Here is a 57,671-nt window from a genome sequence, read left to right on the forward strand (position 1 = left end):
CTTTGCTGTCTTCGACCGTCGGCAGTTCAGTGTCACCGCCGATCATCAGGCGCGACAATTCGGCAATGGAAGTCTCCTGCTTGTCGAGACAGGCAATAGAGCGGCCGTGGCGCAGAATGGTCACGCGATCACTGATCTTCATCACCTCGTGCAGTTTGTGGCTGATGAAGACGATGGCCGTACCCGCTTGCGCAAGTTTCTGTAGGACATCGAAAAGCCCGTCCACCTCCTGTGGTGCCAACACGGCCGTCGGTTCGTCGAGCACGAGGATTCGGGCACCGCGATAGAGAGCCTTGACGATTTCGACCCGCTGACGTCCGGCGACGGAGAGGTCGCCGACCATTGCGGAAGGATTGACATCAAGCCGGTAGCTTCGTGAAATTTCAGCGAGGTCAGCGGCAACCTTGCGCAGGTTCGGAAAGATACGTCCGGCTCGTGTCAGTCCGAGGCAGACATTCTGAGCCACCGATAATGTCGGCACCAGCATGAAGTGCTGGTGGACCATGCCGATGCCTAGCGCCATGGCATCAAGCGGAGAGTGCAGGTGGACGATCTCGCCGTCCACCCTGATCTCGCCTGTCTGCGGCTGCTGGAGGCCGGCAACGACACGCATCAGAGTGCTCTTGCCAGCCCCGTTTTCACCGAGCAGCGCGTGGATCTCGCCCCGGCCCACCGAGAAGCTGATGTCGTTATTGGCGACGAATTCGCCGAAGCGCACGGTGATGCCGCGCAACTCAAGTGGCACTGGCATCAGCTCGCAAGCGGGGGAAAGAGCAGGATTGCTGGTCATACGAGCATCATTTCACCATAGAGGTGTCATGCGGCACTTCAAACGTCCCGGCCTTGATGGCGGTAAAGGTCGCATCCACCTTCGCCTGGACGTCGGCCGGTACTCGATTGCCAAGACCATGGAAATCGGCAAGCTTGATCGAGCCCTTGGCAACGCCATAGGTCCATGCTTTGCTGGTCCATGTCTTGTTCATGACCGCATTTGCGGTGTCGGTGACGAGCGGACCAAGGTCCCAAAGGACACTTGTCAGCACGGCATTCGGGCCGAGGTGATTCTGGTCCGACACGGCACCGATTGCCAGCACCTTCTTTTCTTGGGCGGCATCAATGACGCCGACGGCCTGTGCGCTTAGCACGTCAGCACCCTGCTCGACCTGGGCGATGGCGGCTTCCTTGGCCTTGGGCGGATCGAACCAGGAGCCGATGAAGGTGATGAGCACTTTCACCTTCGGATTGACAGCCTCTGCGCCGAGCTTCCAGGCATGGAAATTGGCCAGCATGTTGGGTGCCGGATTGCCACCGACCCAGCCGATGATGCCGCTCTTGCTGGCACCGGCGGAGAGCATTCCGCTCAAATAGGCACCCTGATAGTCCGGATTGTCGTAGGTTCCGACATTGGGGGCGAGGCTCTGCGCCGTGCCCGCCATGAAGGTCGTGCCGGGAAAGTCGGCAGCAACGTTGAGTACGGCATCACCATAGGAGAAGGAATGCGCGAAGATCAGCCCGTAGCCGCGCGAGGCATAGTCTCGCATGACCCGTTCGGCATCGGCATCAGTGACGTTCTCGGAATAGGCGACCTCGACGCCCAGCGCCTTGCCGGCCGCTTGCAGGCCGTTATAGCCGCCGGCATTCCAGTCATTGTCGCTGATCGGGCCGGGCAGGATCATGGCGATCTTTAGCGGTTGTTGCGCGGCGGCGGGCATCACTACTGTGACAAGCGACAGCAGCAGGGCAATCAGCGTTGCGGCCCGTCTGAACACGGATAACAAGAGTGGCGGGGCGATCATTGGCTTTTTCCTTTCAGGTTCAACGGTCTGGGTTTGCTTGCATCGGCAGGGTGCATGGCAGTGTTGGCGTCAATGTTGGTCATGGTGCAGCAGCCGAATCCGACCAGCGGAGCACACCTTCTGTCCCCAGGGTGTACGGTGGCTCCCCCTCGCCACCAAGGGCGAGAAGGCCGCCGCTCAGATTGGCCACTGGGCAGGAATGGTTCGGCAGGATCAAAACAGGTGTACCGATGGCGGGGCAATTGCCGTCATGGACGAGGAAGGCATGTTCCTCTGACAGTTTGGCCACCACGAGCGGTGCTGTGCGATCTTGCATCCAGGCTTCGCCAAAGCTGTTCGTGGCCGATGTGCCATGGGCTCCGAGATCCGATGACAGCAGCTTCGAGCCGACATTGGCGATGGCATAGCGGCTGTTGACGGAGACGATCCGCGCGGCGATCGCCAGTGCTATATCGGCGCGCCGGGCAATTCCAAGCCGCGCGGCCGTCAGGTCGTAGAAAACGTAGTTGCCGGGGCGCACCTCGTCGATATCGTCGAAGCCTGCATTGGCCAGCAGTGTTGGCGTGCTGCCCACGGATATCTTTGGAACGGTGATACCGGATATGTGCAGTTGCTGGCGCAACGCGCGCAGCAGGTCGAGTTCGTCTCCGGCAATAGCACGGATGGCCGCGGGGTCGCCCGCGCCATAGGCATGGCCAGAATGGGACAGCAACCCGGCGAAATCCAGCCGAGGATCCCGCTCGATCGCGATGGCCAGTGCCACAGCATCCGGATCATGCGGATCGACGCCGCAGCGATGCAGCCCGACATCGACCTTGAGAAAAACCGAGACGCTGGATCCGTAACACACAGCGGCGCGCGAGAGGACATCAATCGTCTCGCTGCTGTCTGCGATGAAGCGGATGTCTGATGGGGCATCAGTGGCTTCGATCAGCGTGGTGGCGGTCGCCAGCGAAACGAGCGGGTATGCAAGCGTGACCGGAGCAAAGCCGGCGCGCAGTAACATCAGGGCTTCGTGCGGTGTGGCGGCGGTAAAGCCCGCCGCACCCGCGTGTCGCTGCAAGCGGGCAATACCCAGGCTCTTATGAGTCTTGACATGCGGATGTAGGGCGGCGTTGCCGCCGACAATGGCCGCCATATGCGATATATTGTTGCGCAGAGTCGGCATATCGACCACCACCCGCGGCTGATCCAGCCGCTCGAAGCCGTGAAAGCGGCTGCGGAGCCCGGGGTCGTCAGGCTGAGTGTCGGGGACTTGCTTTGCTGTCATCACATGCTTTCGTTGTTTTTCGGCCCCCTGCTTAAGGGCACCGCATCCACGGGATACCTAGAAGACCACGGCGTGGGTCTCGCCGGTCTGCACGTTGACGAGACCCTCAGGCGCGTAGTCGCTCGGTGCCACCAGCACCCAGCGCCAAGGCGCACAGGTGAGCGTCGCGAATGCTAGCCGTTCGGGAAAGCCCGGTGACCAGCGTGGCTGGAAGGTCGGCTCGTACATCCAGTCGATCTTTTCGCCTTCGGCATAAAGCGCCTGCATCTCCTCATGCAGCGCTTCGGCGGATCGGTAGCTCATCAGTCCGGCCACCTCGTAACGCACGCGGGCGACGAGTTCGCCTTCACGCACCAGCGCCCAGCCGCCGTCATTATCCGCGACGGCATTGACCGCCTTGGCCATGGCCTCGTCGCAGGAGCCGACGCTCCAGATGTTGTGCTTGTCATGTGCCATCGAGCAGGCGAGTGCTGTCCCTGATGTTGCTGGCCCGCAACCGAGCCAGAACATTTTTGATACCCCGGCCTTGCCGGAATAGCGGTCGATGATGGAAAATTTGGTGATGTTGCGGCTTGCATCGCGCTGGACGAGCCCATCCTTTACCGGCAATTCGAAGGTGAGGAAATCGTCGGTCCAATGGAACGGGCGCAGCACAGCCGCCGTCATTGTCTCGCGTCCCGCTTCGGCCTTGATGGCAAAGTCATCGGCGGTCAACGCCCGCCCGATATTGACCGTCTTGGTGGCCCAATCTGGCCAGTCGATCCGGGGCACCTGAGGCAGATAGGTCTTGCCGTCCGAGACTTGGCGGCCGTCAGCCCAGACTTTGGCAATCTGAAATGTCTCGACATCCGATAGAAGCACGATGTCGGCATAGCGACCCGGAGCGATTGAACCGACCCAGGGCGTAAGGCGCATGTGGCGCGCCGGATTGATCGTCACGCACTGGATGGCGATTTCTGGCGCAAGCCCCGCTTCAATCGCCAGTCTGACATTGTAGTCGGTGGCTCCGAGTTTCAGCGTATCGGAAGCCGAACGGTCGTCGGTCGTCAGCGCGATCTGCGACCAGTCGGAAAGCCCGCGATCAAGCAGGCCGCGAATGACCTCCGGCAGGCTGTGCGGCCGCAACTCCATGAACAGGCCGTGGGTGAGCTTCTCCCAGAATTCCTCGACCGTCCACGCCTCATGGTCGGAGGAGAGCCCGGCGGCGGCAAAGGCGTTGATGGTCGGGAGATCACGGATGCCAGCTGCATGTCCCTCGACGACGGCGCGTTTTTCGAAAGTGGCGCGGATCATGCCCCAGAGGCGGTCGTAGGAGGGATTTTCCGGGTTCCAAACGGCCGGCCAGTCCATGACTTCATCAAGACCGGCGGTCATCAGACTGTCCTGCAAAAAGGCCTTTTGTTCATCGTAGCCAAAATAGCCGCCGCCATGCTCATAGGCAGTCGGCGGCACGGCGGAGCCGGGCAGCGGAAAGATCTTCAGCGGCGAACCAGCTTCGCGCGCCTTCAGCCAAAACTCCAGCGTCTTGGGACCGTTGACATTGGAAAATTCGTGGCTGGCCTCGCATGTCCAGGTATTGCCACGCGGCAGCACCAGAGCTGCCTCCCATTCTGGAGTCAGATGCGAGCTTTCAATATGCTTGTGGACTTCGCCTAGACCGGGCACGGCGGCAAGATCCGGTTCATGAATTCGCGTCTCGACCTCGCCCGGATAGCTGCCTGCCTTGCCGACATAGGCGATGCGACGGTCTTTGATGATGATTTCCTGGTCTTCTGCCCAGCTGCGGGTGGCAACATCGAGCAGGCGGCCGACGCGCAGGGCGACGTCGGCCTTCAGCTTGCCGAGTGCCACCAGCGTCAGGCGCTGGCGGATCAGGATCTCATTAGCGGCGTCGATGGCAATGTCTGCGAGTGGCTGGGTCACGCGATGTCCTCGATAGAATAGTTGGTTGTTCCGGGCCGCTCCAGGCAGACGGAAAGAATACGGGCCGGCTGCTCGGTGGTTGAGGAAAAGCCGTGCTCACTGGCACTGTCGAAATAGACGCTGTCGCCGACCTGCAGCACGACAGGGGCGTAGGGCTCCATGAAGAAAGTGACGGCTCCGCCAATGACATAGACGAATTCTTCCGCCTTGTGGGCGCTACGCACGGCCTTCTGGTTGGAGGTAAGGCCGGGAATGTCGATGACCATCGGCTGCATTGACTTTTCCGCAAGTCCCGCGGCAAGAGCCTCGTAGACGCCCATCTTGTTGGTGTAGGTAGTGCCTTGGCCTGCGCGGGTGATCACCCGGGCGGCGGCGGCAAAGCTCTGGGTGGAGCCGCCGAACAGTTCGGCGAAATCGATATCGAGACCTTCGGCGAGCCTTACCAGCACGCTATAGGCCGGCGTCGACTGGTTGTTCTCGATCTTTGACAAAGACGATATCGATACGCCGGTGCGGCGCGAGACCTCGGCCAGCGTCCAATTGTTGTCGCGGCGGATGCGCTGTAGGACCTGCCCGATTGGCGCACTGACCTGTCTGTCGAGCGTGCGGCCGTCTGTTGCCAATGCAGGTTCCGGGTTCTTTTGCAATGTCATCCAATCCTCCTGCGTCAAACCTCGACGACAGCGCCCTTGCGCTCGACGATCAGACCATAATGCGACGGCTCGCGGTGCCGGGCAAAATCGAAGATCGTGCGCTTGTAGAGCGTGCCCATATCGAGGTCGCATCGGGCGCTGATCAGCTCGTCGCCGGTGCTCGAGGCCATGGCGACAATCTGGCCGGACGGCGCGACGATCATTGAAAGACCGATCATGTTGGAGCCTTCCTCGCAGCCGCCCTTGGCCGCCGCGGCCACCCAGGTGGCGTTCTGGTAAGCACCGGCCTGCAATGACAGCTGGTGATGGAAGCCGGTCAGCTGGTCGAAGTCGAAGACCCCCGTATGGTCGTCGGGCGTGTTGTAGCCGACGCAGACCAGCTCAGCCCCTTGCAGTGCCATCACCCGGTAGGTTTCGGGCCAGCGACGGTCGTTGCAGATGCACATGCCAATGATGCCGTCGAGCGTTCGCCAGACTGGGAAGCCGAGATCGCCCGGCTCGAAATAACGCTTTTCCAGATGCTGCGACGCTCTACCCTCGACCGGCTCCGCATGGCCCGGAAGATGAATTTTGCGATACTTTCCGACGATTTCTCCCATGGTGTCGACGATGATCGCGGTGTTGAAACGTCGTGTCTGACCCTCTTCCTCGGCAAGCTCGGCATAGCCGATGTAAAAGCCGATGCCGAGGTCTTTCGCCGCATCGAACAGCGGCTGCGTCTCCGGTCCCGGCATGTCGCGTTCAAAAAAACTGTCGATTTCAGCTTGATCGGACAAAAGCCAGCGCGGGAAGAAGGTGGTGAACGCGAGCTCAGGAAAAACGACGAAGTCGGCTCCGCGTGACTTTGCCTCGCGCAAAAGCGCGATCTGGCGCTTGACCACTACAGCACGGCTGTCGGTGCGGGCAATCGGGCCCATCTGCGCGCAGGCAAGGTTGATAAAGCGGCTCATGGCTCAGTTATCCTTCTTCTTGGCCAGATCTTCATGCGGCAGGATGGCGCTATGGAGCGGATTGATCGACAGGTGAACCGTCGCGCCTGCCGCGTAGGGCGACTCGATGTCGCCGAGCGCCACCAGCTTTCCGGCCGCACTTTCGCAATGATACTGATAGCTGCGGCCGAGAAATGTGCGAAGCCCGATGGTGGTCTCGATCCCTTTGCCAGACGCATCTGGGCTCAGGCCTTCCGGGCGTGCCGCGATCAGCCCTCGGTCGGGGATCTCGCCATAGTCGGCGGCCGAAATGACGATTTGGTTGCCGCCATCGAACATCACTTCAACATTTCCATCGCTCCGGCGATTGATGACATGGAAGGGCAGGATATTGTCAAAGCCGACGAAACGGGCGACGAAAGCGTTGGCCGGGCGGCGGTAGAGCACCTCCGGCGTATCCATCTGGACGATGCGGCCCGCATCCATGATCGCCACCTTGTCGGAAATCGAGAATGCCTCTTCCTGATCGTGGGTTACATAGACTGCGGTGCGCGCGCCTTCCATCTGCAGACGGCGAATCTGCACACGCATGTCGACCCGCAGCTTGGCATCGAGATTGGAGAGCGGTTCATCGAACATCATCAGGGGCGGATCAATGACCAGCGCGCGCGCCAGTGCCACGCGCTGCTTCTGGCCACCGGACAGGGCTGCCGGGAGCCGGTCGGCAAGATGGCTCATGCCGACAATATCCAGCATGTCCATGGCACGCCGGTGCCGCTCGGCTGTGGCGATACCGCGCTGCTTGAGGCCAAAACCGACATTGTCGATGACGGAGAGATGCGGCAGCAGCGCATAGTTCTGGAAGACGAGGCCGATGTCGCGCTTGTAAGCCGGCAGGCTGGTCAGCTCCCGTTCGCCTAGCCGGATCGAACCGGCAGAGGGTTGAAGAAAGCCGGCGATGAGACGAAGCGTTGTCGTCTTGCCGCAACCGGATGCGCCGAGCAGCGAGATCAGCTCGCCGCTTTTTACCGTCAGGTTCAGATCGTTGAGGATCCGGGTCGCGCCATAATGGGCGGAGATGCCGGTCAAAGAAAGGGTGGGGCTGGTCATAGGTCTATCTCATGACTTTCGACAGGCCGAGCGTCCGCTCGACGAGCACGATGACGATCGCCGTTAGCAACATCAGCAGCACGGAGACTGCCGCAACGGATGGATCGAAATGTTGCTCGACATAGGTGAACAGGTTGATCGGCAGGGTGCTGATGCCGGGGCCGGTGAGGAACAGCGAGACCGACACGTCGTTCATCGAGGAAATGAAAGCCAGAATGAAGGCGGCGACGATGCCGGAACGAATATTGGGCAGCACCACGACGAAGAAGGTTTTGAGCGGCGAACAACCGAGTGATATCGCGGCTTCCTCGACACTGAAATCGAAGCCCGCAAGACTGGCCCCGACCACCCGGACTGCATAGGGAATGGCGATGATGGTGTGGCCGATTAGAAGCGCCGTCATGACCGACAGCTCCAATGTGACGATGACCGATTTCAGCAGCGAAAAGCCGAAGACGATTTCCGGCACCAGAATCGGTAGGAAGAAGATCGATCCGAACCAGCCGGGAATGGCCGAGCGGTAGCGCGCCAGCGCATAGGCGACAGGAATGCCAACCAGCATGGCAAAGCCTGTGCCGATCGTTGCGACCACAAAGCTTGTCTTGAAACTATCGATAAAGCTCTGGTTTTCCAGAACGAAAGAGAACCAGCGGAATGAAAGGCCCTGCGGCGGGAAGGCGAGGAAGCTGCCATTGGTCAGCGACGCACCGAAGATGACGACGAGTGGTGCCAGAAGAAAGAAGAAGACGAAACCCGTCATGATCCGGCTGAAAAGAGAGGTCGTTGGCATGATCGTGCTCCTCATCCGACCGAAGGGTTGAGGCGGCGGGCCGCATATTGACCGACGAGCACGACGCTAAAGGTGATGGCCACCATGACGACGGCGATGACGCCTGCCGAATCCCAGTCGAAACTGACCATGGCCTTTTCGTTGAGCAGGGTCGGCAGGATGGTTTCAGCTTCGCCGCCGAGCAGCCGACCGGTGGCGAAGGCGGCAAGCGAACCGGTGAAGACCAGCACGCCGCCGACAAGCAGCCCCGGCGCGATCAACGGCAGGGTGACTTGCCGGAACAGGCGGGCAGGCGTCGCGCCAAGCGAGGTCGCGGCATCGATGATGCTCTGATCGATTGCCTCAATCACACCGATCAACGCCAGGATGGTCAGCGGCGTGAACAGATAGACCAGGCCGACAATCAGTGATCCCTCTGTAAACAGCAGCGGCACGGGCTGGTCGACGAGTCCAAGCGAGAGCAGGAAAGAATTGACCATGCCGTTGCGGCCGAGAATGACCATCCAGGCAAAGCTTCTGACGAGAGCACTGGTTAAAAGCGGGAACACCGCGCAGATCAGCAGAATCTGCCTCCGCACGCCTGTCGTCCGCGCGATGACGCTCGCGGCAACATAGCCGAGCACGAGTGAGAGGACCGTGGTGATCAGGGCGATGCGGATGGACCGCACGATGACGGTGATATTGTAGTCGTAACTGAAGAACTGCCGGAAAAGCACAAGCCGATCGCCGACCGGTCCGATCGTGCCGGTGAAGGTCTGGATCACCGGCAGGACGAGCAGGGCGAGGATGATCAACGTTCCCGGTAGGACAAGGAGGGCAGGCAGACCGCGGCCGATCTTCGGTTTCATTGGATAGGGTTCTCCAAACGCTGTTGGTCAGCGGATCACTGGCCGAAAATGTCGTTCCAGCGGTGTTCCCAATCGCTCTTCTGTGCCTGAATTGCCTTGAAATCGGGCTTTTGCAGCTTTGAGACGGCATCGGGGCCATAGGCCATGTCGCCGATCTGCTCAGGCTGCAGCTTGACGTTTTTGTTGACCGGGCTGTCGCCGACGGCCACAAATTTTTCCTGAACCGCCTGGCTCAGCTTGTAATTGATGAATTGGTAGGCGAGTTCTGGATTAGCCCCGCGCTTGCCAATGTTGAGCGTATTGAAGATCGCGTAATCACCTTCAGACAGGGGAGCCCATTTGGCATTCGGCACGGCTTTGTGAATGGCGGGTGCGGCAAAATCCTGAACGGCTGCCACAACCACTTCGCCGGTCGAGAACAGGTTTACCAGTTCCGAGCCTGTATTGTAGGTCTTGCGTATATTGAGCTTCAGTTCTGCCAGACTTTTGAAAGCGCGGTCCGGATCGGTGAGTGCATCGACGCCCGCGCGCTTACCGGCAATCACGGCAGTTAGCGGGCCGGTGGTCGTGTTGAAGCCGGGGATGGCGACCATGCCTTTCAGCTCGGGGCGCCAAAGATCCTTCCACGAGGTGATGGGCGCCTTTACCTTGGAGGCATCATACATAATGCCGTAATGACCAGCGACATAGGCCGGACCGTAGTCTTCTCCCTGGGGAGCCTTGGCGATGTCGTAGATCTCGGAAAGGTTTGGCAACTTCGCGCGGTCGATCTTGGCAAACACTCCGGCATCAATGCCCTGCTGGGTGAAGGCGTCGGTGATGAACATCACGTCGATGCCGCCGCGAATGCGCATCTTGTTGAGCCTGTCGGCATTGTTGCCGGTGTCGATTACCACCTTGCAGCCGCAAATCTTCTCGAATGGTTTGTAGAGAAATTCGTCGGATTGTTGCGGTGTATAGCCCCATTCAGAGACCACGAGTGTCTTCTCCTCAGCAGACGCCGAGGTCACGATTCCCGCCAAAACGGAAGCCACGAAGATGGACGATAGTATGCGTGTCATGCGGGGCTCCGTAAGTGTCATGACGTAATTTGCACATTAAGTGTGCGAAATCTCGATAAGCGCAGGATATGTGCAATAACTGCTCCGGAGCAAGAAATATTTTCTAGTTAGAAAATATTCACCCACGAATCATAGGGTGCGCTGATGCGAAATACGGTTTCTGTGAACACCGTGTGCTTGTATCTCAATTGACCTTGCCCCACTGAACTAATCCATTTTGAAGTAAGCTCTGTCCCATTGAGAGGACCAGAGAATGAAGCGCAACCGTTTCACAGACGAGCAGATTATCGGGATATTGAAGGAGCATGAGGCAGGCACGCCGGTCTCGGAGCTTTGCCGCAAGCACGGCGTCAGCGATGCCAGCATCTATAAATGGAAGGCCAAATTCGGCGGAATGGAAGTTTCCGAAGCCAAGCGGCTGAAGACGCTGGAGGACGAAAACACGAAGCTGAAAAGGCTCCTGGCAGATGCGATGCTCGACAATTCGGCTTTGAAAGACCTTTTGGGAAAGAAGTGGTGACGCCCGCAGCAAAGCGGAAAGCTGTCGCTCATCTGATGGATCACCACCAGATGAGCGAACGGCGGGCGTGTAAAGCCATCGGCTTTTGCCGGATGACGATCCGTTACGAGACCAGGCGCTGCGATGACTATGACCTTCGCGAGCGGATGAAGGCGCTGGCGCATGAACGCCGCCGCTTTGGATATCGACGACTTCATGTGCTGCTCAGGCGTGAGGGTCACCTTGTGAACCATAAGCGGCTCTTCCGGCTCTATCGGGAAGAGAAGCTGACGGTGCGCAAGCGCGGCGGTCGGAAACGGGCGATAGGCACACGAGCACCGATGCTGATCCCGCTTGCCGCCAATGACCGCTGGTCCCTCGACTTCGTGTCGGATCAGTTCACCGATGGGCGCAGGTTCCGGGTGCTGACCGTCGTCGATGATTGCACCAGAGAATGCCTTGGCCTCGTCGCCGATACGTCTCTTTCTGGCCTGCGGGTTGCCCGTGAACTGGAGCGGATCATCGAGGGACGAGGCAAGCCGAAGATGATCGTCAGTGACAATGGCAGCGAATTCACCAGCAACGCGATCCTGCAATGGACGGATCGGACGAAGGTCGATTGGCATTACATCGCACCCGGCAAACCGATCCAGAACGCCTTCATCGAAAGCTTCAATGGGCGGCTGCGCGACGAGTTCTTGAATGAAACGCTCTTCTCGTCACTGAACCATGCTCGAGCAGGGCTTTCAAACTGGCGAGGCGACTACAACGATCATCGACCACACTCTGGTCTAGGCTGGCTGACACCGGCCGAGTTCGCTCAGACCATCAACCCGCGACGTGATGCGGTGCTGCGCAGCCGAAATGGCTCCGCACCGCAACCCGCCGCTACCGCCCCGAATACAGCAACCCAAAACCACTGGAGCGAACTCAAAACTGGATAAAACTTGGGGGCAAGGTCACAAGGTCCCGCAAGGCGGATCGGTTGAAGCTGATCTACTGGGATGGCTCCGGGATCGTCATGGCCTACAAACGGCTGGAAGAGCACATGTTCATTTGGCCAGGTATCAAGGATGGTCTGATGACGCTGACCCACGCCCAGTTTGAAGCCCTCTTTGCAGGCCTCGATTGGCGGCGGGTTCATGCCATCCAGACGAGAACCCCGGAGACCATCGAATAGCTGCGGCACGATGACTCAGCACGGCAAATTTCGGAGGCAAATCGGCTCCGGATTTGGTAGCTTCCTGCCATGTTTGATGCCGCCGACCTTCCCGATGATGTTGCCGCCCTAAAGGCGATGCTGATCGCGGCGCAGGCACGCGAGGCGGCCAAGGATGTCGCGATAGCCAGCAAGGACGAGCATATCGCCCGCAAGGATGAGCGGATCGAACGGCTTGAGAAGCTGGTTGCAGCGTTCAAGCAGGCCGCCTTCGGACGCAAATCCGAGAAGACCGATCCTAACCAATTCGACCTGGCGCTGGAAGACCTGGAAACGGCCATGGCTGCCATCCATGCCGAGGATGAGGCGGACGTTCCTGCTGGAAACCGGATTGCCAAGCCCCGCGCGATCAATCGCGGCTCCCTTCCAAAGCATCTTCCGCGTGTCGAAGAGGTGATCGAGCCGGAAAGCCTGATCTGCGCCTGCGGCGGTTGCCTGCATTGCATTGGCGAGGATGTCTCCGAGCGGCTGGACGTGATCCCGGCACAGTTCCGCGTAATCGTCACCCGTCGCCCCAAATATGCGTGCCGTGCCTGCACAGATAGAGTCGTTCAAGCTCCGGCACCGGTACGGTTGATCCAGGCAGGACTGCCGACGGAAGCCACCATCGCCCATGTGCTGGTCTCCAAATATGCAGACCACCTTCCGCTTTACCGTCAGGCCCAGATCATGAGCCGCCAGGGCATCGATCTCGACCGATCAACGCTGGCCGATTGGGTCGGTCGGGCAGCCTATGAACTGCGGCCCGTCTTCGATGCGTTGATCGCCAACCTGAAGCGCTCGACCAAGCTGTTCATGGACGAGACTCGTGCCCCGGTTCTCGATCCCGGCTCGCGTAAGACCAAGACCGGGTACTTCTGGGCGCTGGCGCGGGATGATCGACCATGGAGCGGCGGCGCTCCGCCAGGTGTCGCTTTCACCTATGCGCCTGGTCGCGGTGGCGTTCATGCCGAACGGATACTGCAGGGTTTCTCAGGCATCCTGCAGGTGGATGGATATGCCGGATACAACAGGTTGATCGCGCCAGACCGCGTTGGCCCGGACATTCGGCTCGCCTATTGCTGGGCGCATGCCCGCCGCAAGCTGGTGGAGATCACCCGCAACGGCTCAGCACCAATTGCTGAGGACGGTGTCAAGCGGATCGGCGAACTGTATCGGATCGAGGCTGAACTGCGCGGCCTTGATCCGCAGGCTCGCCTTGCAGGTCGGTTAGAACGGTCAGCGCCGCTCCTCGCCGACTTGGATACCTGGCTTGTCCATCACCGCGCCCGCGTCGCAACGAAGTCCCAACTCGGCGAGGCAATGGCCTACATCGCCAAATACTGGGATGGGTTGAAGCTCTTCCTGACCGATGGCCGCATCGAGATCGACAATAACAGTGTCGAGCGGACCATCCGGCCAATCGCCTTGAACAGGAAGAATGCTCTCTTCGCCGGGCACGACGCCGGAGCCGAGAATTGGGCAACCATCGCCTCGCTCATCGAGACCTGCAAGCTCAATACCGTCGAGCCGTTTGCGTATTTGACGAGTATCCTCACCGCCATCGTGAACGGCCACAAGCAAAGCCAGATCGACGACCTATTGCCGTGGAATTGGATGAACAAAGCAGCCCAAATTTAGCGGCCTTTTTGGTTTGAAGGGCCGAATCTATCTGTTCTCCGCAGTTCAATGACGGGGTCATGAGGCCGAACAGTTATGATGCGTTGGCTCCGGTAAGTCCTGCCGAGCTCGGAAACAATTTCAATTTCGCAAGCGACCTTGGCTGGGGCAACGATGGAAACCTTGATGGTTGCATTCGCAAGCCACACTTGCGGCATAGAATTTGCCTCCATCATTCGCAGAACCGCGCCCCGATAATACTTCTCTGACGCAGCGATGACGCGACTGTCAGGAATCTCAGTCGCGTCCCTCAGCTTGAGCTGAACTTGGCTTTCGCCGAGACGTTCGAGGAGCGCAACGTACTGGCCCAAAGACCAATAGCCATCATGATCATTGTAACGGCTAACAAACGTTCCGAGGATGTCGTGGCAAATCCCTTTGAACTGGTTTCTTCTGGACATCTGCAATCTAACTCTCTGGCCGCCGACCAGAGGATATAGGAGCACTTCGCGATAGCAACGGCTCTGGCTTTGTTACCCCTCTAAAAGATTACCTAATATGAGTGGCAAGCCGTTCAATTCATTCGCTCGCCCATGGAGAAGCTCGATCAGAGACCTGTAGGCAAGACAATGTGGGTCCGGAACAGCGGTTACGGACAAATGGCATCTTAATGAGGTTGTCATCACCATCGTTGGAAAGAAACGCTGGCTTTGGCGCGCCGTTGATCAGGACGGCTTTGTTCTCGACGTGCTGGTGCAAAGCCGCCGCAATGCCAAGGCGGCAAAACGTTTGATGCGCAAACTCCTCAAAACCCAAGGCCGTGCGCCACGTGCGATGATCACCCACAAGCTACGATCCTATAGTGCGGGCAAGCGGGAGATCATGCCCGGCGTTGAACATCGTTCTCATAAGGGACTGAACAATCGGCCGGAAAACTCCCATCAGCCCGTCCGACGAAGGGAGAGGATCATGAAGCGCTTCACGTCAGAGCGACAGCTTCAGCGTTTCGTTTCCCTCCATGACCCGATCGCAAACCTCTTTCGCATTCCCCGCCACGATATTCCATCCAACCATCGTCGCGAACTGCAAACCGAAGCCATGCAAGCATGGCACCAAATTGCGCGCCTTCAAGCTGCCTGAACTAATTCCTCACGCCAAGATGGTGCGTTCAAGACGATAAGTTTACAGTGCCCTTTGAAATCATCTTTCGATTGGCGCTTCAGCTTTTCGGCAATGGCATTCAGAACCATCTCATCACTCCACAACATCGGGAGCGCAAATCATCTCTGATGATGGTCAACACCGCGTTAAGCCGAAAAATTTGCGAAAAGCCCATTCCCAGCGGCCCATTCAAAGGATAGTTGGAAATGGAATTTCAATTATTTATTATTATTTAAATTATAGTTAGCTTAAATAAAATTGCAAAATATCAAGTTGTGAAGCGCATAAATGCAATTAAATTGACTTCTCCTATAATATAATATATTGCTATTTACCGGCGCTGCATTAGCGTCGACAAATAATAAAGGAGTAAGATATGAAGAAATTTCTTGCCGTCTTTATTGGCGCATCTAAGCTTAATCGTCGTAAGCCCCGTTATATCTATACATACTGATTACCTATTCGTCCTCGGGGGTTTAATTTTAAATTCCCGAGGACACCGATTCTTTGTTTAAATTGATGTTAGTGAAATAGGCTTTCCAGTTTTGGCGGTTGCTATTTTAGATGATCTCAGTTGAGAATTATCAACAAAAAATTCCAAATATTCGGCAGCGATGCCTTTTCAATAACAGCTTCAGGTTCCGCAAAGATCCTCTGTCACTGCTGTCCTCTTGCTGTGAAATTGATAGCCCTTTGATCGGCATCGATGACGGCTTCTATGTTGTAGTTGCCCCTGAGCTGATTGAATTGGTTCTTCATGACAAGCATCAAGTCTTTCGAAAGTCCCTTCCTGATGACGATAGGGGCATGGTCAATTTTGCTTCTTCGATCATGAATAGCTCGGGTGAAGACTGGCGCCGCAAGCGAAAGGTGTTGCAACCCGGCTTTAATCCCGACGCCGTTGCTAAGGGCGTGGATGCAACAATCGAAATTACCCAGGGCCATCTCGATCAGTGGCAGGTCGAGCCTCCATCTTCCGACATTAGAAAATCCCTGCAACGGCTGTGTTTTGACATCGGCTGTCAATTTTTTCTCAAGACCACGCTTGGCGAGAAGGAGCAGTCCGCGTTCGTGATCCTATCAGATTTGATCATAGCGAAGACGCGCGACGGCATACGCTTTCCACTCGGTCCATTCGACAGGACGGAGGCGCGACTTGCCAGTGCCCGCGATGCCGCGAAGGAACTGGCTGGCGCTGCCCTTGCTCGTGCGCGACAGCAGCGCGAGGGCAGAGACAAGAGCGTTGCATCGCACGATGGGTTCGAACAATCCTTCGATGAGGGGTCTGATGAGGATGACACCTGGCTGCGCGACGAGTTTTGCACCATGATCCTCTCGGGGCTGGAGCCGATGTCTGCCGGACTTGCTTGGACCTTGCACTTGTTGACAGCGCACCCGGACGTTCTGCATCGTGTGACCGCAGAAATAGATGCGTTAGCTACGAACGGCGACGGCCCGATCAGTCTTGACGGATTGCCCGAAACAAGGGCTGCGCTCAAGGAGGCCCTGCGACTGTTCCCACCGGCCTGGCTGACCGGACGGACTGTCTTTGAGGATACGGTGCTCGGCGACTTCCTTCTCCCAAAGGGGAGCGCCCTGATGATCAGTCCTTGGGTCAATCACCGCAGTGGCCGCTATTTCGACTTACCCGAGCACTATCGGCCCGACCGTTGGCTGGACGGCACGCTGGAAAAGCGCTTACCGCGCTGCGCCTTTTTCCCCTTTGGCGGGGGCAGCCGACGCTGCATTGGCGAGCATTTCAGCATGATCCACATGACAGCCATATTGGTCTGTATTTTGAGGCGCTTCACCTTGAAACGGATGCCACATACCAAAGTGCGACCCTATCCAGCACTCGTCTTACGCCCTTTGGGGGTCACTCTGACTTTAACACCCCGCGCTCCGGAAGCCGGACTAGATAGGAACTTCATATGACGGCAAGCTCGGTTAACAACTATGACAGCTATGCAGAATTTTACGATAGCTGGCAGGAATCCTGGCCCGAAAGCGTCATGGCTCCCTGCGTGAATGTTCTGGCGGACATCGCCGATGGCCGCCCTGCGCTTGAACTTGGCGTTGGGACAGGACGCATAGCCTTGCCACTGTCTCAACGCGGCCTTGATGTCTCCGGCGTTGACCTTTCCGAAGCGATGCTCGAACGGCTAAAGCGAAAGCCGGGAGCGGAAAAACTTTCCCTGGTTCTCGGCGACATGGCGGATGTGCCCATCGAGGGAGAATTCGGTCTCATTTATTGTGTGGCGTCGTTCGACTATCTCCTCACCCAAGAGGAACAGCTGCGCTTCTTCGCCAATGCAGAAAAGCATCTTGCAGAGGGCGGTTCGCTGGTTGTCCAAACGATCATTCCAAACGAGGCGATTTTCAGCAGCGACTTCCGGCTCAACCGCATGGGGGACCTGCCATCGGACGAGGACGGGATGGCATCCGTCATGCTCATGGGGGTGAAGGGCGATCCGATCTCTCAAGTGCTTGAGCAGCGCATCATGGTCATCGGTCAACATCCCAAGGTCTTCCGACACAAGATCCGGTGCGTCTGGCCGAATGAACTGGATTTGCTCGCGCGGTCTGCTGGCCTCTTTCTTCATGCTCGCTGGAGCAATTGGCAGCGTGAATCGTTCGGTTCCGCCAGCCGAACAGCGATTTCAGAATACCGCAGATCCTGACTGGCAAAGATGGCACCATTGATAGAATGAGGGAAATGTTATGAGCCTTTGTGTTATTGGTGCCGGATTAGGTCGCACAGGGACTTTATCCCTTAAGCTCGCTCTCGAGCATTTGGGGATAGCGCCCTGCTATCACGCCATGGAAATCGCCGCGACGGTTCGGACCTCGCTGCCACTTTGGAACGACGCTATTGGTGGAACGGCCGATTGGGACCGTATCTTCGAAGGATATCGCGCCACTGTCGATTACCCAAGTTGTCTGTTCTGGCGCGAATTGATGGAGCATTACCCGCAAGCGAAAGTCATTCTGACCAGGCGAGACCCGGATGGCTGGTTCGAATCCGTCAGTGAAACAATCTTTCCAGCCAAACGAAAAGGGATGTTGTTGGGCGATGATGGCCTTGCCCTCAGCGACTTTTTGCGCAGGGATTTCGGCGACAATATCAGCGACCGGACGTTCATGACCAACTATTTCCGTCGGTGGAATCAGTCCGTTATCGATGACGTTCCCGCTGATCGCTTGCTTGTGTTGGAGGCAGGTGACGGATGGGAGCCGCTTTGCGCGTTTCTGGGCGTTGCATGCCCCGATGTGGCTTATCCCTGGCTCCATGCGCGGCCTAAGAAATCCCGTTGGAACCCGTTCAGGAGGCGGTCGATGCCTGAACAAAAGCCAGAAGAGCTTGAAGACAATACGCGCGATTACCTGGACGGCTTACATCAAACGACATTTCGTTAAGACGTGGTTTCGGAGGACGGCATGGATGCGAACGATCACCTTTTGAAGAAGCGGGAGTTTGCCAACCGCTATTTTGATGCCAGCATCTGGAACGACATAAAATACCGTGATGGAGATATCGTTGTCGCAAGCTATGCCAAAGCAGGAACGACGCTGGTTCAACAGATTATTGCGCAACTCATTTTTGATCAGGATGACGAGGTGGACGTGGCGACTATTTCGCCTTGGATCGATTCAGTCTATCCCGACAAAAAGGTTAAACTGGACCTGATCGAGGCGCAAAGCCATCGCCGGTTTCTCAAAACACATTTGCCCATGGATGCGCTGATCTTTTCGGAGAAGGCGAAATATATTTACGTCGGGCGGGACGGCCGAGATATCGTCTGGAGCCTTTTCGATCACCAAAATGCGGCCCGCCAAGATGCGCAACTGCTGCTAGACAAGGAAGCGGGGCCTTCTGGACGGCTGCGCGTGGCGACACCGCCGCAGTCATCCATCACGGAGTTTTTCGATGCCTGGCTTGATAAAGATGGTTTTCCGTTCTGGCCGTTCTGGGAAAATCTACGATCATGGTGGTTGGCGCGGATTCTTCCGAATGTCCTGTTTGTCCATTATGCCGACCTGATCACGGATATGGCCGAACAAATCCTTCGGATCGCTGCCTTTTTAGAGGTCCCATTGTCGCTTGATCGGCTACCGCGCATTTTGCACAACTGTAGCCTCGGACATATGAGGGACCATGCCCGTCGCTATGTTCCGCATGGAGCAGGCCTGTGGAAAGACGATGGCAAGTTGTTTTTTAACAAGGGGCAAAACGGGCGATGGATCGATACACTGACGCCGGAGGCTAATGCAAAGTTCGAACAGCATGCCATGGCAGAACTTGGCGTCGATTGCGCCAAATGGATGATGTCTGGATATGCGGGTCTAGGAAAAGCGAGCTAAGATCTTGTTTTTTCAAATTACGCATTCAAAACCACCAGAAGCGTTTGGTGGACGCGCTTTAGCCTGCTGGTGTGCTCTCACCGATCCGGGAAGCCTTTGGCTCGACATAGCCCAGCGATCCCTTGTATCCCGCATACCCTAGCAGATGTCGCTCATCGCTGGACAAGGCCTCGAATATTTCGGGCAGGATATTCGCCGGAAAATTCTCGTATTGCCTGATAAAGGGCAGTACATAGGACGACGCCACAGCATATCGGGTAACCCCGGGTGCGGCATGGGCTCCCGCGCCGTGCCATACGCGACCGTCGAGAATAAGGGCGCTGCCTGCCGGACCTTCTACCGCAATTGTAGTCATCGGCGGGGCTGGAATGCCCATGGTGCGGAAGGGGTAATCCGGGGCGGTATTGGGGCTGCGCGACCAGGGCGGGCGCGGCCAAAGGTGCGAGCCCGGAATCACCCGCGTGGCACCGTTTGCTTCTGTAAAATCGCTGACCATCACCAAGATGTTGGCGACGTAAGCCTTCGACGGATCGAGCGGCAACTGGTCCTGATCGGTGTGCAATTTCTGTGCGGGTCTGCCATGGTTGGTAATCTGCGCCGCAAGCCCGGACAGGTTGAATTCCCGCCCCCCAAACATGTGCCGCACGCAAGTGAGAAGGCTGGGGTTATGAGCGATTTCGCGAAACACCTTCCCCTTGTTGTACAGCATCATCAGGATCTGTCTGGGCACCAGATGTTGATCGATTGTTCGTGCCACTTCCTGCGATAATGGCTTGTCATCCACATCATGCAAAAGTGCTACTCCGGCGGCGCATTCCGCATCCGCCTGTTCGACCAGTCGCTGGCGAAGAGCTTCCAGCCCAGAACCCGTCACCAAATCGGCCAGGATCGCATAGCCGAACTGATCAAGGTCTGCTTTCGCTTGAGAAACGTCGCGCGTTGCGACGGGCAGACTGCCAGATGTGAAATTCATTGCACTTCTCCCGGGAATGCAGGACACGGCTTCAGCCTGACTGAGCAAGCTTAATATGAAACAGAATGGATTTACGACTAAACGACCGAGGAAAATCGGCGGGTAAGATGACTAATTGATGCCAACCATTGTGATTGATATGGTTGCATAAAATTCAATATTGTATTTCATTGTGAGCAATCATGATTTTCGACGAAACCCAAATAGCTTAGTCGCCTGGTCAGCGATGTTCAAGTGATTTGCGCGCCGTGGAAAACCGCCGAATTGAGATTCAATTTCCAAATTTGTGAAATAATACATCCCAGACATGAGGTTGCTGCTCCCCTTGGCGGATGCCACCATTCGCGCTGCTTGTCGAAACGAGCGCATCAAGGTTCGGCGGCCTTTTCCCCCATACGCAACGCCTTCCAATCTGGCATGTTTTAGGTTGTCTAATCTTCGACCGCCTCGGGTACAGCTTCTGCCAAAGCAAGACGCGCCAAATTTAATCTCCGGGCCAGATCGACATCCGCCAACGCCAAGGTTTTAGCCGCGAAAATTCCGGCATTCGTGGCTCCTGCTTCACCAATTGCGCAAGTCCCGACCGGTATTCCCTTGGGCATCTGAACAATGGATAGCAATGAGTCCAACCCTTTCAGCGATCGGGATTCTATCGGTACCCCAATTACAGGAAGATCGGTTAGGGAAGCTTTCATTCCGGGCAAATGCGCCGCATAGGCTGTGCCCGCGATGATGACTTTTATCCCTCGTTCTTGTGCATCAGCGGCAAATGAAAACAGCCGCTGCGGTGTGCGATGGGCAGATACAATTCTTGTCTCATAGGGAATGCTGAAACTGTCAAGAACGTCGGTAGCATGGTTCATTGTGGGTCAATCCGAGCGGCTGCCGATAATAACGGATACGATCGGTTTAGGCACGTCTGTCATATAAATCGGCTCCTATTCCACCTGCCTTCACTACGAGTCGGATTTCCCTCTATCAAGCCCCACCACAAGTCGCCCTTTTATTGCTTTAGAAAAATAAAATCTTGACACAAGATAGAAGAATCTACTTCAGGTAGTGAGCGAGCGGCAAACTCTTTGGAGATATTTCCTTCTATTCGGATATCGCAAAAAATAAAAATGTAGGATAAATTTCGATATTTGAAGGTGATTTTGACAAAATATAATCTTCAGCTGGCCTCAGATAGTTTTCTGCTCAAGCAGCGACACCATCAACAGCGGCGGTATCCGTGGCAACTCTCCGTCAGCATCCTTGATGAAGACTATGCGCCAGCTCAAAATCTGAAAATACCATTCAGCGAATTGCAATTTCGCGGCAGGCTGATCGTGTTTGAAGGGATTGATGGCAGTGGCAAGTCAACGAGCTTGCAGTCTGCGCACGACTATCTCGAAAACAACGGTATCGCGGTCGAAAAGCTCGACCTGCTTTCCCCATTTTGCCGGCAGTTGCCTTATTTCAGATCATATGCGGACGATACCTCAACCGCTTTTGATGGAACCCTTGATCAGCCTGCCTTAGGACTGGTGTGCCTTGCCGATCGGCTGCAGAGATTTCGGTCGCATTATTTCCGACTGCTTCAGGACGGTGTTTGGTTGATCTGCGACCGCTACGCTATAACGCCTATCGCCGAGGCCGCAGCACTCGGCGCAAATGCTGAAGATTTGGCCACGATGGTCAATGTCGCCTCGCGTTTGCCGAAACCTGCTATCGGTTTTCATACCACAGCGCCAGAGAATGTCGTTCTCGATAGGATACGAGCTCGTCCAAAAGACGAAGGGAAAATCCTTGATCCCCGTTTCTATCGTCGCGCGATTCAATCGGTTGCGAGCACGAGTGCGGATAACGAATTCATAACAATCGATTCCACGTTGGGGCAAGACACGGCAAATGTGCAAATATTCTCAGCGATCAATGCTGTGATCATGAAATACAAAAGTGAAATATTGTCCATATAAAAAGATTAGATGTCTAAATATATGGCAAATCCCTCTAGGGACGCCGAGGGAAAATTGAAGAAAAGAAGCAGATAGCAGCAGATTATGCTCGATAAGCACAAGTTTATATTCGATGACTTCCCGCATCAAGGCATCAGATACCTCGATTTTTATCGAATTTTTGACAAAAATCCAAACGTGAGGAACGCGGTGATCGAATGCCTTCACAAACGATATGAAGCAAGCAAGATCGATGCCGTCGCAGGGATCGGTGGGGGTGGTTTCGGTCTTGGCGCAACGCTTGCCTACGTATTGAACGTTCCGTTTCATCCAATCCGCAAGGCCAGCGATACAGTCTATGATGCGTCGGAGGCCTCCGTCGGAATGGTTTACGCCGAGCGCAAGCTTACATTGGAAAATGATGTCGTTGAGCCAGGCTCCAGGGTTGTTCATCATTGATGACACGGTCGCAGGCGGTACGTCTCTGGGTGCGCTGAGCCTTCTCAAAAACGCAGGAGCGACAGTTGTGGAAGTCGCGACCCTTTTTGAAACGATCTCCAAAAATGGTCGCAAAGCCCTGTCTCCCACACCCCTCTTTGCGATTCTCAGCTGAGACGTATTTTAATGGTGGATGTTTCAAACGCTCGGCATTTTGTCGGAGACCACTTTGAAGCAGAGTTTGCTCCAGGATCTGTCTTCGTGGGGCTAGACAGTTATCGCCTAGAGAACGTTCTAGGACACTCGCTTAGTTGGGTGAGCTATACGCTTACCTCAAATAGCTCACCGCCCAATAACCGATGGTGGCTGGTATATTTCCCGGATGGAAATCGCTATGCGTTCACTCACTCGAAATCCAACCCGCTAGAACTCTCTTCCTATTTTCCCCTGACCGGATTGGTGCAACTGGCCAGCGAGGGAGATGCAACGCTCTCTGGTAGCATCGGATCGCTCCATAATGTTCCGCGATGAGAACGACCACTTTCATTGCGTCGAACTATTCAACGACGGGACCCTCCCACTGACAATGTACGGGAAACCGTTGTAGATTTCATGGGATTACGCAAATGGGCAGCCTTAGTAGACCTTTAGACTATCCCAGTTTACGGAAACTTTTCGTCAGCATTGGTGTCTTCCATCAAGATTCATATTCAATTGCTCCGCTATATTATAAACTTACCGGACGAAGCTGCCCCGCAAGCGGGTGGACACGCCAAAATCTCTACGATTAAAGGGCCTATTAGTGGTCGGCTTCAAATCGTTTCGGTGTTACTCAAAAATTCGGTCATTCGAGGCATCCACTCTTCTAAAAAACCTATGCCCCATTTATGATTTTTCCGACTATACAATATCAGTCTCCACAATCATCCTGCCGAATGAATGATGAATTTTACCCCACCGTCGAGCATTACATGCGGGTAAAATCTTACCGGGAGATTGTCCATGTCCTCCAAAAAATTGTCAGAATATTTGTCTGATGAAAATTTGTACTATGTCCCTGAAATATTTGACTGCATGTCAACCAAAGCCGCCGAAATAAACGGCTTTAAAATGGTGATGATATCCAGCAGTGACTTCTCCTGTGCTTACACCGGCATTCCCGACCTCAAGCTTCTGACGGTTGACGAATATGCTGGCATGGCGGAACGCATTACCAATATGACGGACATGCCCCTGTTCATTGATGCTGACGAGGGGTTTGGGCGTCCGTTGCAGACATTTCAAGGATGTCGGCGGCTGGCCAAGGCGGGTGCGCAGGCGATTTTGATCACGGACCTTGCCGCCAATGGCAGGCCGGGATTGTTGCCGATTGAAGAGGCCGTCTACCGGTTCCGCGCCGCCAAGGACGGGCTTGCGGGTACGGATTGCTTGCTTCTCGCCCGCTGCGACCACAGCGTTGATACCGACTTTGACGAATTTGTAGAGCGCTGCAATCGTTACCTCGAAGTGGGCGCGGACATCATCTGCCCGCTGGAGCTTAATCGCTCGCAAAAATACGGCAGCAAGATTGCTGCGGCCAAGAAAGTGGCCGAACACGTCAAAGCCCCCTTCTGGTATCCAAACATGGAAAAGGAAAAGGCCGAGGATATCGCTAGCCTGCGGGAGTACGGCTATAAATTTGCCGGCGTCCATTATGCCTTTCGCGCCGCTATGCTGGCTATTCTGGACGCTGGTCGACACGTATTTGAGAGCGGTACCAACGAGTATATCGCAACGGCGCATGATCACACGGGTTACAAGTTTCATTATTCGCCGATGAGTGCGTTTTTTAGGGGTGGCGAGTGGGTCGATAGGGAACGCCAATACGTGTCAAACCCTGACGAGGCTTTGGCCGTGCGCCTTGAAAAACACTTCACAGGTCCTACTGACAAGTTCTGACAACATGACAGTGCCTTCGGCTGAGTAAAGACCTCCTTCAGCACCGTTACAGGGGTGTTCCCTTCAATGGAGCGGGATTGAAGGCCGCTTGCGCATGCCTGAATGCCTGCAAACAGGTGAGAAGCCATCCATTGAAGGTGGCAAGAAGGAGCATTTTTACCGTTCGATAAAAAGCCAAAATGCCGCAATCGCAATCAAAAAAATGGGGAACGAGATCGTCATGAAAACGGCTATCAAACGCAGAAACTTTATCAAAGCAGGCGCATCGCTGGCCGCATTCGGCCTGTTGGGCGATTTTGCAAACCAAGCAATGGCGAAAAGTGTCGAGGGGGGCACATTAAAAATCGGCACCAGCAATGAGCTGAATTACAACATGCTGTGCTTCGCCATGACCGGCGGCCCCTACGACTATGTCTATTCCTGGCCCATTTATGAATCGCTTTTCAAACCCAATGCCAATGGAACGATTGATCCCTGGCTTGCGGAATCGGTGGAAAGTGATGCCAAAGCGCTCACCTATACCATCCATATCCGGCGTGGCGTGACATTTTCCGATGGATCTGTGCTGAATGCGGCCGTGGTGAAATGGAATCTCGATCACTACCTGAAAGTTGGAGCAAAGCGCGTCGCCTTGCTTGGCTCCATCACGTCGGTCGATGTCGTCGACGAATATACCGTACGGTTGGTGCTCTCAAAATGGAGTTCGTTCATTCCCGCCGCGCTGTCGCGTGAGTGCGGCTATATGTTCTCACAACAGCATTATGAAAAATACGGCGATGACTATTGCCAGCAGCACCCGGTTGGAACCGGCCCCTTCGTATTGAAGGAATGGGTGCGGGATGTCAGCAAATCATTCGTGCGCAATGAACACTATTGGGGCGGCAAGGTTCTTCTCGAGGCCGTTCAGTATACGATCTACAATGACTCGCTGGTGGGGCAGGCGGCCCTGATGTCGGATGAAATCGACGTGATGATTGGACTGGGCCTGAATGGTGTCAAAACGCTCGCCGCCAACGGCTTTGATGCCCCGATTGAGCCATTGCAAGACCATGCGTCGCTGTTGGTGTTCAACTCCCTCAACACCAGCAATGATGATCCGATGGGCAATTTGCTGGTGCGCCAAGCCATCAGCCATGCCATCAACAGAAAATCGATCATAGAGGCGGCATTTCTGGGCTATGCCGATATTGCCAGCCAGTTTGGTATTGGCAGCCATTTCGTCAACAAGGACATCGTCGGTTACGATTACAATGTTGCCAAGGCGAAGGAACTGCTTGCGAAAGCGGGGTTTCCTCAAGGCTTCTCGACAAAAATTCAGGCGGCCGCCAGCGATACCAACAAGATCGTCCTGCAAATCATGCAGGCTGATCTGGCCAAAGTCGGCATACAAGCCAAAATCGAGTTGCTGACGGGGGCTGCTTCCAACAAGGCTGAAACCGGTTGGGGAAGCGGCATGTGGTACCACACATCCAGCGTCTATGTGGATGTGGCCATGCAAATGTCGAGCATGTTTCCAAAAGGACTCACCGGCGGTGTTCTTGGCCTGACCACCATGTTGCGCCCCGATGATGTCAGTGATGCGCTTGTACGGGCCGTATCATCCACCTCGGATGCGGAATCGGTCAAAGCGGTTGGTGAAGCCAACAAGATGATGATCGACACCTACGCACTCTACGTGCCGATTGCACAATATTCGACGATTTACGTTCTCAGCAAGCGCGTCAAGGCATCAGGTATCGGCGCGACATTCTTCTCCGTCGCCTCTCTCTCCACCGCGTATCTCGACACGTGATCACCTATCTCCTGAAACGGCTGGCTGTTGCTGGCTTCCTGATGCTGCTGGTATCCGCGCTGGTCTTTTTGCTGATGCGCGGATTACCGGGCGATCCTGCGCTGATTGCGCTCGGCGATTCCGCATCCGCTGATGCTATTGATGCCTATCGCAACCGCATGGGGCTCAACGATCCCTTGATTGTGCAGTATGTTCATTGGATCACGGGCATCTTGCTGCGGTGGGATTTCGGCAAGTCGGTGCTGAACGAGCAGAATGTCTCGCTCATGATCAGCCAAAGGCTGCCCAATACACTGACGATTGGCATTCCCTCGATCATTTTGGGGATCATTCTGGGCCTGCCGATCGGCATTTTGAGCGCAATCACCAGAGGTACGTGGATCGATCAGAGCTTCACTCTGATTGTGAACGCTTTTCTGGGAACGCCGAGGTTTCTGGTGGCGATTTTTGGCGTTTTCATTCTCGCCTTCAAGCTGAGGCTCATTCCTCTTCAGGGCTACACACCGCCGTGGGTGGATTTGGCGGCCTATGCGCACAAAGCGATATGGCCTGTCTTTATCAACAGCATCTATATCTTCGCGGTTCTGGCCCGCTACACACGCTCCAACCTGCTTGAAGTGATGACGCAGGATTATATCCGAACGGCGCGCGCCAACGGCCTGTCCGAGACGCGGGTTATTTTCCGCCACGCGCTGAAAAACGGTCTGATCCCGGTTGTGACCATCATCGGGTTGCAGATGCCGCAAATTATCGCGGGCGCGGTGATTATCGAGTCCATCTTCAACATCCCCGGCGTTGGGCAACTGGTGCTCAATGGCGTTTTAAACCGGGATTATCTGGTTGTGCAGGCGGCGGTGCTGGTGATTTCCATGGCAACGATTGCATCCAACCTGATGGTGGACCTGACCTACGCCCTGATCGATCCGCGCATAAAGAGAATGTCATGGTGATGCCGATATGACGAAAACAAGCGCAACCGTAAATGAGCCTATCCAACGCAGCGCTGGCAGAATGCTGGCGGGCCGTCTTTTCGCACGTGGTTTAATCGTTCAGGCCTGCTTTGCAATTCTTGTCCTGTTTGGGCTTTTGGCCCTGTTTGCCGACCTTGTCGCACCCTATGACCCCAATGCGCAGGATCTGGTGGCAGCGCTGCAAACGCCATCTGTAGCCCATTGGCTTGGGCAAGACAGCCTCGGCCGTGATGTGTTGAGCCGCATCATCTATGGCGGGCGTATTTCCATGGCCGTCAGCGTCATGGCAGGCATTCTGGCCGCCATTGCGGGCATTGGTTTTGGCCTATACGCGGGCTATGTGGGTGGCAAACCCAGCCGTTTTATCATGGGCTGTACCGATGTGCTGCTCAGTGTGCCCAATCTGGTTTTTTCCCTCATTCTTGTGGCCATTCTGGGCAGTGGAGTTTTGAGCGTTGTGCTTGCCATTGGCATCGGATTCATCCCCACCTACATCCGCATGGTCAACGGGTTGGTCTTATCGTTGCGCGAGCATGACTATATTCTGGCCGCGCGCCTGATTGGTCAAAAGCCGCATTCCATTCTTTTGAGGCATCTGTTGCCCAATAGTTTTCCGACCCTGATTGTGCTGTTTACCATCAATCTGGGCAATGGCGTACTGACGGAATCGACCCTCAGCTACCTTGGCGTCGGCATAGGGCCGCCAACGGCATCGTGGGGCAGCATGGTGTCGGATGTTTATCCTTATCTCATGGGTGCCCCGTGGCTGGTGGTCAGCCCTGCGCTTTGCATTATCCTGGTGATCATTGCCTTCAATGTGGTGGGTGACAGCCTGCGCGATGCGCTTGATCCTCGCTTAAAGGGGAAATTGTGATGACCCAGACCCCTCACTTGCTAGAGGTCAATAACCTCAGAACATCCTTCTTCACCGAGGACGGTGAAGTGAAAGCTGTCAATGATGTTTCCTATCATCTTGATCAGGGGGAAGTGATTGCCATTGTTGGAGAAAGCGGCTGTGGAAAGTCCATCACCCAGCTTTCTGTGATCCAGCTTGTTCAATCTCCCCCCGGCAAAATATTGAGTGGAGAAGTCATTTTCGATGGGCAGTCCCTGTTGCAATACAAACCCACGTCCAAGGAAATGCGCGCCGTGCGTGGGGCGGGAATTGCGATGATTTTCCAGGAACCCATGACCTCCCTGAACCCTGTGCTCACCGTTGGCCAGCAGCTTTCAGAAGTGATCATGGTGCATGCCCGTGTGAGCAAGAAGCAGGCCTGGCAACGGGGAATCAAGGCACTTGAAGCCGTGGGCATTCCCGATCCCGTGGCACGCATGAAAAACTATCCTTTTGAGATGAGCGGCGGCATGCGGCAACGCGTGATGATCGCCACCGCCGTCGCGTGCAACTCCAAGGTTTTGATTGCGGACGAGCCGACAACGGCGCTGGACGTGACCACGCAAGCGCAGGTCATGGAACTGTTGCTGGATCTGGTCGATAGCCACGGAAAATCTCTGATCATCATCACCCATAATCTCGGGCTGGTATCGCGCTATGCCAAGCGGGTTTATGTGATGTATGCCGGAAAGGTTGTTGAATCCGGCACAACCGAGCAATTGCTCACCGCGCCGAAACATCCCTATACCCAAGGGCTTCTCAACTCGATGCCAAAACTGGAAGGCAACAAGAATGATGATCTTGTTCCCATTCAGGGCGCTCCACCGCGCTTGAACGGCCTGCCGGATCAATGTGCGTTTTTGCCCAGATGTCCGGCCGCGCAAAGCCGATGCGCTGATAGTTCTTTTCCGCCCCTGCGAACAGTCGGGGCGCAAGGCCATACTGCGGCTTGCCACCTTGCTGAAATGGATGCAGACAGACTGATTGCCGGAGTGCGGACATGAAAGAGCAAGTGATGTCGGATGATCCGCTGCTCGTGGTGGAAAACCTCCGGAAATATTTTCCAATCCGCCAAGGCTTTACCCGTGAAAAAATTGGCGACATCAAGGCGGTGGATGATGTGTCGTTCAGCATCCACAAAGGGGAAACCTTTGGCCTTGTCGGCGAAAGTGGCTGCGGCAAGACCACAACGGGCAAAAGCGTGCTGGGCATCAACAATCCGGTCGAAGGCAAGATCCTGTATAAAGGACAGGATCTCGCGCGGTTGAGCGAGCGCGAATTCCGCCCCTATCGCCGTGAATTGCAACTTATTTTTCAAGACCCCTATGGCTCACTCGATCCACGGCAATCCGCAGCATCCATTCTTGACGAAGCCATTCAATCCGGTGGCGAGGGCCTTACGACAGGAGAAATGCGCGCAAGGGTCCACGACCTGTTGGACATCGTTGAGCTTGGAAACGCCATGGGGCGGCGCTACCCGCATGAAATGAGTGGCGGCCAAAGACAGCGTCTGGGCATCGCCCGCGCGCTGGCCTGCAAGCCGGAATTGATTGTGTGCGACGAGCCAGTTTCGGCGCTTGATGTGTCCATTCAGGCGCAGATTATCAATCTTTTCAAATCCATTCAGAAAGAGCTTGGCATAACCTACCTGTTTGTCGCCCATGATCTGGCGGTGGTCAGGCATATCAGCCACCATATCGGGGTGATGTATCTTGGGCGCCTGGTGGAGGTGACAAATGCCGAACAGCTCTATTCGGATGCCCGCCATCCCTATACCAAGGCGCTGTTATCGGCCATTCCGATTACCGATTACTATGCCGAGCAAAAGCGGGAACGGATCGTGCTTCGCGGTGAAGTGCCAAGCCCGATGAACAAGCCATCCGGCTGTCCGTTTCATCCACGCTGTGCGCAGGCAACAGCCGAGTGTAAGGAAATCGTGCCCGAGTTACGCAGCGTAGGACAAAACCACACCGCAGCTTGCCATCATGTCTAACAGGATTGCACAATCAACATAAACGGTCTCAGACACGGCACACGGTGCCATCATGTGCACAGCAGAGGACAGATATCGTGCTTGATACGCTCACAATGCCGCCACCAGACAAGATCCTCGCCTTGATGCCGATCTTTAGGCAGGATAGCCGCAGCCACAAGCTTGATCTCGGTGTTGGCGTCTATCGTGATGCATCGGGCATAACCCCTGTGCTGCGGGCTGTCAAAAAAGCTGAAGCGCGGATTTTGCGGGACCAGACCACAAAGGCTTATATTGGTCCTGCGGGTGATGCGACCTATTGCGATCTCATGACAAAACTGGTCTTTGCAGATCACGCACCAGTTGAGCGCATCCGTGCCATACAGACGCCGGGCGGGGCTGGCGCGCTGACGGTCATCTGCGGTCTGATTGCCAAGGCAGCGCCAAACGCAACCCTGCTGGTGCCCGATCCAACATGGGTCAATCATCTATCGATCATCGAGGATAATGGTTTGGCGGTGAACCGCTGGCCCTATCTTGATCCCACCACGGGCGAAGTTGATTTCGAGGCGTTGAAGCAGGCGGTTTGCTCGGCAAAAGCGGGTGACGTGATCTTGCTGCATGGTTGCTGTCATAACCCCACCGGCACGGATCTCAATCAGGCGCAATGGCGTGAACTTGGCGCACTGTTGGCTGAAAAGGGCATCGTGCCGTTTATCGACATTGCCTATCAGGGTTTCGGTGATGGCCTTGATGAAGATGCATTTGGCGTGCGGTACCTCGCCACCTTGGTTCCTGAAATGCTGGTTGCCTCTTCATGCTCCAAGAATTTCGGCATCTACCGTGATCGTACAGGCGTGGCCTTTGTACTGGGCCAGACACAGAAACAGGCCGAAATTGCTGCCGCACAGATGGTGGTCAGGGCCCGTATTGCCTATTCTATGCCCCCGGATCATGGCTCCCGCATTGTCAGCACCATCCTTCAGGATGCGGATCTATCGGCAGACTGGCGAGCAGAACTGGAGGACATGCGCAATAACATCATCGGCCTGCGTCAAGCGCTTGCCAAGGCGTTCCAACTTAGAACCCAGAGCAACCGCTATGATTTCCTCACCGCCAACAAGGGTATGTTTTCTCAGCTGGGCGTGACACCGCAACAGGTCGAGCGATTGCGCAACGAGTTTGCAATTTACATGGTTGAGGACAGTCGTATCAACATTGCGGGGCTGCGCCATGAGCAGATCAACAGTTTTGTGGAAGCAGTGGTGAGCGTGACACGCTGAAACGCTTATCGCGCAAGGCCTTCATGCAATTTCTTGCCAAACAGATCGACCAGCGTTTTCATCACGGCGCGCTCAGCGCCGGACAGCTCCCGATCAGCGGAAAAAATGATGGAGAGTGTCCCGGAAATTTCTTCCTGATTGATCTTTATAGCCACAAGACGCCCGGTCTCCAGGTCTTTTTGCACAGAAGAGGCCGGCAAGATTGTGCAAAGACTGGCGCGGCGAACCATGGCGATGGCCAGTGCAAGAGAGCCGACTTCAATCTTCGAATGCGGCTCCAGATTACGCGCGTGGGTGGCTGCAGCAAAACTCTGGTGAATGCTGAGATGGCGCGCACCCAGCACAAGCGGCAGTTCGCAGACTTCGGCCAGATTGATCTCGCTGCGTCCGCCAAAATTGAACCGCGGATTGGCAACCACCGACAATGGCTCGCTGGGGCCAAGCAGCACGCGTGGAAACTGAGGCTGGACCACCCCGACAATAGCAAGATTCAGCTCACCAGAACGAACTTTGTCATGAAGGACCGTGTTTGAGGCTTCCGTTATTTCCATTTTCAGCGAGGGATGCTGAATGCTGATCGTTGTCAGCGCCTCAGCAATCTTTTCGGTCAAGGCGCTATCGTGGCCGGAGCTGGGCAACATGCCAATCGAGACGCGGTGCTGGGTATGGGCCGCAATATCGCCGGATTGCCGCGACAGCCGATCCTGCCGCTTCTCCAACTCTGCCATCAGGGGCCAAAGATTAATGCCCGCATCGGTTGGCGTGGCACCCTCCTTGCTGCGCTCAAAGAGAGGCGTTCCCAGAGCCGCTTCCATGGAATGAAGCTGCGCCGACACGGATGACTGGGCGAGATTGGCCACGCGCGCTGCCGATGAAATACCGCCGCAGCGGTGGACAAGATTGAAATAGTGCATCTGTCGCGCCGTCAGATGTGGGTCAAACACAACGTTCTGCTCTTCACCTTCGATGTTTTCGCGCAAAAGCGCTATAAAATGTTGTGCTTTTGCTTTCAGCGCGCCACTCGTGCCGACGCGCACCATGGACACCAGAGGTGGTGCCAGCGTTTCACGATAAATGCGGCTGATCCCCAGCCGATTGGCCACCATGCTGAAGGGTAACAAAAACCGCATATGCGGAAAATCCGAGAGAAGACGCCCGAGTTCTGCTGGCCCTGCATCTACAAATTTCAGCCGCGCGGACAAACCATGCTGATCCGCATAATGGGCAACGATCTGCATTTGGTGCGCGCTCATCCTGACAACAGCCAGAATATCCGTATCGGTTTTAATGTCTGTGACCGGATCGGTGGCGCTGACGGCAATCCACGGGTCGCGATACAGCAATTCAGTCACAGGATCTTCTCGGAAAGACTGCTCGCTATGGCAGCCGATCTCAATCGTTGCGCAACGTTCGGCCGGGATATGATCCATTGGCTCCGTAACGAAGCCACCGCTTGCCGCACTGGCTGTGTCGAGAAACTGGCAGGATATAAAGGTCTCGGGATGCTGTAAGCCCATTTGCTGAATGGCGCAGCTCACCGCCTTGGCCATTCTGCCGATGGAAAAATTCAGATCGATCCGAACGGACAGCTTTTCCATCCGGTTTGCAGAAATAGCCAGACTGCGTCTTGAAAATTCCTCCAGATGTAAAAGTGCTGCCGCATTTCGATAAAGCCAAAAGGCGGATGGCAACAGACCAAGATAGCGCCCTTTGCGCTCAAAAAGCTTCATATGCAGGCGGTCTTCCAAGCCGTGCAGAGCAGCGCTTAAAACAGACGGCGCTATTCCCAGCTCGCGAGACGAGTTGGAAATGCTGGGATTCTGGCATGCCAGAACGAATTTCGCGAGAGGCTTGAGCTCAATGCCGTAATGGTCCATGCGCCGAGCATAGGGTTAAGGTGCCCGGCTCTCAAGGGAGGCATCAACGATTTCCGAGAGGGTGCTATGCAAATCTCAAACCATTTCAACCTATTCGGGATTTTATGCCAAGCCTGCTTGGCGCGCATTGATGCATCTATCGCAATACGTGCAGTTCTATTTTTCCGATGGGCCAGTTGGGACGGGCGCGGGTATACAACGCATGCACCGAATCCCATAGTTCAAGGGCATTTCACTGTTCTTCGAAAGTGGGTTCCCGTGGCACACAATGCTCGTCCAGACACCAACCAGCCAGAAAACAAACTGCATGAAGGTTTGAAAGACCAATCATGCCGAACCATGATGGCTGCGTTGCAAAAGCAGGGCGAGTTGCTCATTGTCGATGAAGAAATCGATCCCGTTTATGATCTTTCGGCCTTGCTGTCTTTGACACACGAAACACATGCGGTTCGCATCAACAAGGTCAAGGGATCAGCCTTTCCGGTGTTCGGCAACCTTCTTTCAAGCCTTGATCGTATAGCGCTGGCGCTGGATGTTCCACGCGCATCGATCCAGTCCACCTTACTGGCGTCGGTGCAAAAGCCGGTTGCGCCGGTCGTTGTGGAAAATGCTCCTGTTCAGCAGCAGCGTTTTGAAGAGGGTGTGCTGGCGCGCCTGCCTGTTCCGACGTTTTTCGACAAGGAAACCGGCCCCTATATCAGCGCGGGCATGATGATTGCCCGTGATCCGGAAACTGGCCTTGGCAATGCCTCTTACGCACGCCTGAAAATCCTGAGCCCGACAGAGGCGCTGATTGGCATTGCCCCGAACCACCATCTGGCCATCATGGCCCGAAAGGCTGCCGACAAGGGTGAAGCCCTGCCGTTTGCCGTTGTTCTGGGTGCTCATCCGGCCATTCAGTTGGCTGCCTGCCTCTATTTGGGCCTCGGTGATGACGAGATGCATTGCGCCGGTGCGCTGCTGGGTGAGCCGGTGCGCATGGCCCGTTGCTACAACAGTGATATTCTGGTGCCCTCTGATGCAGAGATTGTGATTGAAGGGCATATCCATGCCAATACGCCGATTGTCGAAGGGTTGGTCTCGGAATATCACGGCATGTATGAGGATTATGGCAGCGGCGTACTGGCGACGTTTGAGAGCATGTCAGCCCGCAAGGATGCGATGTTTCAGGTGATCTTGCCCGGTTATCATGCCGAGCACATCTATATTGCTGCCGTTCCCATCGCCGTGAGCCTGAAGGCCCAGCTTGCCCGTGTGATTATGAATGTCGGTGAAGTGGCGGTGACGGCGTCTGGCTGTGGCCGCACCGATGTTGTGGTGCAGATCGACAAGCCACGGCCCGGCCAAGCCCGCCGCGCCATGGCCATCTGCTGGGGTGCGGTTTCCATTGTAAAATCCGTGACGATTGTGGATACCGATGTTGACCCGTGGGACATCAACGCCGTTGAACTGGCAAAATCCACCCGTATGCGGGTAGACCGGGATATTCTGATCATTCCGGGCATGCCCGCTGATCGCTCCGAGCCGCAGGAAGAGGCAGGCATGGTGGCCAAGATTGGCTATGATGCCACCTGCAAAGCCGGAGACCGCAAGGAAGGTTATGACAAGGCGCTACCGCCCGAGGCGTCTTACGAGCGCATGCGCCGCGTCATCGCGGCGATCAAACCGGAGGGCGCGGTTTGAAACGCCTGATCATCGCGATAACCGGGGCGTCCGGTGCCTGTTATGGGGTTCGCGCTCTGGAAATGCTGTGCGACATTGATGGTATTGAGAGCCATCTCATTATTTCTCCCGCAGGACTGCGCACGGCGATTGAAGAAGAAGCAGTGGAGAGCGCTGACCAGATTCGTCAACTGGCTGATGTCGTTCACAGCCACAAGGATATCGGGGCATCTATTGCTTCAGGCTCGTTTCGGGCGCATGGCATGTTGGTGGCACCGTGCTCAATTAAGACCCTGAGCAGCATTGCCAATTGCTATAATGATGATCTCATTACCCGTGCCGCAGATGTCTGCCTCAAGGAGCGGCGGCGCGTTGTGTTGATGGTGCGCGAAACGCCCTTGCATGCCGGGCATATCGCGCTGATGGATCAAGCGACACGCAACGGTGCGATTATCATGCCGCCGGTGCCGGGATTCTACACACAGCCCAAAACATTGGCCGATCTGGTGAGCCAGACCGTTGGCCGGGCGCTTGATCTGTTTGACATTGATCACCCGTCCGTCCGTCGCTGGAAGCAGGAGGGTGATGCTTGACCCATTGATACGTTGGCCCAGCAATCGCGGGGCAGATGTTATTCGCCGTTCAAAAAACAAGGGGAACTGCGGTGGTTCGTATGAACTGCCGTATAACGGAGAAAACCATGGCTAAAATATTAAAATATTGCGAAAACCTCGCATCCAGATCTGCGCGCGCTGTGACTGTGACGCTGACTTTGCTTGGGGCAAGTGCGGCAATTTATGGCATCAACGCCCCATTGGCCATCGCTGAAGAGCAGCCCGTCAAGGGTGGCGAAATGACCATTATCAATGGCTCAGACATCAAGAGTTGGGACCCGGCCATTATCGGCGGCACCTATCCGGGTGGCCCCATGGATATGTTGGATGCCATCTATGGCTTTCTTGTCTATGTGGACGTGGATGGCAAGGTACAGGGCGGCATGGCCAAGAGCCTGACCAGCGTGGATGCCAAAGTCTGGACACTGACATTGCGCGACGGTGTGAAGTTTACCGATGGTGGCTCTTACGATGCCGAGGCGGTAAAATTCAACTGGGAGCGTCAGGCCACGCCTGACACTCTTTCACCTTCACAAGGCTTTGTCGCCTCGTGGATTGGTGGTGTGAAGATTGTTGATCCTTTGACACTTGAGATCACACTGCCAAAGCCGGATCGCAATTTTGGTTCTTCGCTGGCGCAATTGGCTCCCTTTATTGCCTCGCCGCAAGCGCTGAAAGCCGCCAAGACCAAAACCGATATCAAGCCGGTTGGGGCCGGTGCCTTTGTGCTTGATAGCTGGAACCAGGGCATTTCGATGAGCATGAAGCGCAATTCGCAATATTGGGATCAGCCGCGCCCCTATCTCGACACGTTGAAATTTGCCATCATCCCCGAGACCAACAGCCGCATCGCCACCGTGGTTCAGGGTGGAGCAACGATGATGGCGGGTTATCCCTATCAGTTCGGATCAAACGCCAAGGCCGCAGGCGTTACCACTCATGAAATTCCAATCCCCGGTCTCTATCGCGCATACTTTAACCAGAAGAGTGGTGCCTTCACCGACCAGCGGGCGCGTGAAGCTTTCTACGAGGCGATCAATCCGTCTAAGTTGATGCAGGCCTATACACAGGTCAGCGGTTACGACATTCCGACCAATTATTTCACCAAGTCGTCGCCCTTTTATGATCCGACCTATAAACTCCCAACCTACAATCCCAAACACGCTCAGGAATTGTTCGACCAGCTCGCCAAGGATGGCAAGCCATTCAACATCAAGCTTGTGACCTATTCCAACTCGGATTTGAAACGTCTGGCCTCCTACCTGCAACAGGCTTTGAGTGCCTATGATAACGTCACGGTCAATCTTCAGCTGGTTGATCAGGCCATGCTCAGCCCGACCTGTAAGGGGCAGATGAATTTCGATTTCTGCGTCGATGGCGGCGTGCTGGTGGCCAATGGTGCAGAACCGATCATTTCCAACCTGCTCAGCTCAAACGGCAATGACAATTGGGGCAAATACAACAGCACGGATATGGATAAAGAGCTGGCAGAAGCCAACGCCACCATGGACGCGGCTGCGGTAAAGGCGGCCTATGCCAAGGTGCAAAAGCGGGTAGCAACAGACCTTCCGCTTTACATTTTCGGTGCCGAGACTCGCTTCCTGCTGCTGCGCAATACCACAGGCGGCATCGTGCCCTCCAACGGCGGCATTTTGCAAAAGCAATATCTCTACGTCTGCAAGGACGCCTGCGCGTCAAAAACCGCGAAGTAAGACAATCCAATAGATTGGCGAACCGCAGGTTCGGTTCGCCAATGTTCTCCTCAAGGTGTTGATCCATGTTTGATAAACGGCCCAGAACCACATTTCGCGAGCTCTTCTCCAAAGAGCAGGTTTTCACCCCCTGCGTTTGGGATTGCTATTCGGCCAAGGCGGCAGAAATGGCGGGGTTCAAGGCCATTCTGCTTAGTGGTGCATCGCTGGGTTTCAGCATGTCTGGTGTTCCCGATATGGGATTGCACAATCAGGAAGAACTGATCTGGGCCACCGACCGCATTGCCGACTATTCACCTCTGCCGCTCATCATTGATGCCGATGATTGCTTCGGCGATGTTGCCCAAGCCTACCGGACATGTCGGAGACTGGCAAAGGCCGGAGCTGCCGCCATTCTGCTGGAAGACACACCCAATGAGCGCGGCTATGCCCGCTTTGGCCGCGCCATGGAGGCCGCGACGCTGGCAGGCAAGGTGGATGGCAATGTCGATCACCCCGTGGTGTCGCAAGAATTGTGGTTGGCCAAGATCAAGGCAGCCCTCGACGCCTGCGCAGGCACGGATTGTGTGGTGATTGCCCGCACCGAATCCAAGCTGGAAAAGGGTCTGGATGATGCGATTGAGCGCTGCGTGCGCGCTGAAGAACTCGGCGCTGAAATGACCTATGTGCATGGCCTGCGCACCTTGGAAGAATGCCAGAAGGTGGCCAAGGCTCTGCCCGGCTGGAAGATGTTTGGTGATGTAGCAACCGTTGGTGGCAAGGCCTTTGTTGAGCTGGAAGATATCGCCGCCCTCGGCTTTAACATGGTCACCATGCATTATCTCGAGAAAGGCTCGATGTACGGCATGATGGATTTTGGCCGCCGCGTTTTTGCCGATCGCAGCACCCGCTATTCCGACGACCACACCATGGGCGGCTATTCCACGCAAGAGCAGCGCCAGATGCTGGAGCGCGACATCGGCTGGATGGATGCGGAAGAAGAATGGAAAAAAATCTGAAAGTCTGTCCCATAATTGTCGCTGGCGGGCTGCAAATGGCAATTTCGGCGCTTCCGGTGCTCACGTACTTGAGTACGCTCCGCTCCGGTTCTCGAAATCACCATTTTCGCCAAGCCAGCACCAATTCTCGAACAGACTTTTACCGTTTGTGAAACAGAGCCGCTGAAAGGAGGTAACGACGTGACCATTCAAGCCATGCCCTATGCAAAAGCCATCTCAACACGGCTTTTGGCAGGAATTCCCGTCTTCCTCCTCGTCACCTTTGGTGCGACGGCGCTGTCCAGCCTTGCACCGGGATCACCGGCGCAGCTGATATTGGGTGATAATGCCACCGCTGAACAGGTGGCAGCCCTCAACCAGACCTATGGCTATGACCTGCCGGTTTGGGAACGCTATCTGAAATGGCTTGGCGATTTGTTTCACGGTGATCTTGGGCAAACGCTGTTTTCCCAACAGCCGGTTTTGCAGGTGGTGATGGATCGCGCCGCTGTTACCTTTGAAATCGCAGCCCTTGCCATGCTGGTGTCGATGCTTGGCATTCCGCTTGCTATGTTCACCGCAAGCCATCCCGGCAAGCTCACCGACCGGGTCTTACGCTCTGTGGCCTCTGTGGTGTTGGCCGTGCCAACGTTTGTGATCGTGGTTCTGTTGAGCTACCTGTTTGCGATCGTGCTGCGCTGGTTGCCTGCAACGGGTTGGGTCAATTTCTCTGAAAATCCGCTGGCCAATCTGTGGTATGTGGCCCTTCCAGTGCTGTGCCTCAGCCTGCACCAGACGGCCTATCTCTACCGTGTGGCCCGCAATGAATTCGTCACCACCCTTCAAGAAGATTTCATTCAGGTGGCGCGGGCCAAGGGCCTGCCGCTTGGCTATATCCTGTTTCGCCACGTGCTGCGTCCATCCATGCCGCAGATCCTTACCGTCATGGGCCTGTCGCTCACCTATATGCTGGCCGGCTCCTTTGTGGTTGAGAGCTATTTTGCCGTACCGGGCATTGGCTGGACTGTGCTCACGGCGGTCAAAAGCCACGATATTCCGCTGGTGCAGGCGATTTTGTCGCTCACTGTTGTGGTCTTCGTCACCATCTTCATGCTGGTGGATATCGGCTATGCCATCATCGATCCACGGGTTAATGTCACATGAGCACGCCCGGCACTCCTTCACCATCAATGGCAGATAAGAACAGCGACCTGAGCGCGATTGTGCGAGCCAATATGCCATGGTCGGCCAGATTGCGGCTGCCGGGTGCAAGCCCCTTTGAGCTGGTTGCGCTCGGCTTTCTGATCCTGCTGGTGCTGACCGCGATTTTTGTCAATTTCATTCCGGGACTTGTCAGCCCCAGATTCCCCTACGGCGATTTTTCCCAGCCGCCAGAATGGTCATTAAACGGGCTTCTGGGAACCGATGATATCGGCCGCAGCATCCTGTCGCGCGTGCTCTATGGGGCGCGGGCATCGTTGATGATTGTTGGCGTCGCCACCTGTATTTCAGTGTTCGCTGGCCTGTTGTTGGGCATGCTCGCAGGCTTCTATCGAGGCATTTTTGAGCGCATGGTTGATCTTTACGCTAATACAATGTCGGCTCTGCCGTCCATTCTGGTGGTACTGGCCTTCGTGACGGCCACAGGACCCTCGGTGCTGACGATTATGCTCACCCTTGGCATTCTCGATATCGGCACTTACGCCCGTGTTGCCAAGGCGGGTGTGATTTCCCAGAGCAACCGGGACTATGTTCTCGCCGCCCGCGCCATGGGGGCAAGAGATAGCCGGATTCTGCTGAAGGAAATTCTGCCCAATCTGGTCCCGGCGCTCACCGCCGTCATGCCCACCTTGATGGCGGGCCTGATCATCACCGAAGGTTCGTTGAGCTTTCTCGGCTACGGCATTCCGGCCCCGGCCCCCAGTTGGGGCGGCATGATTGCCAGCTCCACCGATCTGTTAAGCCGCTTTCCGTTACTGATCCTTGGCCCCGTGATGGCCATTGTTCTGACGGTCTATGCGCTGAACACCGTGGGGGATTATTTCGCCCAGCGTCTCAACAGCCGCGAGAGGGAGAGCTGATATGGGCAGTGAAACCAGCCAGCTTCCTATCCTGTCTTGCGAGCGCATGTCCTGCACAATTGCGGCAAAACCTGCCCCTTTGCAGGTGCTGCACGATATCAATTTTTCTGTTCCCCGGCGCACAACACTGGGCATTGTTGGTGAGTCCGGTGCTGGAAAATCCATGCTGATCAAGTCCATCATGGGCATTGCACCAACACCGGTGCGGGTTGAAGGGCGCATCGTTCTGGATGGAATTGATCTCTCGACCTTGAAGCCCAAAGCCCGCAGCCAGATGATTGGCCGCAAGGTTGGCATCGTCTTTCAAAATCCGATGACCTCGCTCAATCCCTTTGCATCCATTGGGCGGCAGATTGAAGAAGCTGGCCGGTTTCATCTGGGCCTCAGCCGCGCGCAGGCGCAGGAACGAGCCATTGAGCTTTTGACGGTGGTTGGCATTGCCGATGCCAAGGATTGCTATGGATATTTCCCGCACCAATTCTCCGGTGGCATGAAGCAACGCATCATGATTGCAACGGCCCTGATGTGTCATCCCGATCTGCTGATTGCTGATGAAGCCACCACCGCCCTTGATGTGACCGTGCAAAAGGAAGTTCTCGACCTTCTGCAAATCCTTCAGGAAGAGCGGCAGATGTCGATGATATTGGTGTCGCACAATCTGGGCGTTGTGGCTGGACGCACCGATAACATTTTGGTGCTCTACGGCGGCCATATCGTGGAAGCGGGGCCGACAGCAGAGGTGTTTCGCAATCCGCGCCATCCCTATACCGGGGCACTGCTTTCGGCCATGCCAAGGATGGATCAGCCAGCCCATGCGCGGCTGCACACCATTCCCGGCCAGCCGCCCAGCCTTGCTAACCAGCCAAAAGGCTGTCCGTTTGCACCGCGTTGTCCGTCAGCGCAGGGGCCTTGCCATGACACCATGCCGCCAATGACCACAGATGGCGATCATCACTTTGCCTGTCATTTTCCGCTGATTGAAGCCTCTGCATTGCGGGAGGTTTCCCATGGTTGAGCCGCTGTTGAACGTCTCCGGCCTGTCCGTCGATTTTTCGCGTGGCGGTAAAATGATGAAGGCCGTTGATAACGTGTCTTTCTCTTTGGCTCCGGGCGAAACGCTTGGTCTTGTCGGCGAAAGCGGCAGCGGCAAAACCACCATCGGGCGGGCGCTGCTCAGGCTGTTGCCGCAGGCCGACACCCAATGGAAAGGTGCTGTAGACTATCAAGGCACTGACCTTGCCAAGCTCTCCAGCGGAGACATGCGGCGCATGCGCGGCAAGCTGCAAATGATCTTTCAAGACCCGCTCTCCTCCTTCAATCCACGTCGCCGGGTTGAGGATATTGTGGCCGAGGGCTTGGTAATCCAGGGCGTCGCAAAGCCTGAGCGCGACAGGCGCGTGCGTGCGGCGCTCAAGGATGTGGGTTTTGATCTGGATGCTGTTGCGGGCCGCACCCCGCATCAGTTCTCCGGCGGCCAGTGCCAGCGCATTGCTATTGCCCGGGCGCTGGCCGTGGAACCCGAGCTGATTGTCTGTGACGAGCCGGTGGCATCGCTGGATGTGTCGGTTCAGGCGCAGGTGATCAACCTGTTGCAGGACATCCGCGAAACCCGCAAGCTTGCGCTGATCTTCATCTCCCATGATCTGGCCGTGGTAAAAAATGTCAGCGACCGCGTGGCGGTGCTCTATCGCGGCAGGATCGTCGAGATCGGTTTGGGCGAGGCCATTTATGCGCTCCCCGCCCATCCCTATACGCGCACATTGCTGGAGGCCGTGCCTGTCGTTGATGCCAGCAGGAAAGTGACGCCAGAGCGCAAGCGTATGGAAGTGCCATCCAGAAACCAGCCGCTCAGTGGCTGCGCTTTTAGGACCCGATGCCCGCGTGCCACGGAGCTTTGCACCAATAAAGAGCCGGTGCTGCGTTTGGCACTTCGGGGGCAGATGGTTGCCTGTCACCACCCGCATGATCAACCGGTATCAGCATGAGGTGGCGGTGATGAAAAATGCTGATGATTTTGCAAACAATGCCTGGACAGCCATGTGCAATCTCTATCGCGCACCGAAAGTCGCGCAGTTTTGTGTTCGCTTGCAGGATGCTTACGGCATTGATGTGCCGCTGTTGTTGCTGCTGTTTTATGCCGATCAGCAAGGAATCGGCACGGATATCCAAGATTTGAATGCATTCCTGACGGATGCGACTTCATGGCGTGAGGATGTTGTGAAGCCGCTACGGACCATACGTCAGGGCATGAAGGGCCGCTACACGGAGCATGATGAGGTTCAGCTCCGTACGGCTATCAAGGCATTGGAATTGCAGGCGGAACAGGTCCATGTCTCACGCCTCGCCCGCAGTTTTATGTTGCATGCAAAACCAACAGGCACGAGCCGGATGTGTGGGGCTTATCTCCTTGGCTGCTGCGTACCGGAGGACGAGTGCGTAGAGGCGCTTCTGGTTTTTCAAACCGCAGCCGATGGCTCACAGATTCAAGAACATGACGAAGGAAGAAGGCTGTTATGAGTGACTTCGACAGAGTGGTGCGCGGAACCCTCGTGACCGAGGACGGGATCACTGAAAATGGCTTTGTGGCCATTCGCGACGGTATCATCGCAGCCCTTGGAAGCGGTTCGGCTCCAGCGGCCAGAGAGGTCGATGATTTCGGCTCGGCGCTGATTCTGCCCGGCATCATTGATGGGCAGGTTCATTCCCGCTCGCAAAAAGATCAGGAGGATTTTATCTGGTCCACCCGATCCGCTGCGGCAGGTGGCGTCACCACAATCGTTGACATGCCCTATGACGCAGGCGGAAAATTGATCTGCACGGCGGAGCTTTTGACGGAAAAGGCCGAAAGCGCTGCCGAGCAGGCCCGCGTGGATTTTGCGCTCTACGGCACCATTCGCCCCTCTGATGGCCCAAAGCATATTGCTGAGATGGCAGAGGCCGGGGCCGCAGGCTTTAAATTTTCAACCTTTGAGACCGATCCAAACCGTTTTCCGCGCATTCCAACGCCACTGCTCTATGCCGCCTTTGCTGAAGTGGCCAAGACCGGATTGATTGCCGGTGTTCACAACGAAAATGACGAATGCGTCAAGGTCTGGAGCGAGGCGGTGAAGGCCTCAGGTCGCACCGACTATCTGACCCACGGCGAAAGCCGCCCGCCGATTGCCGAAACACTGGCTATCGCTGAAGTCTATGAAATAGCCGCAGCCACCGGATGCCCGGCCCATATCGTGCATTGCTCGGTTGGGCGCGGCTATGAGCTCGCGCAAGCCTACCGCGCCCAAGGTGTGGACGCGACCATTGAGGCCTGCATCCATTACCTCGTGTGTAGCGAGGAGGAAGACGTGTCGCGTCTGCTGGGTCGCGCAAAATGCAATCCGCCCATTCGATCCGGCAAAGAGCGGGAAAAACTCTGGCAGCATTTGGCTGCGGGCCATATCACCATCGTTTCCACCGATCATGTATCATGGAGCCTTGCGGCAAAATCCGCGACTGTGATGCTGGAAAATTCTTCCGGCATGCCGGGTCTTGAGGTGCTCGCAAGCCTGCTGCTGGACGGGCTGACAGATCGCGGCCTGCCGCTCACCCATGCGGCAAAACTGCTTTGCGGCAACCCAGCCCGGCTGTTTCGCCTGACGGCGCAAAAAGGCGCGCTGGCTATAGGGCTGGATGCCGATATTGCCGTCTTTGCAGAGCGGCCAAGAATTTACGATGCGGCGGCCAGCGGCCATAACGTGGTGGGTTGGAGCCCCTATGAGGGCAAGCGTATCCGCCACACGGCTATTGCAACCTTCCTGCGCGGCCAGATGATTTATGACGGCAAGGATGTTCTGGCAGCACCCGGAACGGGCCGCTTTATCAAGCCCACCCGCGCCCTATCAAAAGTAGCTTGATCCAATGGCCAATATGCAATCCGTTCCCAGTGTTGACCGCACAAAGCTGCAAGCCGATTTCGATGCGCTGGCAGCCCTGACAGAGCCGGGCCGCCCTTGGACACGCCGCTCTTTCACGCCCCTGTTTCTTGACGGTCGCGCTTATCTCAAAACCCGCTTTGAGGAGGAAGGTCTGAGTGTTCGTCTGGATGCCGCTGGCAATCTGATTGGACGATGGGAGGGCGCTCAACGTCATGCGCCCGTGTTGATGACTGGCTCGCACAGCGACACCGTGCCCAGCGGCGGGCGGTTCGATGGTGTCGCCGGTGTATTATCCGGGCTTGCAGCCATTCGGGCGCTGCGGCTTGCCGGTTATAGGCCGCAACATCCCATTGAACTGGTCGATTTTCTTGCCGAAGAACCAAGTGATTGGGGCCTGTCCTGCATCGGCAGCCGGGGTATGGCGGGGGCCTTGACCGACCATCATCTTGCTTTGCTTGGGCCCAATGACGAACCATTGCGCGAGGCGATAGACCGGATTGGCGGCAATGTCTCACAGCTTTCCAGCGCCCGCCGCGACGACATTGCCAGCTATCTGGAAATCCACATTGAACAAGGGCCGGTGCTGGAGGCAAAGCATATCCCGATTGGCGTTGTGACCGCCATTGCCGGTATTGGGCGTGTCAAAGTGCGTTTTGAGGGCATCGCGGGCCATGCCGGAACCTCGCCCATGGATATGCGGGCGGATGCCGCTCTGGCCATGGCGCGGTTTGCGCTCTCCGTTCGGGATGCAGCTTATGCCGTGCAGGGCAAAGGGCATTTTACCGCCACCATCGGCGTGCTCACCATTGAGCCGGGCGGGGCCAATGTGGTGCCGGGCGCATCCGAGGCCATCGTTGATATCCGCGCCGAAGACGATGGCATGATGGATAGGTTCATTGAGGCGTTGGAGGGATTGGCCACCAAGGCGGCGACCGACGAGAAATGCCAGGTTTCACTGTTTGAGCGCTTGAGCAAGACGCGGGCCGTTGCCTGCGATGCCTCTCTCAGAAACATTCTGGAAAGCGCCGCCAGCGACCTCAATCTACCCACCCTGTCTCTTGCCTCTGGTGCGGGCCATGATGCGGCATTCATGGCCCAGATCACCAAATCAGCAATGATCTTTGTGCCGTCTCGCGATGGCAAAAGCCACACCCCGGATGAGTGGACGGATAACGAAGCCATCGCGCTTGCCGCCGATGTGCTCGTTCGCGCCCTTGTCCATCTGGATAACAACACGCCTTAGAGTTTGTCAGGGAAAAGTGGTCACCGGTTTTCCCGAAAAGACAAACTCAAACAAATGTCTGACGCTGCGGTGCCAGATCAATATGCATTTCAAATGAAGGACTGACCTATGACAACGATCATACTGGACGGCGACAGCCTCACCATCAAGCAAACGGTGCAGATCGCCCGCGAAAACGCACAGGTTGAGATTGGAGCCGCTGCACGGGCCGAAATCATCAAAAAGCGCGCCTATATCGAAGAAAACTGGCTGACGGAAAATGCACCGCCGACCTATGGCTTCAACACCGGCGTCGGCAAGCTCAAGGATTACAAGATCAATCAGGCCGATAATGAGCAGTTTCAGCTCAATATCGTGCTGTCCCATTGCTCCGGCATTGGCGAACCGGCATCGGAGGAAATCGTTCGTGCCATGATGGCCGTGCGCATCAATGCCTTTTGTGTTGGTGTTTCGGGTCTGCGCATTGAGGTGGTTGATCGTCTCGTACAGATGCTCAACAGCGGCGTTCATCCGGTGGTGCCAATCCAAGGCTCTGTCGGTGCCTCCGGCGACTTGGCTCCGCTTGCCCATATGGTGTCTGTGCTGATTGGTTATGAGGATGCAGAGGCCATCTACAAGGGGGAGCGCATGTCCGCTCCAAAGGCGCTTGAACTGGCAGGCATCAGCCCGGTATCTTTTGAGCTGAAGGCCAAGGATTGCCTGGCGCTCATCAATGGCAACAGTCTGTGTGCAGGCATGGGTGCACTGACACTGAATGATGCCGAAGACCTGATGAAAACCGCAGACGCGATTGGTGCTTTGAGCCTCGAAGCAATCCGTGGTGAGCAGGCCGCATTTGACGCCCGTATCCACGAAGTGCGCAAGCAACCGGGCCAAATCCTGACGGCAGAAAACATCCGCCGCATGGTCGAAGGCTCACGCCGCGCCTCAGAGTCAGCCCGCGCCGTTCATCTCGAAGATGATATCCTGCACCCAACCTATCACCCACGCGTTCAAGACCAATATTCCTTCCGCTGCCTGCCGCAAGTGCACGGCAGCTGCCGCGATCAGCTTGAGCATGCCAAGACCGTGCTGACGCGCGAGCTCAACGCCGCCACCGACAATCCACTGGTGTTCTGGAATGAAAATGGCGCGCTGGAATTCCTCTCTGGCGGCAATTTCCATTGCGAACCGATTGCCTTTGCGATGGATCTGCTGGCCATCGCCCTAATTGAAATCGGCAATATCTCCGAGCGGCGGTTGTTTGCCCTGTGCGATACCACGCTGAATTACGGTCTGCCGCCAAACCTTGCTGGCAAGCCCATTGGCCTTAACTACGGCTACGGCATTATTTCCACCGCCGCCGCCGCCGTGGCGTCTGAAAACAAGACGCTGGCCTTCCCATCTGTCGCCGATACCATCCCCACCAAGAGCAGTCAGGAAGACCATGTTTCCATGGCGGCTTGGTCGTGCCGCAAGGCGCAGCAGGTGCTGGATAATCTGCCAAAAATCATCGGCGTTGAGTGCTTGCTGGCCACCAAGGCAATTTTCCTAACCCGCCATGCACTGGGCAGCTTCAAACTCGGACGTGGCACACAACCACTTTATGACGCGCTGGCCGCCGTCATCCCGCTGCAGGATGGAGATGGCTATATGCAAAAGCAGATCAAACCAGCTTTTGCCATGGTCACCGAAGGCAAGGTTCTGAATGTGGTCGAAACCGCCATTGGCCCTCTTCGCTGAGACGATCTGAACCATGGGCGAGGCATTTAGCCTCGCTTACGGTTCAGTTGGCCTCGTAACGTTTACCGGACGTCGATCAAAATGAGGGACCTGGCTGCATGACCAGATTTGCCCTTGATCCACTTTATCGTCGCCACCGATTTCCAGCCGAGGTGATTGCTAATGCGGTTTGGCTCTATTTCAGGTTTCCGCTCAGCCTGCATATGGTCGCGGATCTGCTGGCGGCGCGTGGCATCATCGTCTCTCATCAAACCGTGCGGCTCTGGGCTGAGAAATTCGGCAGACACTTTGCCAATGATTTCCGCAAGCGATCTGCCGGCAGGCTCGGTGATAAGTGGCATCTCGATGAGGTTGTCATCACCATCGGTGGAAAGAGACACTTTCACCTTTTCGCGTCCATCTACGACCCGATCGCAAACCGGGCTTGTCGCAAATTTTCGGGCTTAAAGGTATTTTGACCAGAGGTATGGAGTTTGCTGCTCCGAAAGTTGCGGAGCGAGCCCATGATTCTGAATGCTATTGCCGAGTAGCTGATCCGGGTAAAGAAGAACATGCCAAAGATCAGTGGCTTCCAATCCTTCAACACGGCGCGGCGAACCATCGCGCGCTCCGAATATGTTTGCGACAAGCCCGTTTGTCATGCGTATCGGCACCGGCCCCCCCCCGCCGATTTACACGTGGCTCTCTTTCAGCGTCAGCAGCCAGACGGCGACGTCGCAGAAGGTGCTAGTCGCTCGTCCCGGCTCGGCAACCATCCAGTCACCCAGGCGGCTCGCCAGCGAGACGAAGCCGGCAGCGGTGAGCCTTGCCTTCAGCGGCTTGCCCACAGCCTCGCGATGGGCGCGTGCCCTGCTACCTGCATGGATCGAACCGCTCAACAACCGTTCCACCTCGTCGAGAATATCCGACTGCTGACTGACCTGACGTGGTGTGACCGTCGCCATCATTTCCTCCGGCGTATCGAGATCCGGGACGATGAAGCGGTCGGCGGACAGCGACCATGGTTCGCAGACAAGCGCATCGCCATCGAGGCGCACAGGGCCGGCGATATAGCGAATGCGGCCCCAGCGCCCTTCCATTGCCGCTGCCAAAACGCCGGTTGCGGCTGGCGCGCCGGCATCGAATTCCCGCTCCAGGTGAAGCGTGCCGCCCTCATTGGCAAGGCGGACGGCGCCTTCCCAGATCTGCGCGCCGGCGGACCAACTCTGCCCCAGGGCTTCCTCGACCTCGAATACGTGGATGTCGTCCACCCGTTTGCGCGGCCGGATCAGTGAAATCGCCCGCTTTGAGAAGTCGGATGTCACGGCATCAACATGGCGGGCGGCCAGCGGCGAAGCGAAGGTAAAATTGCCGTTGCGCGGCATCACCTGGGTTTTGCCGCCGGTGCCGCTGCCCAGCGCCAGCAGCCCATCGGCCCGCCGCCGGGCGACGCTGGTCAGGATCTGGCCGCGTCCCACTCCCAGCACCGGCAGGCCGGGTGAGAATTGACGCCGTAAAACCGATGCCTGTAGCGGGCCGGTCTCGTTGGGCAGGGCGGAGAACAGTCGTTCCAACAGCATCGTGGCGCCGGTGTCGCTGTCGGCGAGAAGCACCGAGGCCCTGACATCCAGGCCCTCCTGCCGCAGCCTGCCACCGAGCGACACCAGGCGCGATTTCGACATGGCGGTTTCGAACGGTTCGCCGAGCCCGAGCGCGGTTGCGGCATCGCTGGCCTTAGTGCGAGCCACGAGTTCAACGCCGAGGCGAAGTGCGGCCCGCTCGTCATAGCGTGCACTCCGGGCGCTATAGCTTTCGATCTGCTCCACCAGCCCTTCGAGGACCAGCAGCATCTGCGACGCGCCAAGCTTTTCGGCCTGTCGGCGGCAGCGTTCGATCAGCAGTGCATGGGCCGTCAGGCCCGCAGTCACCCCGACGTCCAGAAGCTGGGCAAGAAGCTCGGTGCAGGCGGTCGCCAGCGCCCCTGTGTCGGCTGTGCCTGCCGCAATGGCCGATGCGCCCCCGACCACGGCTTCCGACGTGTCGTCGGCAGCACGAAAAGCGCGGATCGCGAGCGCCACGTGAACGCAGTTCCGCTGCTGGATACAGTCGCAGCGAGCATAGCCGAGGTCACCGGGTACAAGAAACCGGACGCTTGCCATCGGCAGCCTTGCAGCAGGCACTTGGCCGTAGACGAGCCGAACCGAATGGCGGGTCCCGAGCAGACGATTGAGCTCGGCCTTTGCTGAGGGGGCGAGGGCGGCTTCAAAACCCTCGAGATCGAGCGCGGCAGGGTTCCAAGCGACGGCAACGTCCGGCTGTCCGTCCCTGTCTTGCGTCCGCGTCTCTCGGCAAGCCATGGCCAGCATCACCCGGTGGCGGCAGACGCCGGAAGACGGGCAGGTGCAACTGGCGTCGGCAAGCTCACGTCCGGGTGCCAGCCGGGTCAGCGTACCGTCGGCAAACCGAGCCTCGATCGTACCGTCATCGAGTTCGGCAAGCTCAGGTCCGGTGCCGTTTGCAAGCTCTCGCTGCGCACGCTTGACCAGCCCGGCATTGGAAAGCTGGGTCAGGCCGTCATCGGTCAATGCGTTGAGATCGGCGCGTGCCATTTCTAGCGTCCGATCTTGGCGGCCAGCCAGCCGGCCAGCTCGCCGGGGGTCATGGCGCCGACTTCGGCGCCGGCGCTGACCAGACGACGCGCCATCTCCCGGTCAAAGGCCGGCTCGGCGTCTGAATCGAGCGCTGCCAACCCGAGCACCAGCGTGCGCTGTGCCGTTAGTTCGGCCACTCTTTGCAGCAGCATCGCCTCGCTTGCGCCCTCGTAGAAATCCGAGATCAGAATCACGATCGCATTCTCCGGCTGGGTGATCAGATCTGCGGCATAGCCGACCGCTCTTTGGATATCCGTTCCGCCGCCGAGCTGTACCTTCATCAGCAGTTCGCAGGGATCATCGACATCGCTCGTCAGGTCGACCACGCTGGTGTCGAAGGCGACGAGGTGAGTTTTCACCCCGGGCAAGCCCAAGAGGCAGGCCGCCGTCACGGCGGAATGGATGACGGAGTCGAGCATAGACCCGCTCTGGTCGACCAAGAGGATCACCTGCCATTGCTTCATATGTCGGCGGTTGCGGGCAAAGAAATGCAGCCTCTCTACGGTCAGCTGTCGACTTTCGGCATTGTAGTGTTTGAGATTATCCTTCAGAACACGACGGAAATCGAGATCGCTGGCGATCTTGAAACGGCTGTGGCGCCGCCGATCAACGACGCCGGAAAAGGCGACCGCCATCTCCCGCGACAGCTTTTCCATCAGCTGGCGCACGACCTCCTGCACCAGCTTGCGTGCCATCACAAGGATGTCAGGCGACATCAGGTGCTTGGTCCGCAGAACCGCCTTCAGCAGTGTCTCGTTGGGTTCGGCCCGCGACAGGACGTCGGGATTGGTCACGATGTCATCGATGGCATAATGCTCGATCGCATCGCGCTCCAGCCGCTCGATGGTTTCCTTGGGAAACAGCCGATGGATGTCGTTGATCCATTGCGGCGTGGTGAGGGCGGAGGGACCGCGCCCGCCCTGACGGCTGATATTGCGGGCGCCGTCCTCATCATCACGGCCGTAGAGCCAGTCGAGAGCTGCATCCATGGCCATGGCATCGCCCGACATCGTGCAGCCGGCAGCGCTGCAGGCAGCGTCCGACGCCTCGCCCAGGATAAGGCGCCAGCGGGTGAGCGGGTCAAGTGCTGCGGCTTGGCTCATTTCACAGCCGTCTCGGCCAACAGCGCCAGGCCGCGCAGCAATTCGCTGACGGTCACCGCATCAAGCTCGTCGAACTTGCGCTCGCTGGTCTTGGTGCGTGCATAGGGCTGTTCTAGCGATAGTTTGCCAAGGGTCTGCTCCTTGTCCTCCCAATCGCCGCCACCGGTAAAGATGCCGTCGGAGAAATAGAACATCGCGGCATGCGTGCTGCCGTCGGGAAACTGTACAGGCCGCTCCAGCCACCAGATGCAGCCGCTATCCTGGGGTGCGCCGAGCCGCCAGCCGCGCGCGGCCATTCCCCTAAGCCGCGGAGACTCGACTTTTAGGCCCTCGAAGCGGCTGATTTCGCTGGTATCCTTCTCGGTCTCCAGCAGCAGGTGGATTTCGCGGCCGAGCTGCGGGAAGGGCTGTGAGATCTCATAATCGCCGAACAGCGCTCCCCAGGCATCGAGCCCGCCTGCTGGCAGATGCAGCGGATGCACGAGCCCGATGAAGCCTGTCGCCTGCGCCGAGAAATCGAGATCGAGCGTGTCGTCCTGCGCGTCAGTGACGGACAGATCGTCAGAGACCCGGAAGATCGTCGTCGGCGCAGTGGAGGGATCATGGTCGGCATACACTCCCCATACAAGTCGCTGGGTCAGGTGACGGATCAGCGGATGGCTGGCAAAGAAGGTCCAGAACACCTCCGGCGCGGCGCGGCGCGATGTGGACAGCATGTTTTCCAGCCGTGTGATCTGCAGGCTGGAGATGGCGCGGGCATCCTTTTTTAGCGCTGCCCAGCGCTTGGTTGCCTCCGCCGCCAGTTCCTGGTCGTCCGACTTGATCGGCTTCGGCAGGTCCTTGAGCCGCTTGCCGGTCTCGTCCTTCACCCAGGGCTTGAGGAATTCGTCGAAGCCGACGCGGAAGCGCCGGTCGCCGAAGATGAGATCCATGCCGCCGCGATCATCGAGATCGAGATCGGGCGCCAGCCGGTCTGCCAGTTCTTCCGGCGTCAGCTCGCGGGCTTCGGCCAGCACCGCGATTTTTTCACGGGCCTTTTCCTGCAGGCCCTTGAACTTCAATTTTTCAGCGATGCCATTGAGGTTCATCAGTGCCACGTCGGTGCCGATGTCGGCAAGCACGTCGAGGCCCGTCACGGCGCGTGCGTGGGCGGCCTCGCCTGGCCATTTGCGGATCAGGCGGGTCAGCTTGCGGGCGCATTCGTCGTCGCCCATCCAGCCCACGGCCCTGAGCGCCCAGCCATCCTTGGAGGGAGCGCCATCGGCCAGCCAGGCGGCAAACATGTCCCAGGCAAACCCGGCAAGGCTTTCCGGCGTGGTGAGCTCCTTGACGATATCGATGCCGCCGTAAATCCCCTCCGGCGTGCTGAAGGACAGCATTTCGGCGATTGCGGCCATAGCCTCGTCAGACAAAGCGCCGCCCTGCTTCAGCAACGGCCGCGTCATCGCCGCTGGCTTGAACCAGGTGGGCAGCTTGGCAATGCGCGCCGGATAGCGCTGCAGCGGATCGCGATCAAGAACCTCCGAAACCGCCTCGGGCACCTTGGCGTCCTGGGTGGTATAGTCTTGGGCCACGGCTTCAATCGCCGCGCGTCCATCGTTGCGATCGCCGGCGATCCAGCGCAAGGCATGCTCGGCGGCCTCGCGCGCAATGCCCTTGTCGCCGACGGCGTCGGGGATCAGCCGGGTCACTGCCGTCTGCCGGTGCGTGCGCAGCCATTGCATGGCCGGAACACGAGCCTTCTTGAGCTTGAGCAGGGCGCGGGCCGCATGCGGCGCAATTTCCGCGGCGTCGACATCCTTGGCGCGGTCAATCATGCCGATCGGATCACCTTCAATCTGCCTCAGAAGGCCCGGCAGGCCGCGCTCGCCGAAACGGGCCATCATGCGTGGATAGACGTCATCGGCGTAATAACCGGTCGCGACGCCCGGGCAGCTCCACAGCACCAGTGCCAACGCATCCGGTTGACGGTCGATACCGGCAAAAAGCGTGTTCCAGCCACTTGAATTGATCGCATAGGATTTCGCGCGATGAATCTGCATCACGCGCTCGTAGATAAAGCCTAGCACATCGCCTTCGTCGTCACCGCGCTGGGGCAAACGCCTCGATCGGGCCGGAACGCCGTACCAGTCCGGGAAGGGCTTGGCTTCGAATTCCGCGATCAGTTCGATCAGTTCGTCGGTATTGGCGATAACCTTCGCCTGGGATATCCGCCAGTGGTTTTCGTGGCCGGGAGGCCCATCGGGCTCGTAGCGGAACTGCGTCTCAGCCGGCTTGAGCGAAAGGACGAGATCGTCGCTCTTCTTCGCCTTCTTGCGCCATGGCGGGTCTTGCAGAACCGCAGGCAGCGCATCGTTCCCGGCGAGCGTCACATTCTGCGCCTCCAACAGGCGGTCGAGCTGGCTCAGTGCTTTATTGTTGCCTTGCAGCCATTGCTTCAGCGTATCGGCAGGATAGCGCTTCGTCATGTCCAGAACGCGCGAGCGGATGACCGGATCGCTACGGCCGGCAGCGAGCGACGTGACATACTGCCGGAAGACATTCGCGGGATTGGCTTCGGTCGCCTCGTCAAGGGCGGCGCGGATCCATTTCTCATGCAAGAAGGGAAGCAGCAGGCCGAGCGCTGCGTCTTCGCCGGTCACCAGCACGATGCGCGCCACGAGCGTCCGCTGTGCATCGTAGGCATAGTGCAATAGCCATTCGAGCGCGGGCAGGGCTGACTCGCGATAGAGATCGGCAGCGCCAATGACGGTAGCTGCGATGTCTTCGAGAGGCAGGTCGAAATAGGTGTAATAGATGAAATAGGTGCGTTTCGTCCGCCAGCGCGCGACGGCAGAGGGCGGCGCCTCGGCGATCAGCGGCACCATTTCCAAGGTTGCACCGACATCAAGACCGCTGGCGGCTGCACCGTTCAGGACTGCGAGTGCCTTCAGATCATGGTCGCTGACCCTGTCGTCGCCGAGGACGAAGGCAAAATAGGCGCGACGTTTCCAATCCACCTGGTCATCGCAAGCCTGCATGAAGATATCGACGACCTGTTCGTATTCCTCCGCCGGAGCCTTCACAAGGGCGTCGCGCAAGGCAAGCGACAGGGCCGAGCTCCAGGCGGAATTTTCATAGCTGCGGCGCGCCTGGTTTTCGGTGCCGACAAGCGGCAGTGCCGCTTCTGCGACGATTGGCGCTCCAGATGTTCGCGCCAGCCAATGGAAGAAGTATCTTAGGCACAACAGGTCGACCGGGCGACTTTTTTCATCGCCCCCACCTAGGGTAATCGACAGCCGACTCGTCGCGTTCAGGATGTGGGTGATCCAGGTGCGGGCTTCTTCGACGCCCATGGATGCTTCCTGTTTGCCGCCGAGCTTGGATTTTAGCCAGCCGACCGCACCACCGCCAGCGGGTGCCTTCGGACCGTCCTCACCGAGACGCTCTTCCAGCCATTGAGCCGATGCCTTTTCCTTCTCGTTGGCCTTGGGAAGCGTGACCTGGAGCGTGTTCCGGAGTGCTTTCCAAGCATCTGCTTCCAGATAGTATGTCGTCTGCGGTTCAGTGCGCGTCGGAAGGGGATCGCCGAGCAGCTTTTCCAGCTCCTCGGAAGGCTCGATCATTATAGGGGCGGGGGCTGGAGCCGGTTCGGCGGGCGCCTCTGGTGGGGCTGCTGCTGGCGCTTCCGCTGACGTCACGGGGCGCTCGGCCAGCGCCAGCGCAGCCGCTTGCTGCACCGGCATTTCCTTCTTTTCGGCAGCCTCGGGCTCGGGTGTGGCGGTCTTGACGGGCGCGGGACCAGATCCGCTCAAGGCATAGCCCTTACCGGTCTTCTCCTTAACCAGCTTGTTCTTTTCCTTGATCGCCGCATCGACGCTGTCGAATTCCTTTTCCTTCGTCTGGCCCTGGGTACCGATGCGCCCGTAGGTGACTGTCAGGGTCGTTCCGTCAAGCGAGACCTGCCAGAATTTCGATGATGTGCCCTCAACGAGTTCGTAGCGTTCCATCCCTATCTCCTCATCTTTCTGGTCATATCAATCCAGCGCGGGTGAGCCGCCGCGCCACCACTGCTTCCAAAGCCAGCGCCGCCGCCTGACTCTCGGTGCTGCTGCGCTGGCGCATCCATTGCAAGGCTTCGATCTGCGCCCGTGCCTCCCCGCGTCCATGGGTGCGCAGGATCACCTGGGCAAGCTTTTCGCGCTCCCGAGGTGGAAAGAAGGAAAATGCCTGGCGCAGCGCTGGCAGCGCTTGCAGGAATTCGTCATCTCCCCAGTCGTCAACCAGCTGCGTGACGGCGTCGATGACCGGCAGATCCGCGGCGATCTCCTCGCGGGAAAGGGCAAAGAGGCCGGCGAGAAAATCGCCGAGCTGAGTTGGTCGGCTGAAATGGCGCATCTGGCTTGCAATGCCGGAGATGTCGCTGCGACCGCAGGCGATCATCGTGCCAAGGGCAGCACCCGCCAGCGCCGAAACGGTGGAGCGGTTGGCGACGCAGCGAGCAAGCGTTCCGACCAGCGCTTCGCTGTCGATATCGAGTGATGGGCAATCGCGCATCATGTCGCGGCAGGCGATCAAGGCGTTGAGGGAGCGGCGTCCTTCGTCCTCATTGTGGATGTCTCCGACAAGCCACAGGACGCGCGCGAATATCTGCTCGCACAGCCGCCCCAGCGCCTGGTGCGCATGGCTGCCAAAGATATGTCCGAAGCGATACAGTCGCACGGCTTGGAGACCGGCCTTGCCGATCTCGCCGATCTCGTGAGAGCGGGCAATACCGGATGCGATCTTGCCCGTCAGTTCGCTTTCGAGGACAAGCAGCCCGGCGAACAGCGCGTCGGACAGGCAGGATGTCAGCACGTCCAGATCATCGCCCGCGCGGGCGACCCGATCGGCGAGCAGACCCGACGAAGCCATTGGCAGCGTGCCTCCCCATCTGGAGGCTTCGATGAGCACGCCTTCGGCATCGCGGTGGCGAATCAAGCGGAAAACCTCCAGCGGCGCCCTGGTCTCAATCGCCGAAGGCCCTTCCAGCCGCTCCAGCCCCGGCATGCGCAGAAGCCTCAGAGCATGCAGCATGTGGGCCTGGCCGCGATCGGCGGGCTCGTTCCAGTCAAGCTCCAGACGCCTTGCGGTCGGGCCGGGCACCATATCGGCTTCGAGCAGCCGGGCGTCGATATCGTCGAGCAGTGGTGGCCGGCGGGTGCCGGCAGCAAGCCGGCCGCGCCTGTTTCCGGTCATGGCTTTCAACATGGCAACGAGCGCCGGGTGGGTGCCTGATCTGACCGCGCCAGCCTGGGTCCAGGCGGCCGGTGCCTCCAGCCCATCCTTCACCAACGTCGCCAGCGCGGCATCGAGTAGATCGACGCGCAGAATGGCGCTGTGGCCGCGGGCTCGGGCCAAACCTTCGGCATGGGCCTGCCAAGCGATCCGGTCGGCGGTGGAGACCACCTGGCCCGCATCCCTCAGGCCATGGGTGATCGCGTTGGCGGCCCAGTCTGCGGCAAAGCCGAGACCGCGTTCCCGGACATGTTCGTAATAGGCGGGTGAGGGCATGCCTGAGGCATAGCCGGTGAAACGGTCGAGCCGTTGATAGTCATAGGGCAATACATAGCTGCCGACCCGTTCATGCTCGCCCGGTTCAGGCATGTCGGGCTTTTCGCCGTCCATTTCCTCGGTCAGTCGACGGATTGCTTCGGCATGCCAGCCGCCGCAGATCAGCACCACCTTGCCAATACCGGCTTCGCGCAGCGCCCAGGCCGCATGGCCAGCCATGAATTTTTCGCGGGCCAGTTCCCGTGGATCTTCGGCACCCTCCGGCCGCAGCAGGTCGAAATAGCGGTCGAGCCGTTCATCAAGCTCCGCCACCGGCGCCTGCTCAGCCAGCGCGTCCCATAGAGCATCCAGGCCATCTTCACCCAGCGCGTGGCCGAGCGCGGCCTCGGCCGCCGCGGCGCGAACCGTATGTGGGTCGGCGTAGCGATTGGTCCGGTTGCCGAAGTCAGGATGCCAAGCCGGCAGGTCGCAAAATAACGGAGTAGCGCCGACCTTCCATGCAGATTGCAGCGCCTCCCACTCCGGCGAATAGGCGCAGAACGGCGAGTAGGAGGCGAAGCTCCGCTCCGCAGCCGCGTGATAGCTGAAGATTGCGACGGGCAGCGTATGTGGCAGTCGCAGGTCGTTCATATGAGGATTGAAGTCTGCTGGGCCTTCGATCAGCACGAAGCGCGGCTTCAGCCGCTCGACTGTCTGGGAGACCAAGCGCGCACAGGCTGGTGAATGATGACGCACGCCGACGACCGTCAGCCTGCCGCCGCGATCCTGCGCCACGTCCGCCTCAGGGCGTGAGAAGATGCCGAGCCTCATAGAGCGCCTTCCATGCTGCACCGGGCCGCTTCGACGCCTTCTGCTCCAGATAGCGTACAAGCTTTTTCAGGTCTTCCGCATTGTCCTTCGCGGCCGTGCCGGCAAGGCACTCGACGATGTCTTCCGGGCGTCCGCTGTCGCCACGCAGATAGTGACCGCGAACGCCGACCGCATGGGCGACGCTGACGGCCTCCGCCGTGCTCATCACCGAGCTCAGCCGCTCCATGCTGCCCTCGCTCGACAGACCCTCGCGCAGTTCGCGGAAGCAGGTTACCAGAACTTCAAGCAAATCGTCGCTCGGCGTCACCGGTACGCCCGAGCGTGCCAGCAGCTTGGCGGATTCTCGTTTGACCAGTTCCAGCTCCTCGTCGGCATCGC

General features: G+C 57.3%; 47 protein-coding genes and 3 pseudogenes (2 of these 50 cut by a window edge). 31 read left to right on the forward strand and 19 right to left on the reverse strand.

Annotation, left to right across the window (positions count from 1 at the left end):
* From AVCG78_RS22595 to AVCG78_RS22640, 10 genes are all read right to left on the reverse strand, one after another.
* Nucleotides 1–790: the 5' portion of an ABC transporter ATP-binding protein gene (locus tag AVCG78_RS22595; protein WP_081355414.1), read on the reverse strand. Its footprint begins 758 nt before the window's first position; only the first 790 of its 1,548 coding nucleotides appear in the window; the start codon lies at nucleotides 788–790; the stop codon falls past the left edge of the window.
* Nucleotides 791–797: 7 nt separating this feature from the next.
* Nucleotides 798–1,796: a BMP family protein gene (locus AVCG78_RS22600; RefSeq protein WP_071205499.1), complete on the reverse strand. Its 999-nt coding sequence runs from the start codon at nucleotides 1,794–1,796 to the stop codon at nucleotides 798–800.
* 79 nt (nucleotides 1,797–1,875) lie between these two features.
* Nucleotides 1,876–3,066, reverse strand: a complete 1,191-nt coding sequence (locus tag AVCG78_RS22605; protein WP_071205498.1) for an alanine racemase — start codon at nucleotides 3,064–3,066, stop codon at nucleotides 1,876–1,878.
* 57 nt (nucleotides 3,067–3,123) lie between these two features.
* Nucleotides 3,124–4,989, reverse strand: coding sequence for an adenine deaminase (locus tag AVCG78_RS22610; RefSeq protein ID WP_071584949.1), 1,866 nt, complete (start codon nucleotides 4,987–4,989; stop codon nucleotides 3,124–3,126).
* Nucleotides 4,986–5,642 (reverse strand): helix-turn-helix domain-containing protein, encoded by a 657-nt coding sequence (locus tag AVCG78_RS22615; RefSeq protein ID WP_071205496.1) that lies wholly within the window; start codon nucleotides 5,640–5,642, stop codon nucleotides 4,986–4,988. Before AVCG78_RS22615 ends, AVCG78_RS22610 begins: the two co-directional genes overlap by 4 nt.
* A gap of 14 nt (nucleotides 5,643–5,656) precedes the next feature.
* Nucleotides 5,657–6,592 (reverse strand): N-carbamoyl-D-amino-acid hydrolase, encoded by a 936-nt coding sequence (locus AVCG78_RS22620; RefSeq protein ID WP_071205495.1) that lies wholly within the window; start codon nucleotides 6,590–6,592, stop codon nucleotides 5,657–5,659.
* Between the two features lie 3 nt (nucleotides 6,593–6,595).
* Nucleotides 6,596–7,681 (reverse strand): ABC transporter ATP-binding protein, encoded by a 1,086-nt coding sequence (locus tag AVCG78_RS22625; RefSeq protein WP_071205494.1) that lies wholly within the window; start codon nucleotides 7,679–7,681, stop codon nucleotides 6,596–6,598.
* A gap of 4 nt (nucleotides 7,682–7,685) precedes the next feature.
* Nucleotides 7,686–8,471 (reverse strand): ABC transporter permease, encoded by a 786-nt coding sequence (locus AVCG78_RS22630; RefSeq protein ID WP_139191499.1) that lies wholly within the window; start codon nucleotides 8,469–8,471, stop codon nucleotides 7,686–7,688.
* An 11-nt stretch (nucleotides 8,472–8,482) separates the two neighbouring features.
* Nucleotides 8,483–9,319 carry an ABC transporter permease gene (locus AVCG78_RS22635; protein WP_071205492.1) on the reverse strand — a complete coding sequence of 279 codons (837 nt, stop codon included), beginning with the start codon at nucleotides 9,317–9,319 and terminating at the stop codon, nucleotides 8,483–8,485.
* 35 nt (nucleotides 9,320–9,354) lie between these two features.
* The gene (locus AVCG78_RS22640; RefSeq protein WP_081363354.1) at nucleotides 9,355–10,380 is read right to left on the reverse strand and encodes an ABC transporter substrate-binding protein; all 1,026 of its coding nucleotides are present in this window, start codon (nucleotides 10,378–10,380) and stop codon (nucleotides 9,355–9,357) included.
* A 253-nt stretch (nucleotides 10,381–10,633) separates the two neighbouring features.
* Between AVCG78_RS22640 and AVCG78_RS22645 the strand changes: the two genes are divergently transcribed.
* From AVCG78_RS22645 to tnpC, 3 genes are all read left to right on the forward strand, one after another.
* Nucleotides 10,634–11,823 (forward strand): IS3 family transposase gene (locus AVCG78_RS22645; protein WP_156636673.1). Its coding sequence is split into 2 segments (ribosomal slippage): nucleotides 10,634–10,883 and nucleotides 10,883–11,823, totalling 1,191 coding nucleotides; the frame shifts between segments, so codons are not numbered across the junction.
* Nucleotides 11,824–11,864: 41 nt separating this feature from the next.
* A complete protein-coding gene (tnpB, locus tag AVCG78_RS22650; protein WP_071206038.1) occupies nucleotides 11,865–12,059 on the forward strand; it encodes an IS66 family insertion sequence element accessory protein TnpB in 195 nt (64 codons plus the stop codon).
* A 69-nt stretch (nucleotides 12,060–12,128) separates the two neighbouring features.
* Nucleotides 12,129–13,718: an IS66 family transposase gene (gene tnpC, locus AVCG78_RS22655; protein WP_071585080.1), complete on the forward strand. Its 1,590-nt coding sequence runs from the start codon at nucleotides 12,129–12,131 to the stop codon at nucleotides 13,716–13,718.
* Here tnpC and AVCG78_RS22660 read toward each other — a convergent pair.
* Entirely contained in the window at nucleotides 13,715–14,164 is a 450-nt protein-coding gene (locus AVCG78_RS22660; RefSeq protein WP_139191526.1) for a hypothetical protein, read from the reverse strand. The two genes, tnpC and AVCG78_RS22660, sit on opposite strands and share 4 nt — an antisense overlap.
* 187 nt (nucleotides 14,165–14,351) lie before the next feature.
* Between AVCG78_RS22660 and AVCG78_RS22665 the strand changes: the two are divergent.
* The 5 genes and pseudogenes from AVCG78_RS22665 to AVCG78_RS22690 all read left to right on the forward strand — a co-directional run.
* Nucleotides 14,352–14,837: pseudogene (locus AVCG78_RS22665) on the forward strand (IS6 family transposase); the annotation flags it as partial.
* 585 nt (nucleotides 14,838–15,422) lie between these two features.
* On the forward strand, nucleotides 15,423–16,793 hold the full coding sequence (locus tag AVCG78_RS22675; protein ID WP_071206044.1) for a cytochrome P450: 1,371 nt from the start codon (nucleotides 15,423–15,425) through the stop codon (nucleotides 16,791–16,793).
* Nucleotides 16,790–17,539 carry a class I SAM-dependent DNA methyltransferase gene (locus tag AVCG78_RS22680; protein ID WP_071206046.1) on the forward strand — a complete coding sequence of 250 codons (750 nt, stop codon included), beginning with the start codon at nucleotides 16,790–16,792 and terminating at the stop codon, nucleotides 17,537–17,539. The genes AVCG78_RS22675 and AVCG78_RS22680 overlap by 4 nt, the downstream gene beginning before the upstream one ends.
* A gap of 40 nt (nucleotides 17,540–17,579) precedes the next feature.
* On the forward strand, nucleotides 17,580–18,275 hold the full coding sequence (locus AVCG78_RS22685) for a sulfotransferase family protein (protein WP_071206048.1): 696 nt from the start codon (nucleotides 17,580–17,582) through the stop codon (nucleotides 18,273–18,275).
* Nucleotides 18,276–18,296: 21 nt separating this feature from the next.
* Entirely contained in the window at nucleotides 18,297–19,220 is a 924-nt protein-coding gene (locus AVCG78_RS22690) for a sulfotransferase domain-containing protein (RefSeq protein ID WP_071206049.1), read from the forward strand.
* Nucleotides 19,221–19,278: 58 nt separating this feature from the next.
* Here the strand turns inward: AVCG78_RS22690 and AVCG78_RS22695 are convergent, their stop codons facing one another.
* Nucleotides 19,279–20,193: a phytanoyl-CoA dioxygenase family protein gene (locus tag AVCG78_RS22695; protein ID WP_071206052.1), complete on the reverse strand. Its 915-nt coding sequence runs from the start codon at nucleotides 20,191–20,193 to the stop codon at nucleotides 19,279–19,281.
* Nucleotides 20,194–20,624: 431 nt separating this feature from the next.
* Nucleotides 20,625–21,056: a 5-(carboxyamino)imidazole ribonucleotide mutase gene (gene purE / locus AVCG78_RS22700; protein WP_234665170.1), complete on the reverse strand. Its 432-nt coding sequence runs from the start codon at nucleotides 21,054–21,056 to the stop codon at nucleotides 20,625–20,627.
* Nucleotides 21,057–21,341: 285 nt separating this feature from the next.
* On the opposite strand from purE, the gene AVCG78_RS22705 reads away from it, so the two are divergent.
* From AVCG78_RS22705 to AVCG78_RS22745, 9 genes are all read left to right on the forward strand, one after another.
* Nucleotides 21,342–22,151, forward strand: a complete 810-nt coding sequence (locus AVCG78_RS22705; RefSeq protein WP_234665174.1) for a hypothetical protein — start codon at nucleotides 21,342–21,344, stop codon at nucleotides 22,149–22,151.
* Between the two features lie 84 nt (nucleotides 22,152–22,235).
* A complete protein-coding gene (locus tag AVCG78_RS22710) occupies nucleotides 22,236–22,589 on the forward strand; it encodes a hypothetical protein (protein ID WP_071206056.1) in 354 nt (117 codons plus the stop codon).
* A 981-nt stretch (nucleotides 22,590–23,570) separates the two neighbouring features.
* Nucleotides 23,571–24,506, forward strand: a complete 936-nt coding sequence (locus AVCG78_RS22715) for an isocitrate lyase/PEP mutase family protein (protein ID WP_071206059.1) — start codon at nucleotides 23,571–23,573, stop codon at nucleotides 24,504–24,506.
* 220 nt (nucleotides 24,507–24,726) lie between these two features.
* Nucleotides 24,727–26,298, forward strand: coding sequence for an ABC transporter substrate-binding protein (locus AVCG78_RS22720; protein ID WP_234665171.1), 1,572 nt, complete (start codon nucleotides 24,727–24,729; stop codon nucleotides 26,296–26,298).
* A complete protein-coding gene (locus tag AVCG78_RS22725) occupies nucleotides 26,295–27,248 on the forward strand; it encodes an ABC transporter permease (protein WP_081355463.1) in 954 nt (317 codons plus the stop codon). The genes AVCG78_RS22720 and AVCG78_RS22725 overlap by 4 nt, the downstream gene beginning before the upstream one ends.
* Before the next feature lie 7 nt (nucleotides 27,249–27,255).
* Complete coding sequence (locus tag AVCG78_RS22730; protein ID WP_071206063.1) at nucleotides 27,256–28,143, forward strand: ABC transporter permease; 888 nt, start codon at nucleotides 27,256–27,258, stop codon at nucleotides 28,141–28,143.
* Nucleotides 28,143–29,168, forward strand: a complete 1,026-nt coding sequence (locus AVCG78_RS22735; RefSeq protein ID WP_071206065.1) for an ABC transporter ATP-binding protein — start codon at nucleotides 28,143–28,145, stop codon at nucleotides 29,166–29,168. Before AVCG78_RS22730 ends, AVCG78_RS22735 begins: the two co-directional genes overlap by 1 nt.
* Entirely contained in the window at nucleotides 29,165–30,157 is a 993-nt protein-coding gene (locus tag AVCG78_RS22740; RefSeq protein ID WP_071206066.1) for an ABC transporter ATP-binding protein, read from the forward strand. The genes AVCG78_RS22735 and AVCG78_RS22740 overlap by 4 nt, the downstream gene beginning before the upstream one ends.
* 77 nt (nucleotides 30,158–30,234) lie before the next feature.
* Nucleotides 30,235–31,419 carry an amino acid aminotransferase gene (locus tag AVCG78_RS22745; protein WP_081355462.1) on the forward strand — a complete coding sequence of 395 codons (1,185 nt, stop codon included), beginning with the start codon at nucleotides 30,235–30,237 and terminating at the stop codon, nucleotides 31,417–31,419.
* 5 nt (nucleotides 31,420–31,424) lie between these two features.
* On the opposite strand, the gene AVCG78_RS22750 is transcribed toward AVCG78_RS22745, so the two are convergent.
* Complete coding sequence (locus AVCG78_RS22750; RefSeq protein WP_071206070.1) at nucleotides 31,425–33,296, reverse strand: LysR family transcriptional regulator; 1,872 nt, start codon at nucleotides 33,294–33,296, stop codon at nucleotides 31,425–31,427.
* A 339-nt stretch (nucleotides 33,297–33,635) separates the two neighbouring features.
* Between AVCG78_RS22750 and AVCG78_RS22755 the strand changes: the two genes are divergently transcribed.
* From AVCG78_RS22755 to AVCG78_RS27355, 14 genes and pseudogenes are all read left to right on the forward strand, one after another.
* Nucleotides 33,636–34,979 (forward strand): UbiD family decarboxylase, encoded by a 1,344-nt coding sequence (locus tag AVCG78_RS22755; RefSeq protein ID WP_234891522.1) that lies wholly within the window; start codon nucleotides 33,636–33,638, stop codon nucleotides 34,977–34,979.
* A complete protein-coding gene (locus AVCG78_RS22760; protein WP_071206072.1) occupies nucleotides 34,976–35,551 on the forward strand; it encodes a UbiX family flavin prenyltransferase in 576 nt (191 codons plus the stop codon). The genes AVCG78_RS22755 and AVCG78_RS22760 overlap by 4 nt, the downstream gene beginning before the upstream one ends.
* Nucleotides 35,552–35,658: 107 nt before the next feature.
* The gene (locus AVCG78_RS22765) at nucleotides 35,659–37,284 is read left to right on the forward strand and encodes an ABC transporter substrate-binding protein (RefSeq protein WP_071206074.1); all 1,626 of its coding nucleotides are present in this window, start codon (nucleotides 35,659–35,661) and stop codon (nucleotides 37,282–37,284) included.
* A 65-nt stretch (nucleotides 37,285–37,349) separates the two neighbouring features.
* Nucleotides 37,350–38,282, forward strand: a complete 933-nt coding sequence (locus tag AVCG78_RS22770; RefSeq protein ID WP_071206076.1) for an isocitrate lyase/PEP mutase family protein — start codon at nucleotides 37,350–37,352, stop codon at nucleotides 38,280–38,282.
* 195 nt (nucleotides 38,283–38,477) lie between these two features.
* Nucleotides 38,478–39,425, forward strand: a complete 948-nt coding sequence (locus AVCG78_RS22775; RefSeq protein ID WP_139191530.1) for an ABC transporter permease — start codon at nucleotides 38,478–38,480, stop codon at nucleotides 39,423–39,425.
* Nucleotides 39,422–40,342 carry an ABC transporter permease gene (locus tag AVCG78_RS22780; RefSeq protein ID WP_071206081.1) on the forward strand — a complete coding sequence of 307 codons (921 nt, stop codon included), beginning with the start codon at nucleotides 39,422–39,424 and terminating at the stop codon, nucleotides 40,340–40,342. The genes AVCG78_RS22775 and AVCG78_RS22780 overlap by 4 nt, the downstream gene beginning before the upstream one ends.
* Nucleotides 40,343–40,388: 46 nt before the next feature.
* Nucleotides 40,389–41,357, forward strand: a complete 969-nt coding sequence (locus AVCG78_RS22785; protein ID WP_234665175.1) for an ABC transporter ATP-binding protein — start codon at nucleotides 40,389–40,391, stop codon at nucleotides 41,355–41,357.
* Nucleotides 41,350–42,327, forward strand: coding sequence for an ABC transporter ATP-binding protein (locus AVCG78_RS22790; protein ID WP_071206085.1), 978 nt, complete (start codon nucleotides 41,350–41,352; stop codon nucleotides 42,325–42,327). The genes AVCG78_RS22785 and AVCG78_RS22790 overlap by 8 nt, the downstream gene beginning before the upstream one ends.
* Nucleotides 42,328–42,337: 10 nt before the next feature.
* Entirely contained in the window at nucleotides 42,338–42,859 is a 522-nt protein-coding gene (locus AVCG78_RS22795) for a TIGR02444 family protein (RefSeq protein WP_081355465.1), read from the forward strand.
* The gene (locus tag AVCG78_RS22800; protein WP_071206089.1) at nucleotides 42,856–44,232 is read left to right on the forward strand and encodes a dihydroorotase; all 1,377 of its coding nucleotides are present in this window, start codon (nucleotides 42,856–42,858) and stop codon (nucleotides 44,230–44,232) included. The genes AVCG78_RS22795 and AVCG78_RS22800 overlap by 4 nt, the downstream gene beginning before the upstream one ends.
* 4 nt (nucleotides 44,233–44,236) lie before the next feature.
* Nucleotides 44,237–45,496: a Zn-dependent hydrolase gene (locus tag AVCG78_RS22805; protein ID WP_156583022.1), complete on the forward strand. Its 1,260-nt coding sequence runs from the start codon at nucleotides 44,237–44,239 to the stop codon at nucleotides 45,494–45,496.
* Between the two features lie 108 nt (nucleotides 45,497–45,604).
* Nucleotides 45,605–47,218 carry an HAL/PAL/TAL family ammonia-lyase gene (locus tag AVCG78_RS22810; protein ID WP_071585078.1) on the forward strand — a complete coding sequence of 538 codons (1,614 nt, stop codon included), beginning with the start codon at nucleotides 45,605–45,607 and terminating at the stop codon, nucleotides 47,216–47,218.
* Nucleotides 47,219–47,316: 98 nt separating this feature from the next.
* Nucleotides 47,317–47,601 (forward strand): annotated as a pseudogene (locus AVCG78_RS22815) (IS6 family transposase); the annotation flags it as partial.
* Nucleotides 47,602–47,754: 153 nt separating this feature from the next.
* A pseudogene (locus AVCG78_RS27355) lies at nucleotides 47,755–47,838 on the forward strand (IS6 family transposase); the annotation flags it as partial.
* A gap of 51 nt (nucleotides 47,839–47,889) precedes the next feature.
* On the opposite strand, the gene AVCG78_RS22825 reads toward AVCG78_RS27355, so the two are convergent.
* The 5 genes in view from AVCG78_RS22825 to AVCG78_RS22845 are tightly spaced (at most 22 nt apart) and all read right to left on the reverse strand, a layout consistent with a single transcriptional unit that may run on beyond the window.
* The gene (locus AVCG78_RS22825) at nucleotides 47,890–49,806 is read right to left on the reverse strand and encodes an SWIM zinc finger family protein (RefSeq protein WP_156583026.1); all 1,917 of its coding nucleotides are present in this window, start codon (nucleotides 49,804–49,806) and stop codon (nucleotides 47,890–47,892) included.
* Between the two features lie 2 nt (nucleotides 49,807–49,808).
* Complete coding sequence (locus AVCG78_RS22830) at nucleotides 49,809–50,951, reverse strand: VWA domain-containing protein (RefSeq protein WP_071206098.1); 1,143 nt, start codon at nucleotides 50,949–50,951, stop codon at nucleotides 49,809–49,811.
* The gene (locus AVCG78_RS22835) at nucleotides 50,948–54,940 is read right to left on the reverse strand and encodes a WGR and DUF4132 domain-containing protein (RefSeq protein WP_156601732.1); all 3,993 of its coding nucleotides are present in this window, start codon (nucleotides 54,938–54,940) and stop codon (nucleotides 50,948–50,950) included. The genes AVCG78_RS22830 and AVCG78_RS22835 overlap by 4 nt, the downstream gene beginning before the upstream one ends.
* Nucleotides 54,941–54,962: 22 nt before the next feature.
* Nucleotides 54,963–57,293 carry a DUF5682 family protein gene (locus tag AVCG78_RS22840; protein WP_156583028.1) on the reverse strand — a complete coding sequence of 777 codons (2,331 nt, stop codon included), beginning with the start codon at nucleotides 57,291–57,293 and terminating at the stop codon, nucleotides 54,963–54,965.
* A protein-coding gene (locus AVCG78_RS22845) for an ATP-binding protein (protein WP_015918600.1) crosses the window boundary here: on the reverse strand, nucleotides 57,265–57,671 show its 3' end. Its footprint extends 685 nt past the window's final position; only the last 407 of its 1,092 coding nucleotides appear in the window; the start codon falls outside the window, past its right edge; its stop codon occupies nucleotides 57,265–57,267. The genes AVCG78_RS22840 and AVCG78_RS22845 overlap by 29 nt, the downstream gene beginning before the upstream one ends.

The organism is Gillisella vitis (assembly GCF_021559775.1).
Lineage (GTDB): Bacteria > Pseudomonadota > Alphaproteobacteria > Rhizobiales > Rhizobiaceae > Allorhizobium > Allorhizobium ampelinum.

Coding starts and splice junctions, on each gene's coding strand:
- AVCG78_RS22600 (WP_071205499.1), bottom strand. CDS start 1,796: ATGATCGCCCCGCCACTCTTGTTATCCGTGTTCAGACGGGCCGCAACG.
- AVCG78_RS22605 (WP_071205498.1), bottom strand. CDS start 3,066: ATGACAGCAAAGCAAGTCCCCGACACTCAGCCTGACGACCCCGGGCTC.
- AVCG78_RS22615 (WP_071205496.1), bottom strand. CDS start 5,642: ATGACATTGCAAAAGAACCCGGAACCTGCATTGGCAACAGACGGCCGC.
- AVCG78_RS22620 (WP_071205495.1), bottom strand. CDS start 6,592: ATGAGCCGCTTTATCAACCTTGCCTGCGCGCAGATGGGCCCGATTGCC.
- AVCG78_RS22625 (WP_071205494.1), bottom strand. CDS start 7,681: ATGACCAGCCCCACCCTTTCTTTGACCGGCATCTCCGCCCATTATGGC.
- AVCG78_RS22630 (WP_139191499.1), bottom strand. CDS start 8,471: ATGCCAACGACCTCTCTTTTCAGCCGGATCATGACGGGTTTCGTCTTC.
- AVCG78_RS22635 (WP_071205492.1), bottom strand. CDS start 9,319: ATGAAACCGAAGATCGGCCGCGGTCTGCCTGCCCTCCTTGTCCTACCG.
- AVCG78_RS22640 (WP_081363354.1), bottom strand. CDS start 10,380: ATGACACGCATACTATCGTCCATCTTCGTGGCTTCCGTTTTGGCGGGA.
- tnpC (WP_071585080.1), top strand. CDS start 12,129: ATGTTTGATGCCGCCGACCTTCCCGATGATGTTGCCGCCCTAAAGGCG.
- AVCG78_RS22675 (WP_071206044.1), top strand. CDS start 15,423: ATGATCTCAGTTGAGAATTATCAACAAAAAATTCCAAATATTCGGCAG.
- AVCG78_RS22680 (WP_071206046.1), top strand. CDS start 16,790: ATGACGGCAAGCTCGGTTAACAACTATGACAGCTATGCAGAATTTTAC.
- AVCG78_RS22685 (WP_071206048.1), top strand. CDS start 17,580: ATGAGCCTTTGTGTTATTGGTGCCGGATTAGGTCGCACAGGGACTTTA.
- AVCG78_RS22690 (WP_071206049.1), top strand. CDS start 18,297: ATGGATGCGAACGATCACCTTTTGAAGAAGCGGGAGTTTGCCAACCGC.
- AVCG78_RS22695 (WP_071206052.1), bottom strand. CDS start 20,193: ATGAATTTCACATCTGGCAGTCTGCCCGTCGCAACGCGCGACGTTTCT.
- purE (WP_234665170.1), bottom strand. CDS start 21,056: ATGAACCATGCTACCGACGTTCTTGACAGTTTCAGCATTCCCTATGAG.
- AVCG78_RS22710 (WP_071206056.1), top strand. CDS start 22,236: ATGCTCGATAAGCACAAGTTTATATTCGATGACTTCCCGCATCAAGGC.
- AVCG78_RS22715 (WP_071206059.1), top strand. CDS start 23,571: ATGTCCTCCAAAAAATTGTCAGAATATTTGTCTGATGAAAATTTGTAC.
- AVCG78_RS22720 (WP_234665171.1), top strand. CDS start 24,727: ATGAAAACGGCTATCAAACGCAGAAACTTTATCAAAGCAGGCGCATCG.
- AVCG78_RS22730 (WP_071206063.1), top strand. CDS start 27,256: ATGACGAAAACAAGCGCAACCGTAAATGAGCCTATCCAACGCAGCGCT.
- AVCG78_RS22735 (WP_071206065.1), top strand. CDS start 28,143: ATGACCCAGACCCCTCACTTGCTAGAGGTCAATAACCTCAGAACATCC.
- AVCG78_RS22740 (WP_071206066.1), top strand. CDS start 29,165: ATGAAAGAGCAAGTGATGTCGGATGATCCGCTGCTCGTGGTGGAAAAC.
- AVCG78_RS22750 (WP_071206070.1), bottom strand. CDS start 33,296: ATGGACCATTACGGCATTGAGCTCAAGCCTCTCGCGAAATTCGTTCTG.
- AVCG78_RS22755 (WP_234891522.1), top strand. CDS start 33,636: ATGATGGCTGCGTTGCAAAAGCAGGGCGAGTTGCTCATTGTCGATGAA.
- AVCG78_RS22765 (WP_071206074.1), top strand. CDS start 35,659: ATGGCTAAAATATTAAAATATTGCGAAAACCTCGCATCCAGATCTGCG.
- AVCG78_RS22770 (WP_071206076.1), top strand. CDS start 37,350: ATGTTTGATAAACGGCCCAGAACCACATTTCGCGAGCTCTTCTCCAAA.
- AVCG78_RS22775 (WP_139191530.1), top strand. CDS start 38,478: ATGCCCTATGCAAAAGCCATCTCAACACGGCTTTTGGCAGGAATTCCC.
- AVCG78_RS22780 (WP_071206081.1), top strand. CDS start 39,422: ATGAGCACGCCCGGCACTCCTTCACCATCAATGGCAGATAAGAACAGC.
- AVCG78_RS22785 (WP_234665175.1), top strand. CDS start 40,389: ATGTCCTGCACAATTGCGGCAAAACCTGCCCCTTTGCAGGTGCTGCAC.
- AVCG78_RS22790 (WP_071206085.1), top strand. CDS start 41,350: ATGGTTGAGCCGCTGTTGAACGTCTCCGGCCTGTCCGTCGATTTTTCG.
- AVCG78_RS22795 (WP_081355465.1), top strand. CDS start 42,338: ATGAAAAATGCTGATGATTTTGCAAACAATGCCTGGACAGCCATGTGC.
- AVCG78_RS22800 (WP_071206089.1), top strand. CDS start 42,856: ATGAGTGACTTCGACAGAGTGGTGCGCGGAACCCTCGTGACCGAGGAC.
- AVCG78_RS22805 (WP_156583022.1), top strand. CDS start 44,237: ATGGCCAATATGCAATCCGTTCCCAGTGTTGACCGCACAAAGCTGCAA.
- AVCG78_RS22810 (WP_071585078.1), top strand. CDS start 45,605: ATGACAACGATCATACTGGACGGCGACAGCCTCACCATCAAGCAAACG.
- AVCG78_RS22825 (WP_156583026.1), bottom strand. CDS start 49,806: ATGGCACGCGCCGATCTCAACGCATTGACCGATGACGGCCTGACCCAG.
- AVCG78_RS22830 (WP_071206098.1), bottom strand. CDS start 50,951: ATGAGCCAAGCCGCAGCACTTGACCCGCTCACCCGCTGGCGCCTTATC.
- AVCG78_RS22835 (WP_156601732.1), bottom strand. CDS start 54,940: ATGGAACGCTACGAACTCGTTGAGGGCACATCATCGAAATTCTGGCAG.
- AVCG78_RS22840 (WP_156583028.1), bottom strand. CDS start 57,293: ATGAGGCTCGGCATCTTCTCACGCCCTGAGGCGGACGTGGCGCAGGAT.